Origin of the sequence: Acinetobacter sp. CIP 102529, assembly GCF_000368325.1 — a bacterium.
Lineage (GTDB): Bacteria > Pseudomonadota > Gammaproteobacteria > Pseudomonadales > Moraxellaceae > Acinetobacter > Acinetobacter parvus.
On record NZ_KB849355.1, the window covers coordinates 1,782,122 to 1,839,792 of the forward strand.

Genomic DNA, 57,671 nt, shown 5'->3' on the forward strand with positions numbered 1-57,671 from the left:
AGGCTTTAGATGCAGAAGAAAGATTGCACGTTTGCTTTAAAATGATCGCAAGCATGATGAGCGAAAAGCACTTTAAATGTGACTTGTTCCATTTTAGAGATTTGTTTAAGATAAGATATAACTCATTGAGATGTGTCATAGTATTCGTCGTTAGAAAACAATTATTGTGACATTATTTCAATGAGTTATCTATTTTTGTCGTGTACAGAGATATTTTTCAGTGTTCTTGCAATTTTGTTATAGTTGACCGACTGAGCGTTTAGACAGAGATGTCTTGCACTGTTTTGCACCATATTAACCAGAAGAACATAAAATAGAATGACTCGTGTTTTTTTAATGTTGGGGTTGGCATTTTTTCTATTGTGGTCGGGTTATCAAACCCGCCAACATCCTCAACTCAAGTTTAATTCGCTCACAGATCGTATCACCCACCCTCTTGATACACGGCTACGTTATCGTATTGCCGCAGTTGACCCACGTTTTAAACTCAGTGTTGAGCAGGTCGAGGCGATTAGCCAGCAAGCCACGCAGGTCTGGAAAGATGGCACTGGAAAGGATTATTTTGTTTATGACCCGAATGCACAGCTCGCGATTCATTTAATCTATGATGAACGGCAGTATGAAAGTGAGCAACGTCGGGAACATTTAAGCCGACTCGAAACCAATCAACAGCAATGGCTAAATAAAAAGAAGCAGCTTGACCAGATCGAACAGGAAGTCCTGCAAAATAAACAGATATTGGATCAAAAACAGCTACAACTGGACCAACAGATTCAATACTATAATCAGGAGCGACAGATTGCCCAACGTAGTCCCTCCTCTTCTGTCAATGCTGAATACTTCCAGCAACGGCAACAGCATCTACAGCAAAATGTTGAGCAACTACAGCAGGAAATTGGTCAATACAACCAAAAAATCAGTCAACTCAACCAGCAAATTGATGAACTGAATGCGCTTGACCAGCAATTAAATGCCTCTGTTAAGCAATATAAACAGCGTTTTCAGCCCCATTTATTTCATAAAGGTCTATTTAATGGCAAACAAATCCTGATCTATGAATTTGAATCGGAGGATGACCTACGCCTGACACTGGCACATGAACTGGGCCACGCGCTGGGTCTGCAACATACTGATGATCCCCATGCACTGATGCATCCAGTCATGAAAGATCAGGATATTGCCCACTTTCGTTTAACCCAAGCAGACCGCGACCTACTGCTGGCAAGATAATTACCGCATAGTCCGACTCTGTTAAAGATGGAAATTGTAATGGTCAAGTAAAATCAGACACAGGCATATTCAAAATCACTCATTTTTTGTTCAAATAAATTGGGGGACAAATAATTGAGTGTGGAATGTAATCGCACCTGATTATAAAACCTCGCAATATAGTGCGTAATGTCGTAACAAAGCCCCTTATGGCTCATACTGCACTCAATCCTATATCTATTGAGTAAATCCTGATATTGTGTCGAGCACTACTGTGAGCCTCTGTCCGTGTGCATAATCAAGCCTTTAGGCGGTTGTCGTGTCGCAATCGCATGTTGTAACGCTGCACACACCAAATCCGCAGTCATGCGATTTGACATACTGTAACCCACAATCTTGCGTGAATATAAGTCGATTACCGCTGCAAGTAAAACACACCCACGATCCAAAATCCCTCATGTATCCACGTATCAAGGATACAGGATGCCAGAGACTTTCAGTTAACCGACACCGATCTGGAATTATTGGGTTTGTTACGATAAGCATGGGTTAAACGCATCATGGATTTCCAAAATGATGTTTTTGAACAAGATAACAAGAATCGTTCGATTCTTTTGATTTATTCATGTTATTGTGTCGATAAAACATCATTTTAGTCTTAAGCGGAGATCAACATGAGTTATTATCATATCCTGATTGAGATGAACGATCACATCAGTACGATTGAGCAGACTCGTGATATTGAAATCCTGGATATTCAGGATATTAGCCCTTATCTTCACTCTATTTTAATCCCTTATTTCAATGAGCAGGAAATCGAGCTTGAGGACGAAAACGTTGCTTATGACGAAATCCTGCATCTGGAAGTGAAACAGACCCTTTTACCGATTGAACACTTGATTGAGGAAGAACAAAAACAGTTGCCAAGTGACACTGATGTGACCATCACGGCCTATGAAATTTTTAATGACCGTGATTTAAGTCAGGATGTGACCGCGGTGATTTTTGATATTCTGGAAGCGGTTAAACTGGACGATGCGCCATAAGTAAAAAAGGTCTGCATTTTGCAGACCTTTTTTGATGAACACATTATTATTGCATCATCTGCTTGGCTTGTTCCTGACGGAACGCCCGTAAAATCTGCTGCCCTGCCCGACCTGTTGGTTTTAAACCCAAACGGGTTTGTTCCTGCTGAATCGCCTGACGGCTTTTATCACCAATCAAACCATCTACGGCCCCAATGTCATAGCCCCGCTGAATCAGGAACTGCTGGATTTCACGACGTTCTGCACGTGAGGTACCAGCATCATCTGTTGGCCAGGCAGTTAAAAAAGGTGTTCCACCCCTTAAACGGTCGGATAGATGCGCAATTGCCAGTCCATAGCTTTCCGCTGCGTTATAGCTATAAATCGCATCAAAGTTTTTAAATACCAAAAATGCTGGGCCATTGGCACCTGCGGGTGTAATCAGCCCCGCTGGTGTGCTGCCTGACAAATTACCCTGAATCAATGCCGTACCATCCGTACGGGTTACGCCCTGCGCAATCCAGCTATTCAGTGACCTTTTATTACGACGGCTTTCGCCTGCAATTGACACACCTTGTGGAATTTTGACTTCAAAGCCCCATGGCATGCCAGTTTGCCACCCTGCCCGTTTTAGGAAATTGGCAGTTGAAGCGAGAGCATCTGTGGTGCTTGAAACCAAATCACGGCGGCCATCCCCATCAAAGTCCACCGCCAGACGCTCATAGGTGGATGGCATGAATTGGGTATGACCAAAAGCACCTGCCCAGGAACCATAGAGTTGATCCTGAGTTAAATCACCGCGTTGTAAAATCCGCATGGTGGCGAAGAACTCGCCACGGAAATAACTTTGGCGGCGGCCCTCACAGCTCAGTGTCCCCAAAGCCTGCAATAAAGGATATTTACCTGAAATGTCCCCGTAATTACTTTCCACACCCCACACTGCCACCACCGTTTCAGCAGGAACACCATAGGTCTGTTCCACACGGTTCAGTACCACACGATGCTGGGCCAGTTTTTGCTGCCCAGCCTGCACACGCTCGTTATCCACAAGCCCAGACAGATAATCCCAGATCGGGGTCGAAAACTCAGGCTGATAATTTAATTTATCAATGACTGAATAATCAGGGCTTAAATTTTGTGTATAGCGATCATAGGTTGAGCCAGAAACACCTGAAGCAATTGCCTGGGAGCGTAAATTTGCCAGACAGCCCTGAAAACTGGAAGTTGACATATAGCTGCCTGTTACAGGTGCCGTCGTTGTAGCGGTGTTGCTTGCCACCTTTGCACCATTAATAATGAGTTCTGCGTGTGCTTGATTAAAGAAAGCAAATAAGGCAGTGCCTATAAATAAAAAAAAATGATGTTTCATGTCTTAACCAGAGTTTTTAAATTTAAATTTCTTGTTCACCTTAACATGCAACTGCACCATGTTCCGTTTGCAATCGTAACTTTGAATTCATTTATTGTTTTTTAAATTTAAAACCTGCAATCATTTTTGAATTTAAAAATAATTCCTATATTTTGAATTCAAATTTCACCCTGTACTTTAAATTCAAAAACACAAAATAAATTTATCCACAATCCAGACTAATCATTTAACTTAAAATAAAAGCACCATCATGATTTTAAATTTAAAAACTGACACATATTTTGAATTTAAACTGCAAATGATCCATTTACGTCGTTTTAAATTCAAAATTGCAAAACCAAGTTATCCACAAGCTTAATATTTTGCATCCATTTCAGGTTTTGAATTTAAAACTTTAAATTTAAACATCAGCCAATAAAAAAGCGACCCGAAGATCGCTTTTTTATCTATTGTGGATAAGTTTAGAGGTTCATATCCGTTGTTAATGCCAATGGCACAGGTAAAATCTGAGCTAATTGGCGGCATAACACGGTCAATTCATCACTATTGTTTGGCATCAAAGTAATATGACCAAGCTTACGGCCAGCACGTTCAGACTTATTATAAAGATGTAAATGCGCGCCTTTGAGTGCTAAAACATCTTCTGATTTAGGGTGTTGACCAATGATATTGATCATCACTGTTGGACGCACAACATCGGTTGCTCCAAGCGGCAAGCCTGCTACTGCACGAATATGATTTTCAAACTGTGAGCAAATTGCGCCCTCAATCGACCAGTGACCCGAGTTATGCACACGACATGCCATTTCATTGGCATAAAGCCCTTGTTCAGTCACGAATAATTCAAGCGTCAGCACACCCACATAATTAAGATGATTCAACAACCGGGTAATATAGTCTTGTGCAACTGGTTGTAAATCTGTGCTATTTGGTGCAGGAACAATCGAGTGAGAGAGAATACCATTGTGATGATGGTTTTCGGCGAGTGCCCAAGTTTTGACATCACCATCTTGACCACGTACCGCAATAATCGACACTTCACGACTGAATTTCACAAAGCTTTCTGCAATCAAGCTTTTTGCAGGCCCTAATTCAGCCCAAGCCGTATCAATTTGATCCTCTGAACGTAATACAAACTGACCTTTACCATCGTAGCCGCCTGTTACGGTTTTTAATACGATAGGTAAGCCTAATTCCGTCACCGCTTGTTTTAAGCTGTCCAAGCTATCCACAGCACGATACGGCGCAACTGGAATACCAAGTTCGTCAAACAAACTTTTTTCTGCCAAGCGATTTTGTGCCGTCGCCAAGGCAAGGCCAGGAGGGTGCAGTGTCTTAGTTTGGGTCAAAACATCTACATCAGCAACAGGCGTATTTTCAAATTCAAGGCTGAATACATCGGCACTTGCAATAAAATCCTGCAAACCTTGTTGATCTTTACTGGAAAAAACTGGACCTAAAATTGCAGCAGGACAATCTTTTTCTGCTTCGAAAAAGCTACATTGAATATTGAGTGGTAAAGCTGCTTGCGCCATCATGCGGCCAAGCTGTCCACCACCAAAAATACCGATGGTTTTATTCATGATTGGCCCCGTTATACTTGACCAGGAATGTTATTGTTCGATACTTTTTCCGTTTGAGCTGTGCGGAAATCAGCTACATTTTTAGCAATATCTGGGCGGGTTAAACCTAGAATTTGCGCTGCAAGAATTGCCGCATTGGTTGCACCAGCCTGACCAATAGCCAAAGTACCTACCGCAATACCCGCTGGCATTTGTACAATCGAAAGCAATGAATCCACGCCATTTAAAATTGAAGATTTAACAGGCACGCCAAGCACAGGCAAATCAGTTTTAGCAGCACACATCCCAGGCAAATGTGCAGCGCCACCAGCACCCGCAATAATTACCTGAATACCACGATCGCGTGCTGTTTCAGCATATTCAAATAAACGATCTGGCGTACGGTGCGCAGAAACCACCTCAGCTTCAAAAGAAACACCCAATTGTTTGAGCATGTTAGCGGTATGTTCAAGGGTTGCCCAATCTGATTGAGAACCCATGATAATTCCGACTAAAGGTTGGCTATCTGTTGCGACCGCATTCATTGGCTTTTCCAAAACATGATAAAAATAGGAAAATGTCTCGACTCACGCCAAGCACAAAGGAATAAACTGGCAAATATTATAGCGGTTTTTTCAGGCATCCCCAAATAAAGAACATCTGGGCAGTATCCGAAAAATTAGCTTTGGTTACGAAACACAAAATAGACACAGCCCATCAAACAAAACATCGCCCAGACATAATCCAGTTTAAAAGGCTGCTTAAACAGGAAAATCATAAAGGGCACAAATACAATCAGCGTGACCACTTCCTGTGTAATTTTCATTTCCCCCAGACTCCAGCCATGCTGACTTAACAGTTTGGTTGCAGGAATCATAAAACTGTATTCCAGCAGGGCAATACACCAACTAAACAGGATCGCTTGCCAAAGCGGGGCATCGTGTAAAATTTTAAGATGCCCATACCATGCCAAAGTCATAAAACAGTTGGAAATGATCAATAGGCATAACGCCAGCAGAGGGAAGCTCAACATAATGTCCTTTGTAAAATAATATTTTAAAAATAATGGAATTTTATCATTCCTCAACGTCATTATAAGTAAAGAACAACAACGAATTTTGACTATCTTTTCCATAGCAGCCTTGCTATCTTTTGAGGCAAATTTTTAACTGCATAACACACGTTGATTGCGTGATTGGATAGAAGAGAGAAGCACGATGCATCTGCATATTTTGGGTATTTGTGGCACATTTATGGGGTCTTTAGCTCTATTGGCACGAGATTTGGGACACAAAGTCACAGGTTCAGATGCCAATGTTTATCCACCAATGTCAACTCAACTGGAAAATGCAGGCATTGAACTGATGCAGGGCTATGATCGTAGCCATTTACAACCGCATCCCGATCTTGTCATCGTCGGCAATGCCATGAAACGTGGTATTGATGCGATTGAATATATGCTAAACGAGGGTTTGCCTTATATTTCTGGTCCACAGTTTTTGGCAGATCATGTCTTGCAGGGCAAGCATGTACTCGGTGTGGCGGGGACACATGGTAAAACCACAACCACGACCATGCTGGCTTGGGTGCTGGATCAGGCAGGTTTAAATCCTGGTTTCCTGATCGGTGGCGTACCATTGGGTTTTAGCGAAAGCGCACGTTTAGGTGGTGGCAAATACTTCTGTGTTGAAGCCGATGAGTACGACTCTGCTTTCTTCGATAAGCGTTCCAAGTTTGTGCATTACCACCCTAAAACGGCGATTTTAAACAACCTTGAATTTGACCATGCCGATATTTTTGATGATCTGGCTGCCATTCAAAAACAGTTCCACCATTTAGTGCGTACCATTCCAAGTGAGGGTCGTATTATTGCCCCGATTACTGAAAGCAATATTGATGAAGTACTAGCACAGGGCTGCTGGACACCTGTCATTCGTACCAGTCTTGAAGCAAATGACCAAGCCGCTTTATCTGCTGAATTGATCAGTGCCGATGGCAGCCATTTTAACGTGCTTGAACACGGCAAAGTAATTGGCGAAGTGAAATGGAATATGACAGGACAGCATAGTGTTGCAAATGCCTTAGCCACCATTGCCGCTGCTCAGCATGTGGGTGTAACCATTGAACAGGCTTGTAAAGCCCTATCTAACTTCGGTGGAGTAAAACGCCGTATGGAGCTATTGGGAACGGTGCGTGGCATCGAAGTCTATGATGACTTTGCCCATCACCCAACGGCGATTGAAACCACACTGGACGGCGCACGTAAGCGTTTAGGCGAGCGTAAACTTTGGGCGATCATTGAGCCACGCTCCAACACCATGCGTATGGGCAGCCACAAAGATGGGTTGGCGCATTCTGCCCGTTTAGCCGATGAAGTGATCTGGTATCAACCAGAGGGCTTGGACTGGGATTTACAACCTGTGATTGCCGCATCCTCAAACAAGGCCGAAGTCAGCCGTTCTTTGGATGAGATCATTGCCCGTGTGGTGAATGAAGCAGGCGAGGGCGATGCTGTTGTGATCATGTCCAATGGTGGTTTTGGTGGTTTACACCAAAAATTGATTACGGCTTTGTCTTAGTAAATACAGGTATTGCACGGCCTCATTTATTAGGAAAAAACCTATACCTTTTGTATAGGCATATCTCACTTTTCAGGGATGAAAAGTAAGCAAAAATCCTTTGTTTAGCAGAGGGTACATCCATGTGACCCCTGCCAAACAGGCGGCATCCATGCCGCCGTCACTATAGTAAATATCAGCAAAAAATTAATTTAACCTAAGTTCGACAAAAAACATGCTACTCGGAAATGTCATCCACAATCTGCGGGGTATAAAAAAGATACCGTTTTTGCAATTAATTCATTTATTGAAAGAAGTGGTCAGGTTTTGTGGATGACAATGGTTTTGCCTACTTTTGCCGAAACAAAAGTAGGTCGAACTGAAAGTTTATCCTGAAATAAGATGAGAACTCGGCAAGACTCCACAGTAATCTTTAACTCAATTTATTCACCAGTTTTAAAGGCAAAATCTTCATGGCTATCCCCATTGGCAACCACGGCCACTGTGGTACATACGCTTTTACAGGGGCTTTCTCAATCGCTTTCACCAAAGCCTTGCAACCCGTTTTCTCATCCACCTCAAATGGTAGCTTTTTCGCACCCTCATTCATTTCCGTACGAATATAGCCTGGAAAAATCGTGGATACCTTGATTGGCGTATTCAACAGCTCCGCACGAATGCCCTCTGCCAAGTGTGCAACCGCCGCCTTACTGGCGGCATAAGTCGATAAATGCTTCGGTAAACCACGCATTGCACTCATCGAGGAAATCACCACCAAATGCCCTTTATTCTGCGCCCTAAAGATTTCAACGGCCGCCTCACACTGTGCCAAGGCAGAGATAAAATTGGTTTCCGCTGTTGCTCGGTTCACTTCAAAATTGCCCTTACCAATACGGCGGCCATCGCCCACACCCGCATTGACAATAATACGGTCAATCGTCCCAAATTCTTGCTGAAAGGCTTTAAACACCGTAAACACATCATCATAATGCGTCACATCCAGTACCTTGATGTTGACCTGAATTGCAAACTGGGTTTGCAACTGTTGTTGTAAGGATTCCAAGCGATCTAAACGGCGTGCACACAATGCCAAATTGTAGCCTTTGGCTGCAAACTCGCGCGCCATACCTGCACCCAAACCTGAACTTGCACCTGTAATTAAAATCGTCTTTGCCATGTCTGCCACCTATTGTTTTTTTAAATCCATGTTAAAAGTTCAGCATCATGTGCTTTTAAGTAGTGATGCTCATTAAAACTGAGTAACTGCAAACGCCCATCCACCCAACGCAGCGTGGTGATACTGGCATTGGTGATGGACCAGTTCAGTGCAAAAATCTGTTTGGCATGCAAACCCAAAACCTTGCCAACCGCCACAGAAATCACGCCGCCTGAACTAAATACCACGGCTTGACGCTGTTGTGTCGCATCAAGATGCTCACACAGGGTTTGCAAAGCAGTTTCTACACGCGATTGAAAGCCTAACCAAGTCTCATGATATTCATGGTCATATTGCGCTCCAATCCAGCGGTCAATCGCACCATCAAAAATTTTGCCCAGATAGGCACGAGGATTGGCAACCAGTTCAACATCCTGTTTCAGCAATTCAGGTTGATTAAACCGTGGTTCGTATTGGGAAAACACATGCTGGTGATCAAACTCATTCCATGCCGATTCGGTTTGAATCGGTGCATCATGGAAACTTTTCGACAAGGCCCACTGTGCGGTTTGTTGATGACGCTGCATTGAACCCGCAACCACCAGTGGGGGATGTTTCAGGGTTTGCTTAAAAAAATCACCCACCACCTGTGCCTGCTGTTCACCTTTGGCCGAAAGCTGGTCATAACTTGCCGCACCAAATGAGGCTTGCCCATGTCGCACCAGATAAATTGTGCTCATCGTTTTAAAATATCCTGTAATTTCGCTCCATATTCAGGAATTAACTGCTGTGCTTCAGCATTGTTTTGTGCAATTAATTTAAGTGCCCGAATATGTAAGGCATGAATCATGATCCAGAAATCCTTAAAGGCTGGATTATCGGTTTGCTGATGGTAATAACGATAATAAATCTGTTGAGCAATCACCGCCAAACGGAACAAACCAAATACTTCATAAAATGCCCAATTGGCAGGTTGCAAACCAGTTTTTTCCAAGTAGTAGTCTACCACCTGTTGACGTGTCAGCATGCCTAGTAGATTGGTCGGTTGACGACGACTAGACTTCATCAAAGCATCGTCATCTTCTTGAATCCAGTAGGCGAGAGCACTGCCTAAATCCATCAGCGGATCACCAATAGTCGCCATTTCCCAGTCCAGTACTCCGATCACTGTAGTTGGTTGTTGTGGATCTAAAATGACATTATCAAAACGCCAATCATTATGAATGACACAAGTTTTAGAATCCGCTGGAATATGTTGCTGTAGCCATTCCCGCACAAAGCTAAAATCAGGTACATTTGGCGTAAGCGCTTTACTATAACGCGCATCCCACCCCTCCACCTGACGGCGGCAGTAACCATCGCCCTTGCCCAGTTTTTCCAGCTCAGTACCCTGATACGGCACTTGATGCAACTCAATCAGCTTATCCAGCACATTCAAACACAACTGTTGAACTTGTGACTGATCCAATTGTAATTCTTTAGGTAGATTGGCACGTGGAATAATACCCTCAATCCGTTTCATCACATAGAAATCACAGCCAATTACACTATCATCCTGACACAATGCAATCATTTCAGGCAGGACAGGGTAGAACGGTGCAAGATGCTTCTGCACATTGTATTCACGCGCCATATCATGCGCTGATTTGGCTTTGGTGCCTTTCGGTGGACGGCGTAAAATTAGATCTGCATTGTCGTATTGCAAACGATAGGTCCAATTCGAAGCACCTCCTGAGTATTGAGTGACTTGTGCTTGACCTTGCAGTTGAACACCCTGATCCTTTAACCACTTTTCAACAGCGGAAATATCCAATTCTTCACCGTGACGAACCTGACCGCCGATATCAATCATTGTCATTTTTTTATCCTTATTAACGACCATAGCCACGTTTTTTCAATTCTAATTTAGCAATCATGCCTTTATGCACTTCATCAGGTCCATCAGCCAAACGTAAACTACGTGCTTGATTGAAAAATGCTGTCAGCGGAGTATCGCGTGATACACCTTCTCCGCCGTGAATCTGGATCGCCATATCAACGACGTTTTGCAATACAGTCGGTGCAACGACTTTGATTGCAGAAATTTCGGTGAGTGCTGCCATATTGCCTAAGGTATCCATCTTATAAGCGGCGTACAGGGTCAATAAGCGAGCTTGATCGATCTGCACACGGGCTTCCGCGACACGTTCTAAATTGCCGCCAAGTTTAAGAATTTCTTTACCAAATGCCTTGCGTGACATGCCACGATCAATCATGAGTTCTAACGCTTTTTCCGCTGCACCTATACAACGCATACAGTGATGAATACGACCAGGCCCTAAGCGTCCTTGAGCAATTTCGAATCCTTGACCTGCACCACCAATAAAATTGCTCACAGGTACGCGCACATTGTCAAAACTGACCTGTCCATGTCCATGCGGTGCATCGTAATCACCAAACACAGGCAACATTCGTTCAATGCTCACGCCTTGCGTGTCGATCGGTACCAATACCATTGAGTGTTGATGATGACGATCTTTGTTGGAGTCTGGCGTATAAGCCATAAAAATAATGATTTTAGCATTAGGATCACCCAAGCCAGATGACCACCATTTACGCCCATTCAGAACAATTTCATCGCCATCAACCACTGCCGTGGCCTGCATATTGGTGGCATCACTGGAAGCCACGGCGGGTTCCGTCATACAGAACACTGAACGGATTTCACCAGCAAGCAGCGGTTGTAGCCATTGTCGTTTTTGCTCATCGCTACCATAGCGCCATAACACTTCCATATTGCCACTATCAGGTGCATTACAGTTAAATACTGTCGGAGCAAGTAAACTACGTCCCGTCAATTCAGCAATATGTGCATATTCCTGTACCGATAAACCTGCACCCAGTTCAGCATCAGGCAAGAACATATTCCATAAGCCTGCTGCTTTGGCTTTGGTTTTGAGTTGTTCGAGTTGAGCTGGCCACTGCCATTTAGTCCAGTCACCATCGACATTGAGTTGATGCACTTCATCCCAAAATGCTTTTTCAATGGGTTCTATTTCTTGTTGAATAAAAGCTTGCGTTCGTGTAATAAAATCCTGCGCACGTTCAGATAATGCAAACATCATCATTTCCCTTAAAGTAAAAATTTGGCGAAGCTTGATTCGCTGCTTTACATCACCATAAGCGAAAATTTATTATGAATGAAATGATTTTATTTTATGCAAAACTATGAATCAGATTCATAATACCAACCCACTGGAAGTGGCTCACTTTCATCGTATTGATATCAATCTGTATCCTCTTTTTATTGCGATTTTTGAACAAAAAAGTATTTCTAAGGCAGCTCAACTTCTTTGTATTAGTCAATCTGCGGTCAGTCATGCTTTACAACGTTTGCGTCAGCAACTTAAAGATGAATTATTTGTGCGCAGTGGGCAAAAAATGCTTCCCACACCTTTTGCCGAACAAATTTATCAGCCGATTCAAACGGCGTTATCAACGATTCAAAATATTGCGATTCCACAACACGACTTTGATCCTGTCATGCTACAAAGCTTGAAAATCGCAATTCATGATGAAATTGAACCGATTATTTTTCCTCAACTGGTGCATCATTTCGCCCAACTCAATCTCAATATTCAGTTTTTGAGTTCCAAACTTGATCGAAAGAATATGCTGGCTGATCTTTCAGCTCAACAAATTGATTTTGTGATTGATCTGGTGCAACCGTATCAAGCCAATTTACAGTTTGAAAACTTAATTGACGATTATTTTGTGGTGTGTACACAGCAAATGCAGATGGATTTAACACACTATCTCTCCGCACCACATATCGGTGTATCATCAAGGCGCACAGGCTTATTGCTTGAAGATATTTATCTCAACCGCCAACAATTGTCCCGTCAAATTTTCCTGCGTTGCCAGCACTATGCAACCGCCTTGCAGGTACTGGCGCAATATCCAAATGCCATCCTGACCATTCCACAAAGTATCCTTAAACATCTGCATTATGCAGAAAATTTAAATATTCATCCGCTACCCATCGAATTACCTAAAATTAAGATGGGCATGTATTGGCATGACACAGTTCGGCACAATCCTCGCCATCAATTTTTACGCAACGAAATCCTAAAGATTTTTAATCACAATTTATTTGATGAAGATTTGCACATTGTTTAAAAGTGTGTAATTCTATAGCTATATTTGGATGTCATCATCCATAACAGAATTTGACAAGGGGAGTAGCCTCCTCCAAACTTAGGTAGTGTAGTTTAAATACTTAGGTGTCAGAGCTTCGTCATTACACTTTGCAAAAAGTCGGACTCTGAGCATCATCCTTTATGATGATGTAGGCAAGACCTTGATCATGTTGAAACAGATGTTTTATTTCATTCATCTGGCAACTGGTCAGGGTTTTTTTATGTCCATTTGCCAGATAAGGAGTTGTGATGGAAACTATCGGCAATCTATGGCTGTATGTGGTGTTCTTCGGCATTGTGGCGGTCATGCTACTGGTCGATTTTTTAGGCTTTAAACAAAAACAGGGTCAGGATGTTCCGATCAGGCAGGCTGCCTACTGGAGTGCGGCCTGGGTCACTGTGGCGGTGCTGTTTGGTGGAGGTTTGTGGCTCTATCTACAGCAAACAGTAGGGCTCACCCTTGCGAATCAAAAAACCATGGAATACTTCGCAGGTTATCTACTGGAAAAATCACTGGCGATTGACAACGTCTTCGTCTGGCTGATGATCTTCGCCGCATTTGCCATTCCACCTGCACTGCAACGTAAAATCTTACTCTATGGCGTATTAGGTGCAATCGTATTAAGAACCATCTTTATTTTTATCGGTGCATGGTTCGTTCAAGAGTTTTCATGGGTTCTTTACATCTTCGGTGCGTTCTTGGTCTATACAGGTTTCAAATTCCTAAAAGGACAAGACGAAGAAACCAATATCGAAGATATCAAAACTTTAAAATGGTTACGTAAACATATGCGGATTACCCCACAGCTTGAGGGTGAAAAATTCTTTGTTCGCCGTGATGGTTTGTTGTGGGCGACACCATTATTTTTAGTTCTGATTTTGGTTGAAGGTTCCGATGTGATCTTTGCAGTGGATTCCATCCCTGCAATCTTTGCCGTCACCAGTGACCCGTTCATTGTCCTGACTGCAAACCTGATGGCAATTCTAGGCCTACGTGCCATGTTCTTCCTGCTGGCTGGTGCCGCAACCAAACTGCATTACCTACCATATGGACTGGGCATCATCTTATTGTTTATTGGTACGAAAATGTTATTGCTGGATGTGTTCCACATGCCAATCTGGATTTCATTGGGCTTTATTGTGCTGGTGCTCAGTATCACCGCTTATCTATCATTACGTCATAATAAAAAGCAGTTGCAATCTTAATCATTTGAATTCAGGCATTTGATCAATTCAGGTGCCTGAATAGTTAAATCATAAAAATAGACTGTACATTAAAAAACAGATCAATATCATATGGCGGCTTAAAGCTTTTATCTTTCCTAATCAGAAACATAATACGGCAGTTTTGGTTCTGGACGTTACCTCGGCCCACAGTATTATCAGGGCAATCGGGAAATATCCTTTCGCGGCAATACCCTACGTCCGCGCAGCAACCTTAGTGTCGGGCAGCCCATGATCTCAACAACGTCAAAAAGTTACTCTGCCTCCTCACCTGTTCGTGGTGGTTTTGGCCGTGGTGGTTCTTCGTTTGGTGGCTGATCAGGAAAACTGAAATTTTGTATGAAAAGAAAAATCCTCGCACCGCGTACCGACTGGCAGCTTGAGCACCAAAAGATTGGGGCAATCTGGAATACCTGATGGATACCGCTTATCAGGCGCAACTACAGGTCTCTGAACTGTCGATGGAGAATATTGGCTGGGATGGGCAGGGTTTTGTTGACCTGAACAATCGCCCGATTCATAACCTGTTTAAGCTTTACCCGTGGGAATGGATCTGGGAAAGCCTTGGTATTCCAGTAATACATATGTATTTTTCTCAAAGGGTATAATTATTGCTGACAATTTACCCATTTCCGCCCAAAAATAAAGTGAATTGATTCAATTCATTACTCACATTTACATACGTTTTAATGGCCTAAATTAGGCGAATAATCCAGTAAGCTGAATAAAATCGGGTACAATCGACGAAAAACATTGTAGGTTGTTATGACTTTGACTACTCCCATCACGGTCGTTCGTGGTCGCTTCCTGGATATCCAAAAAACTGTTTCCCAGGCACAAGATATTATTGATCAGGTTCGTTATATCGAAGATGGTTTGCTAATCGCTGAACAAGGTCAAATTCTCTGGTTTGGCACTTGGAATGATGCCCAGCCCCATCTTCCTGCCAATGTCGAAGTTCAGCATTATCCTGAACAATTGATCATTCCAGGCATGATCGACACCCATATCCATTTCCCACAAACTGAAATGGTCGGGGCCTATGGTGAACAGCTGTTAAGCTGGCTCAACACCTACACCTTTCCCACCGAAATCCAGTTCAAGGACAAAGCCTATGCACAACAGATTGCAAAGTTCTTTGTAGAGGAACTGCTTAAAAATGGTACAACAACTGCACTGGTGTTCTGTACCGTGCATCCTGAATCGGTGGATGCCTTGTTTGAAGCCGCAGCACAGCAGCAGATGCGCTTAATTGCGGGCAAGGTGATGATGGATCGTCATGCACCAGAAGCACTGTGTGACACTGCCGAGAGTGCCTATAACGACTCCAAAGCATTGATTGAAAAATGGCATGGTCAGGGACGTGCCTTATATGCCATTACCCCACGTTTTGCACCAACCTCTACACCTGAACAACTTGAAAGAGCAAGGCAACTCAAAGCTGAATATCCTGATGTTTATGTACATACTCATCTAAGCGAAAATAAAGATGAAATTGCATGGGTTAAAGATTTATTCCCAGCACAAAAGGGTTATTTAGATGTTTATCATCATTATGGTTTAACAGGAAACCGTTCGGTGTTTGCACATTGTGTGCATCTGGAAGATCAAGAATGGCAATGTATGCATGACACCGACTCCGCCATTGCATTCTGTCCAACCTCAAACCTGTTTTTGGGCAGTGGCTTGTTTCCATTGAAAAAAACATGGCAACAGCAAGTTAAAGTCGGTCTCGGGACCGACATTGGGGCAGGGACCTCGTTTAGCTTGTTGCAGACCGTCAATGAGGCCTACAAGGTACAACAGTTGCAAGGTGACAAATTGTCCGCGTTTGAATCGCTGTACCATGCAACACTGGGCGGTGCAAAAGCCCTCGACTTGGATGACAAACTCGGTAACTTTAATGTGGGTAAGGAAGCTGATTTTGTGGTGTTAAATCTCAAGCCAACCGCATTGCAGCAACTGCGCCAGTCACGTTCAAAGTCAATCGAGGATAGCCTATTTGCCTTGTTTACCATGGGCGATGACCGAAATATTGAGGTAACCTATATCTATGGACAAAAAGCCTATAGCCAAAGCTAAAGTTTTGAATAAACGAAAAATTGGGTGGATTTTATTGGTAAGCTGCTGTGCTGCACTACTGAGACGTGACAGTCATCAGCCGAAAAAGGATACATTTTTTGCACCATCAAAAGGTGCATGAACGGTGATTTTGTTTTAAAATTCGCATATTCGCTCAAGATTTCGAGGTGTTGCAGGTCAACACCTTTTTTATTTCCCATTTTTTACGTTTTAGGAATCTGCCAATGACCATTGCAATGCGCATTATGATTTCCAGTGAAGAGATTCAAGCCAAAGTGAAACAACTCGGTGAAAAAATCAATGCACACTATGCTCAAAGTGACAAGGAACTGGTATTGATTGGTTTACTGCGTGGTTCAGTCATTTTTATGGCAGATTTGTGCCGTGCCATTGAAAAGCCGCATGAACTCGATTTTATGACCGTTTCAAGCTATGGCGGTGGCACTGTTTCAACCCGTGATGTCAAAATTCTGAAAGACTTGGATGGTGAGATTCATGGTAAAGATGTGCTGGTAGTTGAGGATATTATTGATTCGGGCAATACCTTGAGCAAAGTGGTTGAGATGCTTAAAACCCGTAATCCAAACTCAATTGAACTGTGTACGCTGGTAAGCAAGCCATCACGCCGTGAGATTGACCTGGTAGTGAAGTTTTTAGGCTTTGAGGTTGAGGACCGTTTTATTGTGGGTTATGGCCTCGACTTTGACCAGAAATACCGTCACTTGCCATTTATTGGTGAGATTGGTCTTTAAATCCATATTCCTGTGCGCGGCCAAAGGCCGTGCTCTACTCAGGGGCTGCAAAGCTCCTTTTTTTATATCGCCCCATTAATCAAACACTGCTAAAGACTGCACAAAAATACGACATAAGTGGGCAATCCACTACAGACAAAAGCTGCTCTAATCAAGCAGGATAATTATGAATACCGTTGTTAAAACAAGGAGAAAAGACAATGTGGTCTCTAATTGTGGCGATTGTAGTGGGTTTCTTTGCGGGTTTGATTGCCCGTGCGTTGCACCCTGGAGATGACAAGGCAGGCTTTATTGTAACCACCCTGCTGGGTATCGCAGGTTCGTTGCTGGCAACCTACGGTGGCCGTTTGCTGGGCCTATACGGCGAAAATTCGGCGGCAGGATTTATTGCCTCTGTGATTGGTGCAGTGATTGTTCTGTTTATTTACAATCTGGTCAGCAAAAAAGCCTAAACCGTTTGAATACTCCCAATTCATGGTGTAATGGTTTGGGAGTTGTTTATTTATAAGCCCAGTTCTTTCCAGATCAACTGAATTTCCTCGGCACTCCGTACACCCGTCATTTTAAAACCCGTCTCAAAAATCAGGGTAGGGGTGCCCTCAACGCCCAGTTTACGTCCCAGTGCCAGATTACGCTCAATCGGGTTGGCACAGGTTTTTTCTTTAGGCTGTGCATTCTTCTGCAATAAGTTTTTCCACGCGTAAGCTTGGTTAGGATCACACCAAATCGATTTTGAAACCGTAATTGATTGTGCTTTTAATGGATAGATAAACGTATAAATGGTGACATCATTGAGCTTATCCAGTTCAGCTTCTAATTTCTTACAATAGGGGCAATTCGGATCTGAAAAAATAGCGAGCTGCTGTTTGCCATTGCCCTTTACCGTTTTTATTGCATCTTTTAAAGGTAATTGTTTCCAGTCAATTGAATTTTGCTTTAGAACCAAGTCCTTGGTCAGATTCTTTTGATCTTTTAAACGAACCATCGAACCAATAAACATATGTTGGGCATTTTCATCCAAATAAATAATCTGATTATCTAAATTGGCACTGTATAGTCCTGTCATTTCTGTTGCTTGAATATTACTAACATGAATATTGGGATATTGCTGATTTAAATTATTTTTTAAGGTTTCTACATTTGCAAAAATCATCGCAGACGCACAACTCAATAATGAAAATAAAGCAATTCTTTTCAACATGTCTCATACTCAACTCAAAATTAGCGCTATTCTAATCAAGCTTATCCTCATAAATTGCACAGCTTACTCAGTCACAACCAAAATCTAACCTGTGTCAAAAAGTTCCACGTGGAACATTCATTCTAAAATCATAGATTTTCATATTCAAAGACCCAGTTGTATCTGTGTTCAACGTGAAACACTTCCGTTGATTCTCAAAGAAACTCCTTAATACACATTCCAGTTTGGTAATAAACTAACAATAAATATCACAACATGTTGACATATAAATTTGACATCCTCCCCGACCTAAAGGAGGGGGATTCCTACTGCTAGATGGCAATGTCCTGCCACGAAACAGATACTATAGTTCTCTGCTTCTTATTCCAATGTAGTCCTACCTTTCGGATTGCAAAGAGCGCACGGATTACAATGGGGAAAACTGTTTTTTTCGTGTTGTATCAGTCTGCTGACTAAAAATATACAACATAATTATCATAGCACATGGATTACTAGATCCAAATGTTTTTAGCAATCCTAGCTAATCCCCACAAGGGGGACTAGCGGATTGCAGCCTTATATCCTCGGGCTAAACCCCGAGGTTTTACGGCTATTCGGATAAAACCAGAATAAGGTAGATCATCGCATTAAATTTTGGAATAATTCCACCACAAGCGTTCATTGGGTCATATCCAGATTCACAATGATGCTTAAAATTCGTTTTGATAAAAACTATTTTCAAGGAATCTAATTAGGTAAAATTAAGGGTAATCTGCTAGTCTAGAGCCAATAAAATAGGTTCAAATTACTTTCCAATACAGAATGAACCAAAAATCTTTCCGAGTAAATCATCAGCACTGAAATCACCAGTGATTTCGCCCAACGCATTTTGAGCCAGTCGCAATGATTCTGCGACCAATTCACCTGCATTAAACACAACTAACTGCTCACGTGCTTCTGCAAGATAGCGCTGAGTACGCTTCATTGCATCTAAATGACGTGTTCGGGCGATAAAGGTGTCTTCTTCAGGCTGGAAGCCCGCATGCGCTGTAATCGCCTCTATGAGTGCCTGAACCCCCATATCTTGTTTTGCGGAGACACTGATATGACGGAAGCCTTGATAATCACGTAATGTGGCATCTTGCCCCGTTAAATCGCATTTATTGCCAATCAATAGCAAACGTTTTGGCTCAAGATGCTCTGAAAAATATTCATGCGCTAATTGCAATGGCTCATCACCTTGATTCAAGTCATACACCAACAGCAATAAATCCGCCTGTTCAATTTCCTTGATCGCACGACGAATCCCTTCCTGCTCGACAATATCGCCCGTTTCACGTAAACCAGCAGTGTCAGTTAGGGTGATCGGCAAACCATTCAAACTGATCTTTTCATGCAGCACATCTCGGGTGGTGCCTGCAATATCCGTCACAATAGCACGTTCATGGCCCGCCAGTGCGTTTAACAGGCTCGATTTACCCGCATTTGGTTTACCCGCAATTACCACCTGTAAACCTTCACGTAATAGCTGTCCTTGACGAGCAGACTGCTGTACCGCTTGAACTGAGTCCTGTACCTCATCCAACAAAGCCAAAATCTTGCCATCAGCAAGGAAATCAATTTCTTCTTCAGAGAAATCAATCGCAGCTTCAACATGCAAACGTAAGTGAATGAGTTTTTCTAAAACTGTATTAATTTTGGTTGAGAATACACCTTGCAAAGAGCGAACGGCAGAACGTGCTGCCGCCTGTGAAGTGGCATCAATCAAATCGGCAATTGCTTCTGCTTGTACTAAATCCATTTTGCCATTTTCAAAGGCACGCATAGAAAACTCACCCGCTTTTGCAGCACTCGCGCCCAGATCGAGCAAACGTGCCAGCAAAGCATTTTGGATAACAGGGCCACCATGCCCCTGTAATTCCACCACATCTTCGCCCGTAAACGAATGAGGGTTTGGAAAACACAACACAATCCCCTCATCCATCACTGAGCCATCGGCATCACAAAACTGACGGAAACCTGCCATACGTGGAGCAGGTAATTGTTTATGGGTCAACTGTTCTGCAATCGCATAAGCTTTTGGTCCAGAAAGTCGAATCACGCCCACACCACCACGACCTAATGGGGTAGCTATCGCAGCAATTGTGGTTTGATGTTGCATGTTAAATTCACCTAAAAAACACAAGGGTTATGAAACAGGAACCCTAAATACAGATAAAGAAAAATCCGCCCAAGATTACCATCTTAAGCGGATTTATTCAGTAAAAGTTCGGACTTAAGCGCTCGGCTCAACCTTGTTGAGACGGTCTTTTTCGACGCTTTTGTTAATAAACCATTGTTGCAAAATGGTAATACTATTGTTGACGATCCAGTAAAGCACTAAGCCCGCAGGGAAGAACAACATGAATACCGTAAACATGATTGGCATGATACGGAATACTTTTGCCTGCATTGGATCCGTTGGTTGTGGGTTAAGCATCTGCTGAACATACATGGTGACACCCATGATCAACGGCAAGATAAACCATGGATCCATCGCAGATAAATCTTGAATCCAACCTAACCACGGTGCATGACGCAGTTCAACCGATTCCATCAATACCCAATACAAGGCTAGGAAAATTGGCATTTGCAATAGCAATGGCAAGCAACCAGACAGAGGGTTAACCTGTTCACGCTTATAGAGCGCCATCATTTCTTGTGAGAAACGCATGCGGTCTTCACCAAATTCTTCTTTCATGCGTTGCATTTCTGGTGCAATCACACGCATTTTCGCCATCGAACGATAACTTTTTGAAGAAAGTGGCCATAAAATCAACTTCACCAAGATCGTCAATAAGATAATTGACCAGCCCCAGTTACCAATAATGTTATGGAAGAATTGCAAGCCCAAGAACAATAATTTCGCAATTGGCCATAACCAACCGTAATCAACAGTTTGGTTTAAACCAGCAGCCAAGTCTTTGAGTTCAGATTGGATTTTTGGACCTGAATACAGTTTAGCATCCACTTCCATTGAAGTACCTGCAGGTACATTGATCACTGGAGAGGTGAAGCCTATGATATTCATGCCGTCCGTAGACTGACGTGACTCTAATTTTGCATTATATGGCTGACCATCGGCCTGAGTGAGTTTTAAATTCCCAGGAATCCATGCGCTCACAAAATAATGCTGAACCATGGCAACCCAGCCGCCTTTGGCTTCAACATTTAATTTTTCGTCATTAAAATTGGCAAATTTTAACTTATTATATGGCTCTTCAGGTGTACCCCATGCTCCACCTAGATAGGTACCTAGTGTGAAAATACCTTGAGAAGACTTCCCTGGATCATCAGAATTATCACGTTTCAGCTGACCAAACATTTGACCTTGCCAGTTTTGCTGGCTACGGTTAACAACTTGATGTTTAACAGTAATTGGGTAATCACCTTGCGTGAAAGTGAACGATTTAATCACTTCCACACCTTCAGGTGTTTTAAATACCAACGGCACAGTCAATACTTGATGTGTTTTACCATCTTTCGACGCTACACTTTTCGCATCTGCCAAGGTGTATGCTGTTTTCTCAACATCATACATTGGACGACCGCCACGGCTGCTATCTGGTCCATTTAAACCAATTAACCCCGATTGAGCGACGTAGGTACGTTTCGCATCGCTTTCCAGCATGACAAACGGTTTATCGCTGTCTTTGCTTTCATCATGGCTTAACAATTCAATACGGACAATATCACCACCTTTTGGATTGATCCACAGATGATAAAGATCAGTTTGTACTGAAATCAGTTGCTGACTCACAGATGTATTATGTTCTGTGGTTTGTGATGCAGTCACATTTGCTTGTGGCAAGTCTGAAGCCGCTGTTGCATTTTGAGCGTTTGGCAAATCTGCAGATACTTCATGTGCAGTCACAGCAGCCGCTTGTTGTTGCGGTGCTGGTGCAGCATGACCATAATCTTTTTGCCAAGCCAAAATAAGCAAATATGCGGTAACAAACATGGCTCCAAGAATTGCAAATCTGGCCCATTGTTGCATATCTATAATCCCAAATGGTTAGAGAGATTTTGCTTGAATAAACGATCACGAAAGGGTACAGCAACGTGATGCATTTGAGAATCTATTTGATGAAACGAAATAAAACGAAGTGCTTTGCGTGGTACTGGATCGTAGCCTGAGCCGCCCCAAGGATGACAACGGCAAATTCGTTTAGTCGATAACCAGACACCTTTGACCGCACCGTGTGTTTGCAATGCTTCAATCGCATATTGCGAGCAGGTAGGAATATAGCGACAACGAGGACCCAATAATGGACTAATAGCAATCTGGTAACATCTTATCAACCAATGTAGTAATTGTACCATTGGAGATCTCTAATTTTGTGAAGATGTTATAACAGCTTTTGAATGCTTTTTTGCTAAGCGTTGTAATTTTTGCCAAGCAAACTCTAATTGTTGATGTAATTCTTGATTTGCGATTGCTTCTATACCAACTTTAGGCATTACCACAATATCGATATCAGCATTAAATTGCACTTTGTGTAAGCGAAAGCTCTCCCGAGCAAGACGTTTTATTCGATTTCGTTCATGAGCACGACGTACTTTCTTTTTAGCAACGACAATACCCAAACGGCTATTTGGCTGTTCGGTTAATTTTGCTAAAAAAAGGAAATGGGGCTGGTGCACTTTAAAAAGTGCACCATCAAACACACTTTTATAATCTGCAGCACAACGAATACGAGATTCAATGCCGAAACTGTAAAGTGCCATCACCCAAATCTGGTCAGCTTAACAGTATTAAACAGTTAAGCTATGACGACCTTTTGCACGACGACGAGCTAAAACTTGACGACCTGCTTTAGTAGCCATACGAGCGCGGAAACCATGAACGCGTTTACGCTTTAATTCAGATGGTTGGAAAGTACGTTTCATATCGAAACTCCCAAAATGATCTTTCTATAAAGGTCCGCGATTTTATTGTGCAATGTTTACGCTGTCAATGGAAAATCAAAAACTTTACATTTTGTTTGTTCTGTTTTGAAGCAATAAACCTGCATGCAGTTACATGCTTTTATTGAAAACAAAAAATATACACAAGCTATCTGGTTAAATTATATCAGCATTCGTTTATTTTCCCAGTTTACAAACAGGTTTATCAACAACCCGCTTTCTAATTTAAATTTAATTCTTGGATTTTGAATTTAAATTTCGATATGCTCAGTTATCCACAAAACAGGTAAACCTTATAAGTAAATTCAAATTTTAAAATTTAAATTTATTCTTATTAGTGTCGATTTATTCTGTGGAAAGTGGTGTTTTTTTTTGAATAAACATAAATTTATGCTGTGGATAAGCATGTTTTTATCAATAATATAGTTTGTGGATAACTTTGAGCTTAAAATTATCCACAGCTTGTGCAAAAAGTTATACACATGCGGTTTTGAATTTAAATTTATAAACAAATGCTGTCTTTTTCAGCGAAAGTCTCATAAATTGTCCTGACAGATGTGGATAACTTGGTTAGAATGGCGACCCCTTTGAAAGATGAGGGTAACGGTTTTTATTTTTGAATTTAAAATGGATAGATAGGGGATGCACATGCTCTGGACAGACTGCTTAACTCGCTTGCGACAAGAGCTCTCTGATAACGTCTTTGCGATGTGGATTCGTCCTTTGGTTGCCGAAGAGGTTGATGGAGTCATGCGTTTATACGCACCTAACCCTTATTGGACACGTTATATTCAAGATAATCATCTGGAACTCATTTCAATTTTGGCGGAACAGTTGTCTGAAGGGCGGATTCGTCAGGTTGAGATCCTGGTTGATTCCCGCCCTGGTACGATTTTGTCTTCCAGTGAGCAGCCAGCAACCACGACTGCCGCTTTAAATACCCAGACTACTCCAACACGTATCAAGAAAGAGCCTGATCTGGTCCAGCCAAGTCAAAACACAGCGAAATCACCAAAGAAAAGACAGCTCAACCCGCAATTCACTTTTTCACTGTTTGTGGAAGGCCGTTCCAACCAGATGGCTGCGGAAACCTGCCGCAAGGTTTTGACCCAGCTTGGTGCGTCTCAGCACAATCCTTTATTTTTATATGGTCCAACAGGTTTGGGTAAAACACACTTGATGCAAGCTGTCGGAAATGCGCTGTTACAAGCCAAGCCAAATGCGCGTGTGATGTATATGACCTCGGAAAGTTTTGTACAGGATTTTGTCAGTTCACTACAAAAAGGTAAGGTTGAAGAATTTAAGAAAAATTGTCGTTCTTTAGATTTGTTGTTGGTCGATGATATTCATTTACTCGCAGGTAAAGAGGCGAGTTTGGTCGAGTTTTTCTATACTTTTAATGCTTTACTCGATGAATCTAAACAAATTATTTTAACATCTGACCGTTATCCAAAAGAATTAACTGAGCTTGATCCGCGTTTGGTCTCTCGTTTTTCATGGGGATTGTCGGTGGGGGTTGAACCACCAGATATTGAAACCCGTATTGAAATTCTATTGAAGAAAGCTGAAAACAGTGGTGTCGATTTACCCCGCAACTGTGCCCTGTTTATTGCCCAGCAAGTGGTTGCCAATGTGCGTGAGCTTGAGGGGGCATTGAATAAGGTGGTGGCTATTTCCCGTTTCAAGGGGACAGCCATTGATCTGGATGTGGTGCGTGAGTCCTTGAAAGACGTGTTGGCAATTCGTGCCCGTACCATCAGTGTGGAAAACATTCAGCGTGTGGTCAGTGAATATTTCCGTATTCCACTCAAGGAACTGGTGGGGCCAAAACGTACTCGTATCTATGCACGCCCACGCCAGTTGGCAATGGGGTTGGCGCGTGAACTGACAGGTGACAGTTTTCCAGAGATTGGCATGGCATTTGGTGGGCGTGACCACAGTACAGTGATGCATGCCTGTGAAAAAGTGGCTAGCCTACGTGAGCAAGATCCAATTTTTAATGAAGACTATAAAAACCTGCTGCGTCTTTTACAAAGTTAATTCATTTTTCAGAGTTGCAAACTGCTTTTAAGTGCAGCATAGTACACTGCTAACATTCATATCGGCTTCTGTTGTAAGAGGAATAAATCGTGCGTTTGAAAATCGCTAAAGAAAGTTTACTCAATGTTTTATCGCATGTGGTGGGGGCGGTTGAGCGTCGTCACACCTTGAATATTCTTTCTAATGTCAAAATTCAAACCACTCAACAGGCTTTAACCATTACGGGTTCTGATTTGGAAGTTGAACTGGTGGCAAGCACCACGCTGGCTGAGGGTGCCTGTTTGCAGGCTGGCGAAACGACTGTTCCAGCACGTAAACTGGTCGAAATTTGTAAATCCCTCCCGACAGCAGCCTTGATTGACCTACAAATTACTGAAGACCAGCGTTGTATCCTGAAATCAGGCAATAGCCGCTTTGTTCTGGGTACGCTTCCTGCCGAGGATTATCCATTACTGACGACTGAAAACAGTCAGGGTACACAGGTGCAGGTCACACAGCGTGAATTAAAAAGATTGTTTGAAAAAACCTCTTTCGCCATGGCGGTTCAGGACGTTCGTTTCTATCTGACGGGTACATTGTTGGAAATTGATCAAAATCAATTGCGTACAGTCACAACAGACGGTCACCGTTTGGCATTGTGTGAAGTGTCGGCTACATCGACAGCATCTGCATCGATTCAGGCGATTGTTCCGCGTAAGGCGGTTGGTGAATTACAGCGTTTACTCAGTATTGAGGATGAGCAACTGACCTTGTTGATTGGCCGTGAACTGTTAAATATCACCATCAATACGCCAAGCCGTGATAAGGAGCAGGGTGATATCACTGTTCGTTTTACCACCAAGCTGATTGATGGCAAGTTCCCAGATTATCGCCGTGTGATTCCGCGTGGTGGTGATAAGCATGTGCTGATTGCCCATGATGTGTTTAAACAGTCACTGCAACGCGTGGCGATTCTCAGTAATGAAAAACTACGTGGGGTTTTCCTGAATTTTAGTCAGGATACATTGCAGTTGCGTGCCAACAACCCTGAGCAGGATGAGGCCAGTGAAGACTTGGTTATTCAATATCAGGATGCACCGATGGAGATGTCATTCAATGCACAATATATTCTGGATGTCCTGAGTGTGCTGGATGGTGATGATGTCAAGATGAGCATGACTGAAGCCAATCAGTCGGTGCTGGTGCAGGATCCAGCCCAGCCAGACCAAACCTATGTCGTGATGCCGATGCGGGTTTAATCACAGTTGATAGTTTGAGTTTTTAAACATGCAAATCACGCGTTTAAATATCGAACGTGTACGTAATTTAAAGGCGGTTGCACTCGGCGAGTTGCAACCGTTTAATATTTTTTACGGCGCAAATGGTTCTGGAAAAACTTCAGTTCTGGAAGCCATTCATTTATTGGCGACAGGCCGATCATTCCGTACCCATATACCAAAACATTACATTCAGTACAATGCAGACGATGCGCTTGTTTTTGCCCAATCCGCCAGTGAACGGATTGGTATGCAAAAGCTGGCTTCTGGTGAGCAGTTGATCAAGGTCAATGGTGATACCATTGCCACGCAGGGGCAGTTGGCAAAACTGCTGCCTTTGCAGCATATTGACCCACAAAGTACAGATATCATTGATCATGGAGCTAAACCAAGGCGGCAACTGCTGGACTGGTTGATGTTCCACGTGGAACCTGAGTTCTATTTTGCCTGGCAATATTATTCACGTGCATTAAAGCAGCGGAACAGTCTGCTGAAGTCACGGCGTAACTTGACCTTGGCTGATTTTGAACCCTGGAACAAGATGCTGAGTGACTATGGTGAAATTTTGAATTCACAACGGGTCAGCATTGTGGAGCAATGGAACTATTTTTTTCAGGAAGATTTAAAGCAGTTGTTGCCTGATCTGGAGATTGTGCTGGAATACAATCCAGGTTTTCATACCGAGCAGGGACTGCTACACGATCTGGTGCAGCAGCATCAAAAAGATCTGGAACGGCGCTATACTGAGTATGGTCCACACCGTGCCGACCTGCGTTTAAAAACGGGTGGCGATGCCCTGCGCAGTGATGCTGCGGATGTGTTGTCCCGTGGGCAAAAAAAGTTGTTAATCATGGCATTAAAACTGTCACAAATTGCAATGCTGCATGCGAGCAACAAGGAAACTGTGGTATTATTGGATGATCTGACAGCAGAGTTGGATGTAGCCGCACAACAGCGTTTAATTGAGCGACTGAGTCAGCTGGGAAGTCAGGTTTTTATGACCACCCTGGACCATGCGTCGGTATTAAAACACTTACATGATTTGTCGATTCCTTTTCAATTATTCCATGTTGTTCACGGTCAAGTCAGTCTTGCTGCACCATAATTTTATTTTCTCATCTTCAAATAGATCAATATTACTAGGGAGTAACCATGAGTTCAGAGTCTCAATCAGTCTCTCAAACAGAACAAACAAATGAAAAGGCTTATGATTCCTCTAGTATTAAAGTATTACGTGGATTAGACGCGGTTCGTAAACGTCCTGGGATGTATATCGGTGACACCGATGATGGTACTGGTCTGCACCATATGGTGTTTGAGGTGGTGGATAATGCCATTGATGAAGCCCTGGCGGGTCATTGTGACGAAATTCTGGTGACCATCCATGAGGATGAATCGGTCAGCGTGTCGGATAACGGACGTGGTATTCCAACCGACATACACCCTGAAGAGGGCGTGTCTGCGGCAGAAGTGATCCTGACCATCCTGCATGCGGGCGGTAAGTTCGATGACAACAGCTATAAGGTGTCGGGTGGTTTGCATGGTGTAGGAGTGTCGGTTGTCAACGCCTTGTCGAAAAAACTACAGTTGACGATTTATCGTGCGGGTCAAATTCACGAGCAAGAATATCAGCATGGTGATTCACAATATCCATTAAAGGTGGTGGGTGAAACAGAGCGTACAGGTACAGTTGTACGTTTCTGGCCAAGTGAGTTGACCTTTAGCCAGACCATTTTCAATGTTGATATTCTGGCACGCCGTTTAAGGGAGCTTTCATTCCTCAATGCAGGTGTACGGATTGTATTGCGTGATGAACGGATCAACCTTGAACACGTCTACGATTATGAGGGTGGCCTGTCTGAATTCGTTAAATACATTAACGAAGGCAAGACCCATCTGAATGATATTTTTCATTTCACGGCTGATGCTGAAAACGGGATTACCGTCGAAGTTGCCTTGCAGTGGAATGACAGCTATCAGGAAAATGTACGCTGCTTTACCAACAACATTCCACAAAAAGATGGTGGTACACACCTTGCAGGTTTTCGTGCGGCGTTAACCCGTGGTTTGAACCAGTATCTTGAAAGTGAAAATATTTTAAAGAAAGAAAAAGTTGCTGTTACAGGGGATGATGCTCGTGAAGGCTTGACCGCGATTGTTTCAGTGAAAGTGCCAGATCCAAAATTCTCATCGCAAACCAAAGAAAAATTGGTTTCGAGTGAAGTAAAACCTGCGGTAGAGCAGGCCATGAACAAAGAGTTTTCTGCTTATTTACTGGAAAATCCACAAGCAGCGAAATCGATTGCAGGTAAGATCATTGATGCAGCGCGTGCCCGTGATGCGGCGCGTAAGGCCCGTGAAATGACCCGCCGTAAGAGTGCGCTGGATATTGCGGGTTTGCCAGGAAAATTGGCGGACTGTCAGGAAAAAGATCCAGCCTTGTCTGAACTGTATCTGGTCGAGGGTGACTCTGCGGGTGGTAGTGCCAAGCAGGGCCGTAACCGTAAGATGCAGGCGATTTTGCCGTTGAAAGGTAAAATCCTCAACGTTGAGCGTGCCCGCTTTGACAAGATGATTTCCAGTCAGGAAGTCGGGACGCTAATTACGGCTTTAGGCTGTGGCATCGGGCGTGAAGAATATAATCCAGATAAGTTACGTTATCATAAAATCATCATCATGACTGACGCGGACGTGGATGGTTCACACATCCGTACCTTGTTGTTGACGTTCTTTTTCCGTCAAATGCCAGAGCTGGTTGAGCGTGGTTATATCTATATTGCCCAGCCACCACTGTACAAATTGAAGAAAGGCAAGCACGAACAATACATCAAGGACAATGATGCACTGGAAGAGTTTTTGATCTCCAATGCAATTGATGAGCTTGCCTTGCATATCAGTGCGGAAGCACCTGCAATTACTGGTGCGGCATTGGCGAGTGTGATTGCGGATTATCAGGTGTCACAGAAGAGCTTGCAGCGCCTCACTCAGCGTTATCCTGCGAGCCTGCTGGATGGCCTGCTTGAGCTAGAGGCATTTAAGGCTGACCACAACCATGAGCGTGACTATGTGGAATCATGGGCTGAGCAATTGCGTGTGGCAATTGAAAAATTACAGCCAAGTTTGCGCCCTGAAATTACCTTGGAATCATTTGAACGTGAAAACTCCCTGGGTGAAAAATCGGCACACTACTGGCCGCGTGTCACGGTATATGTACATAACTTGCCACATGCCTATTTGCTGGATGCAGGTCTGCTCAATTCTGCTGAATATGCACGTTTGCTGAAAAATGCCAAGAGCTGGTTCAAGCTGCTTGAAGAGGGGGCTTATCTGCAAAAAGGTGAGCGCCGTATTCAGGTCAACAGTTTCCATCAGGTATGGCAGCATATTTTGCAGGACTCACGCCGTGGCATGATGATCCAGCGTTATAAAGGTCTGGGTGAGATGAATGCCGAGCAGCTTTGGGAAACCACGATGGATCCTGAAAATCGCAATATGTTGCAAGTGACCATTGATGATGCGATTGAGGCGGATCGTATGTTCTCATGTCTCATGGGTGATGATGTTGAACCTCGTCGTGCCTTCATTGAAGAAAACGCACTCAATGCAGATATTGACGCTTAAATTCTGAATGTAAAAAAAGACGATGCCTTGGAGCATCGTCTTTTTTTTGAAAACTAGCAGGGAAGGTTTCACGTGGAACACTAAAGGATTAACTATCTACCAAATCACTCACTTGAATAATCGCGTGACCAAATAAATAACCTGCAGTAACTAGAACACTGATCCACAGCAACGCACCTAGGATATTGTAAACTACAAAGTGCGTATAATTCATATTGCTTGAACCTGCTGCTAGCGGTGCAAATGAGCGTGCAAAAGGAATGAAGCGGGCAAGAAGGATAGTTTTCCCACCATGCTTTAAGAAAAACACATTGGTTTTTTGTAGGTATTCTTGTTTGATGAAGCGAGATTCCATATTAAAGATACGGTCACCAAAATGACGGCCAATATGATAATTGACCATATAACCCAGGGTTGCGGCAACAAAAAGCAAGCTGATCATATAACCAAGATGCATGATCTCGATCATGGAGCACAAGGCACCTACGGTCAGCAACAGGCTGTCGCCTGGCAAAAAGAACATAAACACAAAAGCTGTTTCTAAAAAAATAATCAGGAACAGGATGGCATAAATCCATAAACCATATTCCTGAACTAGGATTGGCAGGAAGTGTTCGAAATTAAAAAGAAAGTCTAAAGAGTTCATTCAGTTTGTAGTGTCCCAAATAACGTACTCAGCAAATTGCAGTACAAAAAATATTAAACGAATCTAACCCTCAAGATTCATTCGTAGGTGATAACATTACAATAATGGGGCTTGAGTATATCTAGCCTGAAGCCAAAGCTCAATTTTTTGAGAAAATTCAAATTTTAATCGAGATTAAAAAGTGAGATAAAAGAATAACATTATTCAATACAGATTTATGTTACGGGGATGTTGATTTGAGCTTGGGAACAGGCTTAAAGGTTTTTAAATATCTACATGAATCTAAGATCCATATATTTCTATGCAGTAAATATATGGATCTATATTTTTAAATTAATGCGTAAATGACGCTTCTAATTCTTCTAACTCCATCATGAAGGTGAGCAATTGTTCTTCGAATTGTTCTAGTTTTGCCTTTAAATCATTTTGCTCATTCATGAGTTTGATCAAGTCATCTTTTCGATTCGCTTCATACAGGGCACTATCCGCCAAAGCCTGTTCAATCTCTGCTAAACGCGGTTGAACCTTGTCAATCTGTGCCTCAACCCTTTCGATGTTCTTGCGAATCGGGCGGGTCAGTTCACGGCGACGGGCAGCCTCTTTTCGCTGGGCTTCCTTATCCACTTTTGCAGTTGAGGCGGGTGCATTGCTGCTTTGTTGCTGTAGGGCATTTTGAGCGTTGATCTGCTGTTGGCGCGCTTCACGCAACCATTTCGCATAATCCTGTAAATCGCCCTCAAACTCTGTGCATTTGCCTGCATGAACCAACAGTAAATCATCGCAGACGCTGGCAATCAGTTGGCGTTCGTGCGAGACCAACACCACAGCACCCTCAAAGTCCTGCAATGCCATACTCAGGGCATGACGCATATCCAGGTCCAGATGGTTGGTGGGTTCGTCCAGAATCAATACATTTGGGCGTTGCCATACGATTAGGGCCAATGCCAGACGTGCGCGCTCACCACCTGAAAAGCTCTCGCATGGGGTGTCCATACGTTCACCACTAAAACCAAACCCACCCAGAAAGGCGCGCAAGGAAGCTTCACTGATTTGTTTATCTGCAATGCGGGCCAGTTGCAGCATTGGACTGGCATTGGCATCCAGTGCATCCATTTGATGCTGGGCAAAATAACCGATGTTCAAGAGTTCAGAGGCTTTGCGCTCGCCTGCCAAGAGCGGTAAATCACCCACCAATGTTTTGATCAGGGTTGATTTACCTGCACCATTCATCCCCAACAAGCCAATGCGTGAACTTGGCGTGATTTGCAGGCGGATTTTTTCAGCAATGATTTTATCGCCATAGCCAATTGTCGCCATATCCAGACTTAACAGCGGTGAACTCATTTTGCTGGGTTCACGGAAGCTAAAGGTAAATGGCGTGTCCACATGCGCAGGCGCAAGCTGTTGCATGCGCTCTAGCTGTTTAATACGACTTTGTGCCTGACGGGCTTTGGTGGCTTTGGCCTTAAAGCGGTCAATAAATTTTTGTAGATGTGCACGGGTTTCCTGTTGTTTCTCAAACGCCTGTTGCTGTTGTGCCAAGCGTTCGCTACGGGTGGTTTCAAAGGTGGAGTAGTTGCCTGTATAGAGCATGAGTTCCTGATTTTCGATGTGCAGGATATGGTCGGTAATGGCATCAAGGAAGTCACGGTCATGTGAAATCAACACCAGCGTGCCCTCATAGGCTTTAAGCCAGTCTTCCAGCCACAGAATTGCGTCCAGATCCAAATGGTTGGTGGGTTCATCCAGCAACAGTAGGTCTGAGCGGCTCATTAAGGTACGGGCGAGGTTTAAACGCATCCGCCAACCACCCGAGAAGCTTGCCACATTTAAACGGATTTGATGATCAAGAAATCCTAAACCTGCCATCAATTGGGCTGCTTTCGCAGGTGCTGCATAGCCATGAATTTCATCAAAACGACCATGTAATTTGGCTAAATCATCATTACTCAGATGATCTGGATGCGCTAATTTTTCTTGAATGTCCCAATATTCTTCGTCACCAGACAAAACAAAATCAATTGCTGGCATTTCTAAGGCTTTAATTTCCTGAGCCATGTGTGCCACAGTCCAAACTGCTGGACGAGTTAGATTTCCCTCATCTGCAACCAAGCCACCCAGAAATGCGGCAAACAAAGTCGATTTACCCGCACCATTCACGCCTGTAAGGCCAATTTTCCAGCCAGGATGGAGCTGCATTGATGCTTTCTGAAAGAGGACTCGCCCACCACGGCGCAATGAAACTTGGTCAAACTGGATCATGAGCATGCAAAATTACAAAGAGTTGGCTGCATTTTAAGGTGAACGTGCATGAAAGCAAATTTTTATCTGGTAGCCATTCAATATTCATTCATAAATTATATTCTGGCTTCAAACCTTGTCGAGTGTGTTATGAAATCTAAATACCGTAATCCATCTGCCCTAAAGATCAATTCGATTGAATCCAGCAATTCAATCATTAAAAATAGAGTTTTTACTCTATTTTTGTGATGCAAATCAGATTATTATTTGGTTTTAATGAAAAAATAAGCAACAAGATTAGAAGTATAGTGACAGGATTAGGGATGAGGAAAGGGATTCTTGCCGTGGGGGCAATGCTGATGTTGGGGGCAAGTATGCAGGTTAATACAGATACTAAAATTTGTGTTTTTGACTTGTTGGGAAAATCTGGCGAGGCCTATAAAGCTCTGGAGATTGAGAAAGGACTGCGAACAACAGGGCAATGTTTGACAACGTTCCTGTTGTGAATATTACGATTGAGTTGATTATTCGCCCAAACTCTTTTCCCGCAGGTTTCTCTCTGAATTCACGGGAATGGCTTATACAACAAATTTCAACAAGTTTTGCCATGATTAAACGGCTTGAGGATGCCATTCCAACAAAATATAAATATTCGATTTCTAAGGAAGAGGTTTAGAATTATGAAAAACTTTTTAGGGAGCAACGAATCCGTTTTACCAAAGATGGTATTTATGACCCAGTGATGATGGGTGTTTTGAAACGGGCACGTTGTTCAGTGGAAAGAACCCGTTTTGAATGTTCATTGGGAGGTGAATAAAAATCTGAATCCAGATTGAATTGTGTGGTGATTTGAACAAATCATTTGATAGGGAAAATAGATATTTTATCAATGAGTAAAATATGATGAGTGCTATTAAAAATCAGTAAAACCCGATGTATGTAAATAAAAGGACTAGGCTTTTAGTCAAGATCTGACTATATTCGTCTCTCGCTAGTGGAAAAATATGCAAAAACAGCAAATAAGGGAAAACAAAATGAAAAAAGGACTTTTGGCATTGAGTGCTGCGACTCTATTTGTCATGACTACTCCTGTACAGGCAAAACAAGAAATTTGCGTATTCGATTTGTTGGGTAGGGCTGGAGAGTCTTACAAACTGATCGAGGAATGGAAGCTGGCCGCCAAAAACTGGCAGGGTGATATAGAGCTGATTCCTTATCAGGATGAGAAAAAAGCAGAACAGGATTTCGATGCAGGGAAGTGTGACGGTGTCTATATGACCTCCATGCGTGCCCGTAAATACAACAAGTTTGCGGGTTCAATTGATGCTGTGGGCGCGGTTACCAGTAATGCCATTGCCCAAAAAGCCATTAGCTTTGTGTTGGATAATCGCAACAAGCACCGTCTAACCGCGTCAGTTGGGGGTGAGAAACATGAGGTTGCAGGGATTATTCAAGTCGGACTGGCCTATATCTTTGTTCGGGACAAAAATATTGACACCATTGAAAAGGCCAAAGGCAAAAAATTCGCCTACCTCCACTATGACCAGGCACAAAAGACGATTGTTGAAAGCATTGATCTGATTGCCGTGCCATCCGACATTTCAGACTTTGTGAAGAAGTTTAACAGTGGTCAGGTCGATGTGATTGCCGCACCTGCCTATGCATATAAACCTCTGGAAATTAGCAAGGGTATGGCAAATGGGGCATTATTCAATTTTCCAGCGGTTAACATTACGGGCGACTTAATTATCAAGCCTGGAAAATTCCCTGCAAATTTTGGTACACAGTCACGTCAGTGGTTCATCAACAAATTACCAGGCAACTTCGCAACAGTACATCGTCTAGAGGCTGGCATGGATGCCAGAAGAATCACCCTGTCCAATGAAGACAAGATCCGCTATCAGAAACTACTGCGTGATGGACGCATGAATTTGACCAGACAGGGAGTGTACGATGCCAGCATGATGAGCGTGCTGAAGCGTGCACGCTGTACGGTGGAGCGGACCAATTTTGAGTGTTCACTCAGTGGTGAATAAGACCTGTAAAAATTATCAATTTACAAAAAAATTGTGCGGCTTATAACAAATTTACCCATGAAAATGAGTGAATAAGATCAAGCAGGACAAAAAATAAACAATATTGATATAAAAATAGAGTACGAGCTTTATTCTTTTTCAAGAAACATGATTAATATTTGCTTCCAACAAGGAGACAAACATAAAGTTTGTGAAAGGATGAAAAATATGAAAAAAATTGCATTAGCTATTGCAACAACTTCAATCTTAGGTGTATCTGCCTCAACTCAGGCGGCAGTTAATGTGTGTGTATTCGACTTATTAGGAAAGTCAGGTGAATCATACAAAATGATGCAGGACTGGGCACTGGCTGCAAAAAGCTGGGGTGCTGACGTTAACCTTCAGGCAATTACTGATGAGCAGGTGGCGGACAACAACTTTAAGGCGGGTAAATGTGATGCTGTGGCAATGACAGCAATGCGTGCACGTCCGTACAACAAGTTTGCGGGTTCTATTGACTCTTTAGGCGGTGCGCCAAGTAATGAGATTGCTCAACGTGCGATTACCTATGTACTGGATGCACGTAATGCAGCAAAAATGACCACCAATCTTGGTGGTAATAAATACGAAATTGGTGGTATTGCTCCATTAGGTGCGGCTTATATTTTCGTGCGTGATAAGAGCATTAGCTCAATCGAAAAAGCAGCGGGTAAAAAATTCGCGGTATTGGGTCATGACGACGCGCAAAAAATTATGGTACAACGCGTAGGTGCACAAGCTGTACTTTCTGATATTTCTAACTTTGCTGCTAAATTTAACAACGGACAAGTAGATATGGTAGGCGCTCCTGCTTATGCATATAAGCCATTAGAGTTGAGCAAAGGTTTAGGTGCTAACGGTGCGATGTTCAACTTCCCAGTATTACAAGTAACTGCGGATCTTGTGTTACGCCCAGAAAAATTCCCAGCTGGTTTTGGTCAAAAATCGCGTGATTATTTTGTGAAGCAACTTCCAAAATCTTTCGCAATGATCAAACGTTATGAAGCTGAAATCCCAGCAAAATACAAAATGAACTTAACTGCTGAAGACAAATTAAAATATCAAAAATTAATGCGTGATGGTCGTATGGACTTAACTAAACGTGGTATCTACGATGCTAGTATGATGTCTGTATTGAAGAAAGCACGTTGTTCAGTAGACAAGTCGAACTTTGAATGTGCTTTACCAGGTGAATAAACACCAATTGCGAAAGCCAATACTTAAAGCCTAGATAAATCTAGGCTTTTTGTTTCTTTAGTATTGTCATTTAAGTCATTGTCTTTAGTTGCTAACATCATGATTATACAGAGACATAAGAAATCAAATGGAATAGAGAAGATTTAAGAATATATTAAAGCCATCAAAAGCAATGATGGCTATTTTCAAATCTATTGTTCATTTGAAGATATTGGAAAGATATAACGCACTTTTTAGTGTTGAATGTTATGTAACAACAATCACCATGGATGCAAAGGAAAAAATAAGATGCAATGGTTTAAAACACTCCTACTGGCGACAGGTATTGCTGCGGTATCTGCGGGCGCTCAGGCAAAACAGACCATTTGTGTATTTGACATTGTCGGTAAAAGTGGCGATGTCTATGCACTGATGAAAGACTATCAGCTTGCCGCAAAAACATGGGGTGCGGACATTGAGTTGAAAGTGGGCACCAATGAAGCAGTGATAGCGGAAGATTTCAAGGCAGGTAAATGTGATGGGGTTAGTATCACAGGCATGCGTGGTCGCCAGTTTAACCAGTTTACAGGCTCATTGGATGCGATTGGTGCGATCACAGACCTAAAACTTGCGGTAAAAGTGATGCAGGGATTGGCAAGCCCAGCATTTGCTAAGGCCATGGTGAATGGCAAATATGAGGTTGTGGGCGTGATTCCGATTGGGGATGCCTATCTGCTGGTTAATGACCGCAATATCAACACTGTTGCCAAAGCGGCAGGCAAGAAAATTGCGGTACTGGACTATGATGAAGCGCAAAAAATTATGGCTTCTCAGGTGGGTGCTCAGGCGGTTAGTTCTGACATCACCAACTTTGGTGCGAAATTCAACAATGGTCAGGTTGATATCATTGGTGCGCCAGCAGCAGCATTTAAGCCTTTAGAACTTCACAAAGGTCTGGGTACTAAGGGTGCAATTGTCAATTACCCAATCTTGCAGGTGACAGGCAACCTGATTATCCATCCTGATAAATTCCCTGCTGGTTTTGGTCAAAAATCAAGGGAATGGGTGAAGGCACAGTTACCACGTGCTTTTGGCATACTTGGCAAGATGAAAGCGGATATTCCACAAAAATACTGGATGGAAGTTCCTGCGGCTGACAAGCCTGGCTACCAAAAGCTGATGCGTGAAGCGCGTATCAACCTGACTGCAAAGGGCATTTATGACAAGCGTATGATGAAATTGCTATGGCAATTCCGTTGTCGTGAAGATGCCAAGAATTTTGAGTGTGCGCTACAGGATGAAAACTATAAATAATCCTGTATAAAGTCTTTAAACACACTTTAAACTTCAAATACAGACCCGATATTGAGTATGTTATACTGAATATCAGGTCTTTTATTTTTTTAAAGACATATTGAAGTCTGAGGAACATCATCATGAACGCCCAAGCTCTTGAATTGTCAGATAATGCTGCCAAAAAAGTTCGCCAGTTACGCGAAAGTGAAGGGAATAACGATCTCATGTTACGCGTTTATGTCACGGGTGGAGGGTGTTCTGGATTCTCTTATGGCTTTAATTTTGCTGAAAGTGTCAATGAAGATGATGCTGAATTCAGCAATGGCGACGTTAAAATGTTAGTTGATTCACTTAGCTATCAATACTTAGTTGGTTCAGTGGTTGATTATCTTGAAGGACTGGAAGGTTCTCGTTTTGTGGTCCAAAACCCGAATGCCACCACGACCTGTGGCTGTGGTTCATCTTTCTCGATTTAATAGAATATAAATATAAAAAGGCTTCTCAATTCGATAAGCCTTTTTTATTGCTTTAGCCTTAAACAGCAGTGATGGTTCCCAGGATACGATCACCTGACGCGCCTGTCACAGCGGGTAAATTACCAGTGAGTTGCTGAACAAAACGCATGGCCAACCATGCAAAAGCAGTTGCCTCCACCCAGGTTGGTGCCAGCCCTAAAGCATCAGTGGTTTGTACAGACCAATTATGCTTGCGTAAACGCCAGCGTAGCTGTTCCAGTAAATGTGAGTTGTAGGCTCCGCCACCGCAGACATAGATTTCACCTGTAGGCATCAGCTCCTTGCTGCGGTAAATCGCTTTCTTAATGGCCCGTGTTGTCAGTTTCATCAGTGTGGCCTGCACATTCTCAGGTGTATCTTCCAGTTCGTCATATTCCAGATCATTGCGCCAATCGCTGAGCTGCTCATCCAGCCATTCGAGGTTAAAATCTTCACGACCTGTGCTTTTCGGTGGCTCTTTGGCAAAAAATTCATGATTCTGTAAACGATCCAATAAAGAACGAATGGGATTGCCATAGGCCGCCCAGTCACCATTTTCATCGTATGGATGCCCCGTATGACGATGACACCATGCATCCATCAAGATATTGGCTGGACCTGTATCAAAACCATAGACGCCGTTTAGGTTATTGGCAGGCAACATACTGACATTGGCAATGCCACCCAGATTCAAAATCACCCGATGGATACTGTTATGCTGAAACAGTGCCTGATGAAATGCGGGAACCAAAGGCGCACCCTGTCCACCAGCCGCCATATCACGACGACGAAAATCAGAAACCACAGGGAGTTGCGTGATCTCAGTGATGATGTTGGGATCACCAATTTGCAGGGTAAAACCATGTTCAGGGCGGTGGCGAATGGTTTGCCCATGTGAACCGATGGCCTTAATTTGAGTGCGGTCTAAATTGTTCTTTTCAATCAGTTCATTGATACCCTGACCAATCATTTGCGCCAGCGCCACATCCGCCTTGCCCATGCGGTCAATTTCATTGTCATCAGGCAAGGTCAGTGCCATCAGCTCATCACGTAGCTCAGGTTCAAAAGGCACAGTCAGCGTGGCGTGTAGCGTGAGCGGCCCAAATGAAGCTGCGATAATATCCACACCATCCATGCTTGTGCCTGTCATTACACCAATATAGATTGCGTTCACCGCAACTTCTCCCTGCAACACGCTGAAAAAATGTTAGTATATCGCACAAATTGAATAACTGATGTGTTTAGGTTTTGTGATGTCAAATTTCTTGCCCGCCGAAGAACAGCTTGCTCTCATTCAACGAGGCACGCACGAAATTATTTCTGAAGAAGATTTACTGAAAAAACTCAAGGAAAATCGCCCCCTCCGTGTGAAAGCAGGTTTTGACCCAACGGCTCCTGACCTACATTTGGGACATACGGTCCTGATTAATAAACTCAAAACATTCCAGGATCTGGGACATGAGGTTTATTTCCTGATTGGTGACTACACCGCAATGATCGGCGACCCAACAGGTAAGAGTGCAACGCGCCCGCCGTTGTCCCGCGAACAGGTTGAAGCCAATGCCAAAACCTATCAGGAACAGGTATTTAAAATTCTTGATCCAAATAAAACCAAGGTTGTCTTTAACTCAGAATGGTTCAACCAGAAGTCAGCTGCGGACCTGATTCAATTGGCAAGCCAGCAAACTGTTTCACGTATGATGGAGCGTGATGACTTTACCAAGCGCTATAGCAACCACCAACCGATTGCGATCCATGAGTTCCTTTATCCATTGGTTCAGGGTTATGACTCGATTGCGCTTGAAGCAGATGTTGAGTTAGGTGGAACAGACCAAACCTTTAACCTGCTGATGGGACGTACTTTACAGGGCCGCTACGGTCAGGAATCACAGGTGTGCATTACCGTACCGATTCTTGAAGGTTTGGATGGTGTCAATAAAATGTCTAAGTCTTTAGGCAACTATATTGGTGTGTTTGATACCCCAGGCGCGATGTACCAAAAAATCCTGTCTATGCCAGATAGCCTGATTGAACGTTACTTTGATCTACTGAGCTTTAAGTCACTTGATGAAATCAAAGTCTTGCTAGATGAAATGGCGGCAGGACGTAATCCACAGGAGATTAAGCGTATTTTGGCACTTGAGCTAGTGGAGCGTTTCCATGATGCAGAAGCCGCAGAAAATGCACATAAGAGCGCGGGTAACCGTGTCACAGAAGGCGAAGTACCTGAAGATACACCAGAAGTGACCATTTCCCGTGCTGAGTTTGGTGGTGAGTTATTTATTGCAACCATTCTTCGCGTCGCAGGCTTAAATCCGAATGCAGCTGCTGCAAAAGATGCCGTGGGTCGTGGTGCGGTTAAAGTTGACTGGAATGTGGTTGATATGAGCTTCTCTGTAAAAGAGAATGTCACTTTAATCATTCAATCGGGTAAAAAAGCCATTGCACGAGTGACTTTCATTGACTAAATCCAAATAAAAATAATAAAAAGCAGGCCATGAGCCTGCTTTTTATACATAAATAGATGATAAAAACGCCGAAAACATCAGTTTTGTAGAAAAAAGAAACATGCAAAAGAAAATAATAAAAAACAGGGTTGCATCGTATCTGAAATGCTGTAGAATGCCCACTCATCGGCGGTGATGCAGATAAAAACTTTTTGAGAAACAAGAATTTGGCTAATGTGGTTAGATTCTTGGGTTGATTGATGAGTTTTAAAAATATCGAAATTGCCTGTTGACTTTAATTTAGATTAGAGTAACATAGCCGACCTAGCTTGATGATGACGAATCATTGAGAAGATCATTAAGAGAATAGAAGAACAACTTGTGTGGATTTTTACTGATTGATTAATCGATATATTATCATTGATTGAATGGTAGAAATTACTCGAAGTTTATTTGAGCGAATTTTTAGTCAGAAAATTGATGAGCCAGATTTAGTACTTTTAGTAAAGTACAAATGATTTTAAACTGAAGAGTTTGATCATGGCTCAGATTGAACGCTGGCGGCAGGCTTAACACATGCAAGTCGAGCGGGGTGAAGTGCTTCGGTACTGATCCTAGCGGCGGACGGGTGAGTAATGCTTAGGAATCTGCCATTTAGTGGGGGACAACATTCCGAAAGGGATGCTAATACCGCATACGCCCTACGGGGGAAAGCAGGGGATCTTCGGACCTTGCGCTAAATGATGAGCCTAAGTCGGATTAGCTAGTTGGTGGGGTAAAGGCCTACCAAGGCGACGATCTGTAGCGGGTCTGAGAGGATGATCCGCCACACTGGGACTGAGACACGGCCCAGACTCCTACGGGAGGCAGCAGTGGGGAATATTGGACAATGGGCGGAAGCCTGATCCAGCCATGCCGCGTGTGTGAAGAAGGCCTTTTGGTTGTAAAGCACTTTAAGCGAGGAGGAGGCTACCTGGATTAATACTCTAGGATAGTGGACGTTACTCGCAGAATAAGCACCGGCTAACTCTGTGCCAGCAGCCGCGGTAATACAGAGGGTGCGAGCGTTAATCGGATTTACTGGGCGTAAAGCGTGCGTAGGCGGCTGATTAAGTCGGATGTGAAATCCCTGAGCTTAACTTAGGAATTGCATTCGATACTGGTCAGCTAGAGTATGGGAGAGGATGGTAGAATTCCAGGTGTAGCGGTGAAATGCGTAGAGATCTGGAGGAATACCGATGGCGAAGGCAGCCATCTGGCCTAATACTGACGCTGAGGTACGAAAGCATGGGGAGCAAACAGGATTAGATACCCTGGTAGTCCATGCCGTAAACGATGTCTACTAGCCGTTGGGGCCTTTGAGGCTTTAGTGGCGCAGCTAACGCGATAAGTAGACCGCCTGGGGAGTACGGTCGCAAGACTAAAACTCAAATGAATTGACGGGGGCCCGCACAAGCGGTGGAGCATGTGGTTTAATTCGATGCAACGCGAAGAACCTTACCTGGCCTTGACATAGTAGAAACTTTCCAGAGATGGATTGGTGCCTTCGGGAATCTACATACAGGTGCTGCATGGCTGTCGTCAGCTCGTGTCGTGAGATGTTGGGTTAAGTCCCGCAACGAGCGCAACCCTTTTCCTTACTTGCCAGCATTTCGGATGGGAACTTTAAGGATACTGCCAGTGACAAACTGGAGGAAGGCGGGGACGACGTCAAGTCATCATGGCCCTTACGGCCAGGGCTACACACGTGCTACAATGGTCGGTACAAAGGGTTGCTACCTAGCGATAGGATGCTAATCTCAAAAAGCCGATCGTAGTCCGGATTGGAGTCTGCAACTCGACTCCATGAAGTCGGAATCGCTAGTAATCGCGGATCAGAATGCCGCGGTGAATACGTTCCCGGGCCTTGTACACACCGCCCGTCACACCATGGGAGTTTGTTGCACCAGAAGTAGGTAGTCTAACCTTAGGGGGGACGCTTACCACGGTGTGGCCGATGACTGGGGTGAAGTCGTAACAAGGTAGCCGTAGGGGAACCTGCGGCTGGATCACCTCCTTAACGAAAGATTGACGATCGGTAAGAATCCACAACAAGTTGTTCTTCGAGATATATCGAATGAAAGATAGAAAAAGTATTGTTTCTCTTTTTTAATTTTAGAGATAAGTCGTGCACTACGCGCTGCGCTTGTCTTGCGAAATAAAAGAAGAGATCAACGATCTCTTCTTTTATTTCTCAGGGTCTGTAGCTCAGTTGGTTAGAGCACACGCTTGATAAGCGTGGGGTCACAAGTTCAAGTCTTGTCAGACCCACCACTACTGACGAAGTGATGAATAATCACAAGCTGCTAGATAAAAAGATATGTCGTTCATTATGATTGTAAGCTGGGGACTTAGCTTAGTTGGTAGAGCGCCTGCTTTGCACGCAGGAGGTCAGGAGTTCGACTCTCCTAGTCTCCACCAGAGCTTCGATCAGCAAAGCAACGCTTTGCCGAAGCGCAAGACAAGCAGCTATGCTGCGCGTAGTATCTGATCTAATATGGTAGTGAAAGATATTTTTAAATTATAGAACTTAATAAATAAGGTGAATCAAGAGATTGATTTAGATTTATTAACTTCTGTGATTTATCACAGTTTACTGCAAGCTGACGAGGCTGTAGTTAATCATTAACAGATTAGAATTTGAGTCTGAAATAAATTGTTCACTCATTCAATAACAAAGCAAGAAGAATTAATTCTTTAAGCTGAGTTGTTAGAAATGAGAACTAGCAAAAACACTGAATCAAGCGTTTTGGTATATGAATTTAGATTGAAGCTGTACGGTGATTAAATTCACGAAGCAACAAACTGGATGAGAGCGATGTAAGTTGAAAAACGAGCATAGCAATCTGTCCTAACCTTACTTGTAAGGGTTAGCGACTGTTTGGGGTTGTATAGTCAAGTAATTAAGTGCATGTGGTGGATGCCTTGGCAGTCAGAGGCGAAGAAAGACGTGATAGCCTGCGAAAAGCTCCGGGGAGGCGGCAAATATCCTGTGATCCGGAGATATCTGAATGGGGGAACCCACTTACCATAAGGTAGGTATTGCAACATGAATACATAGTGTTGCAAGGCGAACGAGGGGAAGTGAAACATCTCAGTACCCTTAGGAAAAGAAATCAATTGAGATTCCCTTAGTAGCGGCGAGCGAACGGGGAGTAGCCCATTAAGTTATGTGTGTTTTAGTGGAACGCTCTGGGAAGTGCGAACGTAGAGGGTGATATTCCCGTACACGAAAGGGCACACATAATGATGACGAGTAGGGCGAGGCACGTGAAACCTTGTCTGAATATGGGGGGACCATCCTCCAAGGCTAAATACTCCTGACTGACCGATAGTGAACCAGTACCGTGAGGGAAAGGCGAAAAGAACCCCTGTGAGGGGAGTGAAATAGATCCTGAAACCGCATGCATACAAGCAGTGGGAGCCGACATGTTCGGTGACTGCGTACCTTTTGTATAATGGGTCAGCGACTTATATTCAGTAGCGAGGTTAACCGAATAGGGGAGCCGTAGAGAAATCGAGTCTTAATAGGGCGTTTAGTTGCTGGGTATAGACCCGAAACCAGGCGATCTATCCATGAGCAGGTTGAAGGTTGGGTAACACTAACTGGAGGACCGAACCCACTGTCGTTGAAAAGCCAGGGGATGACTTGTGGATAGGGGTGAAAGGCTAATCAAGCCTGGTGATAGCTGGTTCTCCCCGAAAGCTATTTAGGTAGCGCCTCGGACGAATACCATTGGGGGTAGAGCACTGTTTCGGCTAGGGGGTCATCCCGACTTACCAAACCGATGCAAACTCCGAATACCAATGAGTACTATCCGGGAGACAGACTGCGGGTGCTAACGTCCGTAGTCAAGAGGAAAACAATCCAGACCGCCAGCTAAGGCCCCAAAATCATAGTTAAGTGGGAAACGATGTGGGAAGGCATAGACAGCTAGGAGGTTGGCTTAGAAGCAGCCACCCTTTAAAGAAAGCGTAATAGCTCACTAGTCGAGTCGGCCTGCGCGGAAGATGTAACGGGGCTAAAACTATGTGCCGAAGCTGCGGATGTAACTTTTAAGTTACGTGGTAGGGGAGCGTTCTGTAAGCCGAAGAAGGTGTATTGAGAAGTATGCTGGAGGTATCAGAAGTGCGAATGCTGACGTGAGTAACGACAAAACGGGTGAAAAACCCGTTCGCTGAAAGACCAAGGGTTCCAGTCCAACGTTAATCGGGGCTGGGTGAGTCGACCCCTAAGGCGAGGCCGAGAGGCGTAGTCGATGGGAAATTGGTTAATATTCCAATACTTCTGTGTAATGCGATGAGAGGACGGAGAAGGTTAAGTCAGCCTGGCGTTGGTTGTCCAGGTGGAAGACAGTAGGCATGCATCTTAGGCAAATCCGGGGTACTCTATGCTGAGAGTCGATAGCAAGCTGTACTTGTACAGTGAAGTGGCTGATACCATGCTTCCAGGAAAAGTCTCTAAGCTTCAGTTACACAGGAATCGTACCCGAAACCGACACAGGTGGTCAGGTCGAGTAGACCAAAGCGCTTGAGAGAACTCTGCTGAAGGAACTAGGCAAAATGGTACCGTAACTTCGGGAGAAGGTACGCTGCTGACGGTGATGGGACTTGCTCCCTGAGCGGTTGGCAGCCGCAGAAACCAGGCCGCTGCAACTGTTTATTAAAAACATAGCACTCTGCAAACACGAAAGTGGACGTATAGGGTGTGATGCCTGCCCGGTGCTGGAAGGTTAATTGATGGGGTTAGCGTAAGCGAAGCTCTTGATCGAAGCCCCAGTAAACGGCGGCCGTAACTATAACGGTCCTAAGGTAGCGAAATTCCTTGTCGGGTAAGTTCCGACCTGCACGAATGGCATAATGATGGCGGCGCTGTCTCCAGCAGAGGCTCAGTGAAATCGAAATCGCTGTGAAGATGCAGTGTACCCGCGGCTAGACGGAAAGACCCCGTGAACCTTTACTGCAGCTTGACATTGAACTTTGACCTTACTTGTGTAGGATAGGTGGGAGGCTTTGAAGTTGGAACGCTAGTTCCAATGGAGCCGTCCTTGAAATACCACCCTGGTAATGTTGAGGTTCTAACTCTGCCCCGTAATCCGGGGCGAGGACCATGTCTGGTGGGTAGTTTGACTGGGGCGGTCTCCTCCTAAAGAGTAACGGAGGAGTACGAAGGTGCGCTCAGCGTGGTCGGAAATCACGCGTAGAGTATAAAGGCAAAAGCGCGCTTAACTGCGAGACCCACAAGTCGAGCAGGTACGAAAGTAGGTCTTAGTGATCCGGTGGTTCTGTATGGAAGGGCCATCGCTCAACGGATAAAAGGTACTCTGGGGATAACAGGCTGATACCGCCCAAGAGTTCATATCGACGGCGGTGTTTGGCACCTCGATGTCGGCTCATCTCATCCTGGGGCTGAAGCAGGTCCCAAGGGTATGGCTGTTCGCCATTTAAAGAGGTACGCGAGCTGGGTTTAGAACGTCGTGAGACAGTTCGGTCCCTATCTACCGTGGGCGCTGGAAATTTGAGAGGATCTGCTCCTAGTACGAGAGGACCAGAGTGGACGAACCTCTGGTGTACCGGTTGTGACGCCAGTCGCATCGCCGGGTAGCTATGTTCGGAAGGGATAACCGCTGAAAGCATCTAAGCGGGAAGCCTACCTCAAGATAAGATTTCCCTAGGAATTTATTCCTCTAAAGAGCCGTTCGAGACCAGGACGTTGATAGGTTGGGTGTGGAAGCACGGTGACGTGTGAAGCTGACCAATACTAATTGCTCGTGAGGCTTGACTATACAACACCCAAACAGTTGTTGTATTCAAGATAAGTTCAATACATAACTTGATTTAGTGTAAAAACTAGTTAAAATGCTGAACACAAAGTTAGACTCAATATCTAATCCGTTAATAACTCTTTGGTTCGTAAGTAAGGCAGACATGAAGTGAAAACACAACATGATCAATAAGACCCCAAAACACCACAACAGTTTGCTGGCGACAATAGCAAGAGTGAACCACCTGATCCCTTCCCGAACTCAGAAGTGAAACCTCTTCGCGCTGATGGTAGTGTGGCACTTGCCATGTGAGAGTAAGTCATCGCCAGCTTTTAAATTCAAACACCCCTAACCTGACGGTTAGGGGTGTTTTTTATTGCAACGAGAAAAATAAATTGGGGAAAATTACGGTATAACTATTGGGGAAAAGATAAAGCGTGATGTGAATATGCAAAATAATAATCTTGGTTCTTGGCAATCTAGCCTACAGACATTGGTTTATATTTTATTGTTTTTAATTCTCTTTGGATGGTTGTTGAAAATTGGGCAAGGCTTTTTATTGCCAATCCTTGTTGCGACGATAGCGATGTATATCCTTATCACATTAAGTCATTGGCTAGTAAAGTTTCCTGTTTTGAAATCTACGCCAGAATGGTTTAGAAGAATATTGGTATTAATCAGTTTTATTGTGGTGATGGTTCAGCTTATTAGTTTAGTGATTACAACTGGACAGAAAATTTTGGCTAAGATGCCAATCTATGAAGCGAATATTGAACAGGTTTTTTTGTATGTAAACGCGTATTTAGGGTGGAGTGATAGTCCGGACTGGCAAATCTTTAGAGAAATGCTGATGAGCCAGATTAATCTTCAAAGTCTCATTACTTCGACACTTACTTCATTTAGTGCGCTGACAGGCATGTTTGTTGTCATTATTGTATATGCCTTATTTTTATTGAATGAGCGAGATCAGTTCGTTAAAAAATTAATGATTGCATTTCCAGATGGTAAAACTGAACAAACGCGGTTATTGATCGCGGATATTAATAAAAAGATTAGTGAATATCTTGTCGTTAAGACACTTATTAATTTGATTTTAGCAACGATTTGTTTTGTTATTCTTTGGGCGTGTGGTGTGGAGTATGCATTATTTTGGGCTTTAATTATTGGTTTGTTTAACTATATTCCATACGTTGGTTCTTTATTCGGTGTGATTTTCCCTGTTCTAATGACATTGGCTCAAACTGGTTCGCTGAAATTAACTATTCTGGTTGCAATTCTATTGACGGTTGCACAAATGTTTGTAGGAAATTTTCTAGAGCCACGTATGATTGGTAAACAAATCAATTTATCTCCGTTTGTTGTTTTGCTTTCCTTGTCTTTGTGGTCTTCATTGTGGGGAATCGCAGGAGCGATTTTAGCAATTCCTCTTACTTCAATTTTTGTAATTGTTTTGGAAGCATTTCGATCTACTCGCCCATTTGCTATTTTACTCATGCAGAATCCGAAAAATTACGATCAATCATAACCGTGATAATAGGGCTTAAATACTTACTAATAGGATTTGGGCTCTTATTTCGGATAAATATCTCAACGTTTTTGATAAATGATTATGGATAAAATTGATGTGTATTTTGCCAAGCGCTTGCTTGGTTTTTTCTTTTTTGATAAGGTAAAGCGCTTATAAATACTCTAATCGACTCAGAATTATTCAAGCTAGGAAGCAGAAAATGCAACTTAATCCGATCTACTATAATGAACAACACCAAGCTTTTGCAGACAATGTACGTCGATTCGTGCAAAAAGAAATGGCTCCATTTGTTAATGAATGGGATGAGGCTGAAACGTTTCCTCGAGAGCTTTATAAGAAAGCTGCTGAGATTGGATTATTGGGCTTAGGCTTTGGTGAAGAATATGGGGGTATTCCGGATGCTGATCCTTTTTATTCGTTACTCGCTGGTGTGGAAATGGCGAAAGCGGGTTCAGGTGGTGTGCATATTTCGTTGATGGTACATACCATCGGTGCTCCACCAATTCAGCATTTTGGAAGTGAAGAACTAAAAGCGAAAGTATTGCCAGATATTATTTCCGGCGAAAAGATTTCGGCTTTGGCAATTACTGAGCCTGGTGGTGGATCTGATGTTGCCGCTTTGCAGACCGTTTCCACTTAAAACCTGTGATTATTGGCATGTTTTTATTGGGGGCATTCTCTCTAGTGGGTCTAGGCTTCAATTCACCACAGCCTGTAATTTATTTATTGGTCGGCTTAGCGGGTGCTTCTGCCATTGGCAGCAGTATTTTACTGTATAGCTTTGTTGCACAGTATTATCCACTCACGATTCGTTCGACAGGTATCGGTTGTGCTTCTGCAGTGGGGCGTGTAGGTGCGATTGTAGGCCCTATTATCATTGGCGTACTTTTGGGTATGAATTTACCGCATAAAATGAACTTTTTGGCGGTGGCGATTCCTGCGGTGATTGGTGCAATTGCAGTGGCAATGATTCGTTTACAAAGTACATCAAAGGTGGTGAGTGAGCCAAGTGTGGTCAAAAAAGCCAGTCGATCTTATAGTTAATTGATCGTTAATATTGTGGGACTTTGAAATTAAGGAGCATCGCTCCTTAATTTTTTGCCTATTTACTTTGTAGAAGATTCAAGTAAGAAAGTGTATAGCGATACATTTCTATTATGCTCAGGGTGAGTTTCATTGGTTATGATGTCTTGATTAGCTCAAGCTAAGATTGAATAAATAGAGGAGCAATTAGGATGCTTAAGATGAATCGGCAACACTATGGATTTATAGGTCTAGTTACATTGGGTTTAATCACAGGGTGTAATGCACAAGTTCAGCCGAAACAGAACTCGGCTACTTTAGAGTCAAAATCAACTTCTGCACAAAACTTACAACGCTATCAAGTACAGCCAATTGCAGATTTTAATGAGCCGTGGGCATTGACAGAGTTACCAGATGGACGTCTATTAATTACAGAAAAAGCGGGGAAATTAAAACTTTTTAATCCAAAAACAGTTCAAAGCTTAGATGTTCAAGCTATCCCTGAAGTGGCTTATGGCGGACAAGGTGGTTTGGGTGATGTCATTTTAGATCCTGAATTTAAACAGAATCAGCAGATTTATTTAAGTTATGCAGAAGCGGGTACGGGTGGTTACGGTGCAGTCGTGATTCGGGGCAAGCTCTTATTGGATGCTAAACCCACGCCAAAACTTGCCCAAATTCAAAGAATCTGGCAGCAAGTGCCGAAAGTTTCAGGACAGGGACATTATGCACATCGTATAAAGTTTGGTGCAGATGGCAAATTATGGATAAGTTCTGGTGAACGACAAAAGTTTGAACCTGCTCAGGATTTAAAATCTAATTTAGGCAAAATTTTGCGTTTAAATGCAGATGGCACAACCCCTTTAGACAATCCATTTCAAACACATGGCGAGATTGCCAAACAAGTCTGGAGTTTGGGGCATCGAAACCCTTTGGGCATGGCATTTGATTCCGCAGGGCAGCTTTGGGTTGCAGAAATGGGACCTAAAGGTGGCGATGAGTTGAATCTGATTGCCAAGGGCGAAAACTATGGCTATCCGCTGGTGTCGAATGGTGATCACTATAATGGTTTGCCAATTCCAGACCATGCGACTCGTCCTGAATTTACAGCCCCAGTTCTGGATTGGACGCCTGTCATCTCTCCTTCAAGTTTGATGTTTTATACGGGAGATGTATTTCCACACTGGAAGCATAAAGCCATTCTTGGTGGTTTATCTTCAAAAGCAATTATTGTAGTGGATACACAAGCACAGCCTGTTCGGGAGCTACAGCGAATCGCGATGGGGCAGCGGATTCGTGGCGTACTCCAAGCGCAGGATGGCAATATTTGGGTGATTGAAGATGGTCAATCTGCCAGATTGCTTAAATTGGTGGCTCCATAAAATGCCTTTCTTCAGGTCTAAACATATTTTAGGGTGGGACAAAAAACAGATAGAAAAAAGCCCCAACATCATGTCGGGGCTTTTTCAGATTTATGTTTAGGTATTAGTGCTGTTATACCTTTCAGCGTCCTGCCGTTATATTCTTTATTATAGTTATTCTTGCTTTTTGAAACATCCTGTTTCTGTATGCCTTAAATATAAAATGAAAGGTGATTTTTGCCTAGCATCAATTTTCTGCAATGCATGTAAGCTAAAACGTACAACGAGATATTGGTGAAACGAATATCAATAAACTGGATTTATTGAGTTTTAAATGATTGATTATATTTAATAATTGTCTTATTCAATAAAAAATCCCCCAAGTCCATATTCTTGTACTTGGGGGGGTTGAACAGCAGAAAGATGCAGCAAGTATGCAAATTGATTACATCAATTTAATACCTTGTTGTCCAGCAGGGGTGACTCTAAAGATTTCAACTTCAAAGGTAATATTTTTACCCGCTAAAGGGTGGTTAAAGTCTACTTCGGTCACATCATCATTTACAGATTTCACCACGCCATAGAGGCTTTGTTTGGCTTTATCTTCAAACTCAATCATGTGTCCTTCAACTGGACGTTGCTCAAATTTAACCGTATCAAAAGTTTGTACGTTTTCAGGATTCCATGGACCAAATGCTTCTTCAGGTGGAAGACTCACGGTACGACGGTCACCTGCACGTAAACCAAATAATGCCTTTTCAAAGCCAGGTAATAAGTTACCATCGCCAATCACGAGGCTTACGGGTTCTTCACGATTACGTGTATTGTCAATCTCAACACCATTTTCGATTGAAACAGAAAAATGCAAGTCGACTTTTGAGCCATCTTGAATACGAATTTCTTCGTTTGGTTGGATAATTTCAGTCATCTTATGCATCCGCATTTTGGATACGTTTCTTTTCAAGGAAGAAAGTATCAATAAGTAGCAGGATTGTTCCTAAGGTAATCGCACTATCGGCAAGGTTGAATGCTGGGAAATGGCTGTTTTGGTAGTAAACGTGGATAAAATCGACCACATAACCTAAGCTAACACGGTCAATTAAATTGCCAATTGCACCACCAAGAATTAACGCAATCGCCATTGGTAATACAATTATTTTCTTTGGCATACGCATCAACCAAAAAATAAAAATAACCGAGACTACGCCTGCTAAAGAGGTGAACAGGTAACGTTGCCAACCACCCGCATCAGATAAAAAGCTGAATGCTGCACCATGGTTATGGAGTAAAGTCCAATTCAAAAAAGGTAGCACTGGAACGGGATCAGCATAATTTAAATGCGAGCTGGCAATCCATTTAGTCCATTGATCCAACACAATGGCAAGGACCGATAGCCCGAGCCAAAGTAAATTGTGCGGATAAAATTGAAACAAGCCTGTTTTTGCTTGTGTATTAGGCATACTTTCTCACTTCGCCACTGCCTGTGACGTTGACGATACAACGGGCGCATAATCCAGTATGACCAACGTGCGTATTGACATCTGGCAATACATGCCAGCAACGTACACATTTTTCACCATCTGCTGCGGAGACTTCGACACGTAATCCTGTTAAGTCAGTGCTTTCACCTTGTTCAGCATAAGGGTAAACGATGACTTGAGAGGTGATCAAGACAAAACGTAATTCATCAGCCAATTGGTTTAACAATTTCTGTAATGCTTCATCTGCCCAAAGTTCAACTTTTGCAGATAAGTTACTACCGACAAGTTTAGCGTTACGCGCTGCTTCAATCTGTTTGTTTACTGCTGATTTTACGCTAATCAATGTTTGCCAATCTGCTTCTGACAGTAAGTTTGCTGTTGATGCAGTTGGAATGTCATACCATTCAGCAGTAAACACATATTTACCTGTCTGTTCAGGAATCAATGGCCAAGCTTCTTGTGCGGTAAAGCTCAAAATTGGCGACATCCAACGAACAAAGGCTTGCACGATATGATATAGCGCTGTTTGAGCAGAACGACGTGCTTGTGAATCTGCTTTGGTGGTGTACTGACGATCTTTGATGATGTCGAGATAGAAGCCACCCAAGTCATTGATACAGAAGTTGGTCAATGCGTTGGTCACAATATGGAAATTCATCTCTTCATAGGCTTGCTGGATGGTTTTTTGAACCTCAGCAGCGCGTTGCAAGATGTACTGGTCCAATGCAATCAATTCATCTACAGGTAGAGCATCAGTTGATGGTTTGAAGCCATTCAGGTTTGCCAACAAGAAACGTAAGGTATTACGAATACGACGATAACCATCTGATGCGCGGCTAAAGATTTCTTTACCAGCCGTCATTTCATAGCGATAGTCAGCAGATGCAATCCAGAAACGTAAACCATCAGCACCCATATCTTTAATAATGTCTTGTGGGGTGATGATGTTGCCTAATGATTTAGACATCTTACGACCTTTCTCATCGACCACGAAACCGTGAGTGAGTAGACCTTTATACGGTGCACGTTCATTAATCGCAATTGAAGTTAACAATGACGATTGGAACCAGCCACGATGTTGGTCTGAACCTTCAAGATACAAATCTGCAGGGTCTTGTAACTCTTCACGTTCACGCAATACTGCGTAGTGTGTGGTTCCTGAGTCGAACCAAACGTCTAAGGTATCGCGAACAGCATTGTAATGTTCGGCATCAGTACCAATGAAGTCGCTGGCATCACGGTTATACCAAGCATCAATCCCTTCTTGCTCAATCAGTTGGGCAACTTCTTCGATGAGTTCAGGTGTACGTGGGTGTAACGCATTGGTATCTTTGTGTACAAAGAACGGAATTGGCACGCCCCAAGTACGTTGACGAGAAATACACCAATCTGGACGACCTTCAATCATCGATTGGATACGGTTTTTACCCCAATCTGGAACAAATTCGATGTCATTTTCAATCGCATTTAATGCAGTTTGACGCAAGCCTTTGGCATCCATGCTGATAAACCATTGCGGTGTCGCACGGAAGATGATTGGCGTTTTATGACGCCAGCAATGTGGGTAGCTGTGTTTGATCGGTTGATGCGCCCACAAACGACCTGTTGCTCCCAATGCTTCGATAATTTTTGGGTTGGCTTTATAGATGTGCTCACCAGCAAAAATCGGTGCTGTTGGTAAATATACACCATTGCCACCAACTGGATTATCCACTTTTAGGTTGTACTGTAGGCCAACCTTATAGTCGTCCACACCATGGCCCGGTGCGGTATGTACGGCACCTGTACCACTGCTTGCGATGACGTGTTCACCGACGATCACAGGGACTTGGCGATCTGTAATCAACGGATGTTGTAATAATAGGTTTTCGATGACAGCGCCTTTAAAATCAGCCAGTACGACTGGATTTTCGAGCTTGTAACGCTCGATCGCAGATTCCACTAGATCTTTAGCAAGAATGAAGTTTTGCGCACCACGATCGTTCTGAATTTGAACAAGTTGGTAGTCAATGTCGGCATGTACCGCAACTGCTTGGTTGGCAGGTAGTGTCCATGGCGTGGTCGTCCAGATCACGATATCCGTTACATCTTGCACATCAACACTTAGGCGTGCGCTTAAATCTTTCAGATCTACAACGGTGAAGCCAACGTCAATTGCATCTGATTTTTTATCTTCGTATTCAACTTCGGCTTCAGCCAGTGCAGAACCACAGTCCAAACACCAGTTCACAGGTTTTAAGCCCGGTTCAATATGACCAGCTTTAGCAATCGCACCAAGCGAGCGAACGATGTCCGCTTCTTGTTTAAAGTTCATGGTCAGATAAGGATTGTCCCAGTCACCAAACACACCCATACGCACGAAGTCTTTCTTTTGTAATTCAACTTGTGTGTAAGCGTATTCACGGCAGGCTTTACGGAACGTTGATGCGTCTACTTTCACGCCAACTTTACCGACTTTTTCTTCCACCTTAAGTTCGATTGGCAGACCATGACAGTCCCAACCTGGTACATAAGGCGCATCGAAGCCATCCAATACACGGCTTTTAATAATAATGTCCTTGAGGACTTTATTAACCGCATGACCTAAATGGATTTGACCATTGGCATATGGAGGACCATCATGTAGCACGTATTTCTTCTTGCCAATACGCGATGCGCGAATCTGCTGATAAATGTTGTCGGCATACCACTCTTCTAACCATTTGGCTTCACGCACAGCCAAATTTGCTTTCATCGCAAATTCAGTATGAGGTAAATTGAGTGTGGCTTTATAATCCACTGCATTTTCAGGAGTTTGCTTATCGCTCATGCAAGTTTTCTTCCAGTTTGATCAGTGTATAAACTGACATGTATTACAAATGAAAATTAAATTTAAAAAGGAAATTCTGAAGTACGATTACGATAGTCTCGTAATTTTTGCACATCATCATCTATTCCAGCTTTGAGTGCTTCAAGCGAAGGGTAATTCAGTTCACCATGTAAATAGTGAAGAAAGGTTACCCGCATTAATAAGCTATACAGATTAGCAGAAACATCAGGGAAATGTACTTCTAATCGCCACTCAGGCTGAACTTGTTCGATCGCAGGACGAGTCCCCACATGGCCAGCACCGAATAAGCTATCACTTTGATACCCTGCAATGCCGTTCAGGGCAGGGTTTGTATGTTTTACTTTTGCTGTCAGTGAGGCATTTTCACACACCACATCGACTGCATAGATGCCACTTAGACAAGGCTTATGACGATTTAAACGAACATTAATTGTTGGAAAATCCAGTGTACGTCCGATTTGATCACCATATTGCACACGACCCGTGATGCTGTAAGGACGACCCAGCAGTTTAGCTGCTAATGCCAGATCACCTTCTTGTAGAACCTGACGAATACGGGTTGAACTGACACGTTCATCATTCAGTGCAATCGTATCTAAATTGGTGACATTAAAACCATAATCTCTTAAGAATTCACTGTTTCCTTGGCGATCTTTGCCAAAATGAAAGTCATCTCCCAAAACGAGGGTTTGGGCATTGAGCTTAAATTTGAGTAAATCCGCAAATTCAGTCGCATTCAGGCTTCTAAAGTATTGATCAAACTTTGCTACCGCAATGTAATCCACACCCAGTTCAGTTAAATATTCTACTTTTTCTCGTAAGGAGCTAATGCGGGGTGGGGCATCATAACCTTTAAAAAATTCAAGCGGTTGTGGCTCAAAAATCATCACTAAAGTTTTTAAGCCTTGAGCAGATGCTAACGATTTAAGCTGGGCAATCATCGCTTGATGACCAAGATGGACACCATCAAAATTGCCAATCGTTACCGCAGTCGGAGGTAACTGAAAATTTGGCGATAATGCGTTGAGACGAAGCAACTTCATGGGCGTTAAATACAGTGATTTTTACAAAGGCTATATATTGCCATATTCTCAGCGTTTCGTCTTGTTGTTGTGTTTTTACACAGAGAAATTTCAATATTTAAGCATTTTTATATAAATAAATCTGATTGATTAAATAAAAATAAATCAATTTTTCTTATTTTAAAGCTGAACTAAAATCAATCCATGTTGCTGAATATTGAGATAGAGATGAAAAAGCCATTTTATCAGCTAGAACAAAGTCGAGATGTCATTCGCCATTTTACCCCAAACTGGTTTACAGCCACTATGGGAACTGGTGTTGTGGCAATGATTTTAGCACAGTTACCTTTTGCTTCCGCTCTATTATTCAAGTTAGCGACACAATTATGGCAATTGAATATTTTGCTCTTCATAAGTTTTAGTGTGCTTTATATGTTGCGATGGATTTTATTTCCAACGGAAGCAAAACAGATTTTTAGTCATCCAAATATGAGTCTGTTTTTAGGGGCTATTCCGATGGGGCTGGCGACGATCATCAATGGTTTTCTCAGCTTCGGAACGCATTTATATGGTGATATTGCGGTGCAAATTGCGGAGTATCTTTGGTATTTCGATGTATTTCTCGCTGTGATGATCGCATGGATCGTGCCATTTTGTATGTTTAGCTGCCAAGATCATTTATTACAACGGATGACCGCAGTATGGTTATTACCGATAGTGGCTTGTGAGGTGGCTGCGAGTTCAGCGGGAGTATTACTACAACATTTAACAGCCGATCAGCACGCATTCAATATTTTAGTCACAGGCTATGTACTATGGGGCATTTCTGTATTGCCGGCTTTTGCAATTCTGACCATCTTAATGCTACGTTTGGCTTTACATCAACTGCCTGAGAAAGAGGTGGCAATTTCTAGCTGGCTTTGTTTAGGACCAATTGGCACAGGGGCTTTGGCGTTATTATTATTGGGGGAACAAGCACCACGTATCATGCAGGCGATAGGTTTCGAAGGTTTAGCGACATTACTGCCAGCCTTGGGTATTGTGGCAAGTTTAGTGTTATTAGGTTTTGGCTTATGGTGGTTTGGGATTGCGATTTTGACCACACTGCGTCATATGCGTACAGGCATTCCATTTAACTTGGGTTGGTGGGGACTGACTTTCCCATTCGGTGTGTTTATTTTGGCGATCTTTAACTTGGCGCATCAGTTACATATCGACTTCTTACAGTATGCGGCTGTGGTTTTAAGTCTGTTGTTGGTGGGTTTGTGGGCATTGGTGATGAAGAAAACGCTGGCAGGAGCGTACAGCGGTCAATTATTTTTCTCCCCATGTTTGGTCGCCTTACAGCAGAAGATGCAATAATATCAAGGTGTGCTTTAGCACACCTTTTTTGTGTCTCTATTTTGATTTGAACGAGTCTTTTTTATGAATGCTGATATTGCTCTGATTATGGCCTTACCGAATGAATCTAAAGGTTTGTTTGAACAAGTAGGTATTGACGTTCATTACAGTGGAATCGGCAAAATTAATGCAGCATTCAAGGCATTTGAGGTGATTCAAAAGACGGGATGCAAAACGCTGATCAATTTAGGCAGTGCAGGCAGTTCGCACTTCGATGCACATAGTCTGGTTGAGGTGATTACTTTTGTACAACGGGACATGGATGTGTCACCACTGGGTTTTGCCGTGGGCGTGACCCCAATGGATGAGGACATTCCTGCCGAAATCCATGTTCAGCCGCATTTTGAACATTTACCTAAAGGGATCTGTGGTACAGGTGACTCCTTTGAAACAGGACAGCCAAAAGTATCCTGTAATCTGGTGGACATGGAAGCCTATGCCCTCGCCAAAGTGTGCCAGAAGCTTGGGGTGCGTTTGATTTCAGTCAAATATATTACAGATGGTGCCAATGATACGGCTCATTTAGATTGGGAAGAGAATCTGCTGCTTGGCGCACAAAAATTATTGGCGTTGTATCAGGCGCATTTTTAAATAAAAAAGCCTATCTGCTGAGATAGGCCTGATCAATGCTTTCTGGTTTTAACGTGGCAATACACCATATAGCATCAAGTGTACCGTATGCTCAATGGTGCGTTGATACATACTGCG

General features: G+C 43.1%; 46 protein-coding genes, 2 tRNA genes, 3 rRNA genes and 6 pseudogenes (1 of these 57 cut by a window edge). 33 read left to right on the forward strand and 24 right to left on the reverse strand.

Features of this window, described 5'->3' with window-relative positions; genetic code table 11:
• Nucleotides 1-139: pseudogene (locus F972_RS15960) on the reverse strand (IS4 family transposase); the annotation flags it as partial.
• A 179-nt stretch (nt 140-318) separates the two neighbouring features.
• On the opposite strand from F972_RS15960, the gene F972_RS13925 reads away from it, so the two are divergent.
• Nucleotides 319-1,230, forward strand: a complete 912-nt coding sequence (locus F972_RS13925) for a matrixin family metalloprotease (protein WP_004683861.1) — start codon at nt 319-321, stop codon at nt 1,228-1,230.
• 53 nt (nt 1,231-1,283) lie between these two features.
• On the opposite strand, the pseudogene F972_RS16360 reads toward F972_RS13925, so the two are convergent.
• Nucleotides 1,284-1,649, reverse strand: a pseudogene (locus tag F972_RS16360) (DDE-type integrase/transposase/recombinase); the annotation flags it as partial.
• Nucleotides 1,650-1,883: 234 nt separating this feature from the next.
• On the opposite strand from F972_RS16360, the gene F972_RS13935 reads away from it, so the two are divergent.
• Nucleotides 1,884-2,255 carry a hypothetical protein gene (locus tag F972_RS13935; RefSeq protein WP_004683862.1) on the forward strand — a complete coding sequence of 124 codons (372 nt, stop codon included), beginning with the start codon at nt 1,884-1,886 and terminating at the stop codon, nt 2,253-2,255.
• Nucleotides 2,256-2,301: 46 nt separating this feature from the next.
• On the opposite strand, the gene F972_RS13940 is transcribed toward F972_RS13935, so the two are convergent.
• From F972_RS13940 to F972_RS13955, 4 genes are all read right to left on the reverse strand, one after another.
• Nucleotides 2,302-3,603, reverse strand: a complete 1,302-nt coding sequence (locus F972_RS13940; protein ID WP_004683863.1) for a lytic murein transglycosylase — start codon at nt 3,601-3,603, stop codon at nt 2,302-2,304.
• A gap of 461 nt (nt 3,604-4,064) precedes the next feature.
• Nucleotides 4,065-5,186 carry a 5-(carboxyamino)imidazole ribonucleotide synthase gene (locus F972_RS13945; protein WP_004683865.1) on the reverse strand — a complete coding sequence of 374 codons (1,122 nt, stop codon included), beginning with the start codon at nt 5,184-5,186 and terminating at the stop codon, nt 4,065-4,067.
• Nucleotides 5,187-5,197: 11 nt separating this feature from the next.
• The gene (gene purE, locus F972_RS13950) at nt 5,198-5,710 is read right to left on the reverse strand and encodes a 5-(carboxyamino)imidazole ribonucleotide mutase (RefSeq protein ID WP_004675406.1); all 513 of its coding nucleotides are present in this window, start codon (nt 5,708-5,710) and stop codon (nt 5,198-5,200) included.
• Between the two features lie 134 nt (nt 5,711-5,844).
• Entirely contained in the window at nt 5,845-6,198 is a 354-nt protein-coding gene (locus F972_RS13955; RefSeq protein ID WP_004760281.1) for a DMT family protein, read from the reverse strand.
• Nucleotides 6,199-6,382: 184 nt separating this feature from the next.
• On the opposite strand from F972_RS13955, the gene mpl reads away from it, so the two are divergent.
• Nucleotides 6,383-7,744, forward strand: a complete 1,362-nt coding sequence (gene mpl, locus F972_RS13960; protein WP_004683869.1) for a UDP-N-acetylmuramate:L-alanyl-gamma-D-glutamyl-meso-diaminopimelate ligase — start codon at nt 6,383-6,385, stop codon at nt 7,742-7,744.
• Nucleotides 7,745-8,156: 412 nt separating this feature from the next.
• Here the strand turns inward: mpl and F972_RS13965 are convergent, their stop codons facing one another.
• Genes F972_RS13965 through F972_RS13980 form a run of 4 tightly spaced genes read right to left on the reverse strand, consistent with a single transcriptional unit; the run spans nt 8,157 to nt 11,980 of the window.
• Nucleotides 8,157-8,900 (reverse strand): SDR family oxidoreductase, encoded by a 744-nt coding sequence (locus F972_RS13965; protein ID WP_004770009.1) that lies wholly within the window; start codon nt 8,898-8,900, stop codon nt 8,157-8,159.
• Nucleotides 8,901-8,920: 20 nt separating this feature from the next.
• Nucleotides 8,921-9,619: a histidine phosphatase family protein gene (locus F972_RS13970; RefSeq protein WP_004770010.1), complete on the reverse strand. Its 699-nt coding sequence runs from the start codon at nt 9,617-9,619 to the stop codon at nt 8,921-8,923.
• Nucleotides 9,616-10,737, reverse strand: a complete 1,122-nt coding sequence (locus tag F972_RS13975) for a phosphotransferase family protein (RefSeq protein WP_004770011.1) — start codon at nt 10,735-10,737, stop codon at nt 9,616-9,618. The genes F972_RS13970 and F972_RS13975 overlap by 4 nt, the downstream gene beginning before the upstream one ends.
• A 13-nt stretch (nt 10,738-10,750) precedes the next feature.
• Nucleotides 10,751-11,980: an acyl-CoA dehydrogenase family protein gene (locus tag F972_RS13980; RefSeq protein ID WP_004770013.1), complete on the reverse strand. Its 1,230-nt coding sequence runs from the start codon at nt 11,978-11,980 to the stop codon at nt 10,751-10,753.
• A 106-nt stretch (nt 11,981-12,086) separates the two neighbouring features.
• Between F972_RS13980 and F972_RS13985 the strand changes: the two genes are divergently transcribed.
• From F972_RS13985 to F972_RS14015, 7 genes and pseudogenes are all read left to right on the forward strand, one after another.
• Nucleotides 12,087-13,037, forward strand: coding sequence for a LysR family transcriptional regulator (locus F972_RS13985; protein ID WP_004683877.1), 951 nt, complete (start codon nt 12,087-12,089; stop codon nt 13,035-13,037).
• Between the two features lie 269 nt (nt 13,038-13,306).
• Nucleotides 13,307-14,263 (forward strand): TerC family protein, encoded by a 957-nt coding sequence (locus F972_RS13990; RefSeq protein ID WP_004683878.1) that lies wholly within the window; start codon nt 13,307-13,309, stop codon nt 14,261-14,263.
• 138 nt (nt 14,264-14,401) lie between these two features.
• Nucleotides 14,402-14,599 (forward strand): annotated as a pseudogene (locus tag F972_RS15600) (hypothetical protein); the annotation flags it as partial.
• Between the two features lie 71 nt (nt 14,600-14,670).
• Nucleotides 14,671-14,865, forward strand: a pseudogene (locus tag F972_RS13995) (glutathionylspermidine synthase family protein); the annotation flags it as partial.
• Between the two features lie 181 nt (nt 14,866-15,046).
• On the forward strand, nt 15,047-16,363 hold the full coding sequence (gene guaD / locus F972_RS14000) for a guanine deaminase (protein WP_004683880.1): 1,317 nt from the start codon (nt 15,047-15,049) through the stop codon (nt 16,361-16,363).
• Nucleotides 16,364-16,587: 224 nt separating this feature from the next.
• Nucleotides 16,588-17,115 carry a hypoxanthine phosphoribosyltransferase gene (gene hpt, locus F972_RS14010; protein ID WP_004683883.1) on the forward strand — a complete coding sequence of 176 codons (528 nt, stop codon included), beginning with the start codon at nt 16,588-16,590 and terminating at the stop codon, nt 17,113-17,115.
• Between the two features lie 200 nt (nt 17,116-17,315).
• Nucleotides 17,316-17,567 (forward strand): GlsB/YeaQ/YmgE family stress response membrane protein, encoded by a 252-nt coding sequence (locus F972_RS14015; protein ID WP_004683884.1) that lies wholly within the window; start codon nt 17,316-17,318, stop codon nt 17,565-17,567.
• 50 nt (nt 17,568-17,617) lie between these two features.
• Here the strand turns inward: F972_RS14015 and F972_RS14020 are convergent, their stop codons facing one another.
• The 6 genes from F972_RS14020 to rpmH form a co-directional block, all read right to left on the reverse strand.
• On the reverse strand, nt 17,618-18,316 hold the full coding sequence (locus tag F972_RS14020; RefSeq protein ID WP_004683885.1) for a DsbC family protein: 699 nt from the start codon (nt 18,314-18,316) through the stop codon (nt 17,618-17,620).
• A 784-nt stretch (nt 18,317-19,100) separates the two neighbouring features.
• Nucleotides 19,101-20,456 carry a tRNA uridine-5-carboxymethylaminomethyl(34) synthesis GTPase MnmE gene (mnmE, locus tag F972_RS14025; RefSeq protein ID WP_004770016.1) on the reverse strand — a complete coding sequence of 452 codons (1,356 nt, stop codon included), beginning with the start codon at nt 20,454-20,456 and terminating at the stop codon, nt 19,101-19,103.
• 114 nt (nt 20,457-20,570) lie between these two features.
• Nucleotides 20,571-22,331, reverse strand: a complete 1,761-nt coding sequence (gene yidC / locus F972_RS14030) for a membrane protein insertase YidC (RefSeq protein WP_004683887.1) — start codon at nt 22,329-22,331, stop codon at nt 20,571-20,573.
• A 2-nt stretch (nt 22,332-22,333) separates the two neighbouring features.
• Nucleotides 22,334-22,657 carry a membrane protein insertion efficiency factor YidD gene (gene yidD, locus F972_RS14035; RefSeq protein ID WP_004675433.1) on the reverse strand — a complete coding sequence of 108 codons (324 nt, stop codon included), beginning with the start codon at nt 22,655-22,657 and terminating at the stop codon, nt 22,334-22,336.
• A gap of 9 nt (nt 22,658-22,666) precedes the next feature.
• Nucleotides 22,667-23,062 (reverse strand): ribonuclease P protein component, encoded by a 396-nt coding sequence (gene rnpA / locus F972_RS14040; protein ID WP_004675434.1) that lies wholly within the window; start codon nt 23,060-23,062, stop codon nt 22,667-22,669.
• Between the two features lie 27 nt (nt 23,063-23,089).
• Nucleotides 23,090-23,224, reverse strand: coding sequence for a 50S ribosomal protein L34 (gene rpmH, locus F972_RS14045; protein WP_000831329.1), 135 nt, complete (start codon nt 23,222-23,224; stop codon nt 23,090-23,092).
• Nucleotides 23,225-23,890: 666 nt separating this feature from the next.
• Here rpmH and dnaA point away from each other — a divergent pair.
• From dnaA to gyrB, 4 genes are all read left to right on the forward strand, one after another.
• Nucleotides 23,891-25,282 carry a chromosomal replication initiator protein DnaA gene (dnaA, locus tag F972_RS14050; protein WP_004756820.1) on the forward strand — a complete coding sequence of 464 codons (1,392 nt, stop codon included), beginning with the start codon at nt 23,891-23,893 and terminating at the stop codon, nt 25,280-25,282.
• A gap of 89 nt (nt 25,283-25,371) precedes the next feature.
• Entirely contained in the window at nt 25,372-26,520 is a 1,149-nt protein-coding gene (gene dnaN, locus F972_RS14055) for a DNA polymerase III subunit beta (RefSeq protein ID WP_004770019.1), read from the forward strand.
• Nucleotides 26,521-26,548: 28 nt separating this feature from the next.
• Nucleotides 26,549-27,643, forward strand: a complete 1,095-nt coding sequence (gene recF, locus F972_RS14060; RefSeq protein WP_004770020.1) for a DNA replication/repair protein RecF — start codon at nt 26,549-26,551, stop codon at nt 27,641-27,643.
• 47 nt (nt 27,644-27,690) lie between these two features.
• Nucleotides 27,691-30,159 carry a DNA topoisomerase (ATP-hydrolyzing) subunit B gene (gene gyrB, locus F972_RS14065; RefSeq protein WP_004683893.1) on the forward strand — a complete coding sequence of 823 codons (2,469 nt, stop codon included), beginning with the start codon at nt 27,691-27,693 and terminating at the stop codon, nt 30,157-30,159.
• 88 nt (nt 30,160-30,247) lie between these two features.
• Here gyrB and F972_RS14070 read toward each other — a convergent pair whose 3' ends face one another.
• Together F972_RS14070 and F972_RS14075 are read right to left on the reverse strand one after the other, a co-directional pair.
• Entirely contained in the window at nt 30,248-30,805 is a 558-nt protein-coding gene (locus F972_RS14070; protein WP_004683895.1) for a VTT domain-containing protein, read from the reverse strand.
• Nucleotides 30,806-31,138: 333 nt separating this feature from the next.
• Nucleotides 31,139-33,067 carry an ATP-binding cassette domain-containing protein gene (locus F972_RS14075; RefSeq protein ID WP_004683897.1) on the reverse strand — a complete coding sequence of 643 codons (1,929 nt, stop codon included), beginning with the start codon at nt 33,065-33,067 and terminating at the stop codon, nt 31,139-31,141.
• 302 nt (nt 33,068-33,369) lie between these two features.
• Here F972_RS14075 and F972_RS16610 point away from each other — a divergent pair, with 302 nt between their 5' ends.
• The 7 genes from F972_RS16610 (at nt 33,370) to erpA (ending at nt 38,048) form a co-directional block, all read left to right on the forward strand.
• Nucleotides 33,370-33,552, forward strand: coding sequence for a hypothetical protein (locus F972_RS16610; RefSeq protein ID WP_004683898.1), 183 nt, complete (start codon nt 33,370-33,372; stop codon nt 33,550-33,552).
• Nucleotides 33,528-33,722 (forward strand): putative solute-binding protein, encoded by a 195-nt coding sequence (locus F972_RS16615; protein ID WP_004770021.1) that lies wholly within the window; start codon nt 33,528-33,530, stop codon nt 33,720-33,722. Before F972_RS16610 ends, F972_RS16615 begins: the two co-directional genes overlap by 25 nt.
• Before the next feature lie 63 nt (nt 33,723-33,785).
• Entirely contained in the window at nt 33,786-33,863 is a 78-nt protein-coding gene (locus F972_RS16620; RefSeq protein WP_416201953.1) for a hypothetical protein, read from the forward strand.
• 217 nt (nt 33,864-34,080) lie between these two features.
• A complete protein-coding gene (locus tag F972_RS14090; RefSeq protein WP_010589445.1) occupies nt 34,081-35,082 on the forward strand; it encodes a putative solute-binding protein in 1,002 nt (333 codons plus the stop codon).
• A 207-nt stretch (nt 35,083-35,289) separates the two neighbouring features.
• Entirely contained in the window at nt 35,290-36,297 is a 1,008-nt protein-coding gene (locus F972_RS14095) for a putative solute-binding protein (protein WP_004770023.1), read from the forward strand.
• A gap of 288 nt (nt 36,298-36,585) precedes the next feature.
• Nucleotides 36,586-37,590 carry a putative solute-binding protein gene (locus tag F972_RS14100; RefSeq protein WP_004770024.1) on the forward strand — a complete coding sequence of 335 codons (1,005 nt, stop codon included), beginning with the start codon at nt 36,586-36,588 and terminating at the stop codon, nt 37,588-37,590.
• Nucleotides 37,591-37,712: 122 nt separating this feature from the next.
• Nucleotides 37,713-38,048 (forward strand): iron-sulfur cluster insertion protein ErpA, encoded by a 336-nt coding sequence (gene erpA, locus F972_RS14105; RefSeq protein WP_004675453.1) that lies wholly within the window; start codon nt 37,713-37,715, stop codon nt 38,046-38,048.
• Between the two features lie 58 nt (nt 38,049-38,106).
• On the opposite strand, the gene F972_RS14110 is transcribed toward erpA, so the two are convergent.
• On the reverse strand, nt 38,107-39,240 hold the full coding sequence (locus F972_RS14110; protein WP_004770025.1) for an anhydro-N-acetylmuramic acid kinase: 1,134 nt from the start codon (nt 39,238-39,240) through the stop codon (nt 38,107-38,109).
• Nucleotides 39,241-39,301: 61 nt separating this feature from the next.
• On the opposite strand from F972_RS14110, the gene tyrS reads away from it, so the two are divergent.
• The 10 genes and pseudogenes from tyrS (at nt 39,302) to F972_RS14160 (ending at nt 50,250) form a co-directional block, all read left to right on the forward strand.
• Nucleotides 39,302-40,534, forward strand: a complete 1,233-nt coding sequence (gene tyrS / locus F972_RS14115) for a tyrosine--tRNA ligase (RefSeq protein WP_010589559.1) — start codon at nt 39,302-39,304, stop codon at nt 40,532-40,534.
• A 501-nt stretch (nt 40,535-41,035) separates the two neighbouring features.
• Nucleotides 41,036-42,572, forward strand: a 16S ribosomal RNA gene (locus F972_RS14120).
• A gap of 177 nt (nt 42,573-42,749) precedes the next feature.
• Nucleotides 42,750-42,826, forward strand: a tRNA-Ile gene (locus F972_RS14125).
• Nucleotides 42,827-42,897: 71 nt separating this feature from the next.
• Nucleotides 42,898-42,973, forward strand: a tRNA-Ala gene (locus F972_RS14130).
• A gap of 472 nt (nt 42,974-43,445) precedes the next feature.
• Nucleotides 43,446-46,338, forward strand: a 23S ribosomal RNA gene (locus F972_RS14135).
• Between the two features lie 195 nt (nt 46,339-46,533).
• Nucleotides 46,534-46,648, forward strand: a 5S ribosomal RNA gene (rrf, locus tag F972_RS14140).
• Together the 16S, 23S and 5S rRNA genes with 2 tRNA genes alongside form the textbook arrangement of a ribosomal RNA operon.
• A gap of 117 nt (nt 46,649-46,765) precedes the next feature.
• Nucleotides 46,766-47,842, forward strand: coding sequence for an AI-2E family transporter (locus F972_RS14145; protein WP_004680197.1), 1,077 nt, complete (start codon nt 46,766-46,768; stop codon nt 47,840-47,842).
• A 202-nt stretch (nt 47,843-48,044) separates the two neighbouring features.
• Nucleotides 48,045-48,473: pseudogene (locus F972_RS14150) on the forward strand (acyl-CoA dehydrogenase family protein); the annotation flags it as partial.
• Nucleotides 48,467-48,889 (forward strand): annotated as a pseudogene (locus F972_RS14155) (MFS transporter); the annotation flags it as partial. The pseudogenes F972_RS14150 and F972_RS14155, both read left to right, overlap by 7 nt.
• Nucleotides 48,890-49,080: 191 nt before the next feature.
• Complete coding sequence (locus tag F972_RS14160; RefSeq protein ID WP_004680194.1) at nt 49,081-50,250, forward strand: PQQ-dependent sugar dehydrogenase; 1,170 nt, start codon at nt 49,081-49,083, stop codon at nt 50,248-50,250.
• Between the two features lie 424 nt (nt 50,251-50,674).
• On the opposite strand, the gene F972_RS14165 is transcribed toward F972_RS14160, so the two are convergent.
• From F972_RS14165 to ribF, 4 genes are all read right to left on the reverse strand, one after another.
• Complete coding sequence (locus F972_RS14165) at nt 50,675-51,157, reverse strand: FKBP-type peptidyl-prolyl cis-trans isomerase (RefSeq protein ID WP_004756808.1); 483 nt, start codon at nt 51,155-51,157, stop codon at nt 50,675-50,677.
• 1 nt (nt 51,158) lies between these two features.
• Entirely contained in the window at nt 51,159-51,689 is a 531-nt protein-coding gene (gene lspA / locus F972_RS14170) for a signal peptidase II (RefSeq protein ID WP_004770026.1), read from the reverse strand.
• Nucleotides 51,682-54,519: an isoleucine--tRNA ligase gene (ileS, locus tag F972_RS14175; protein ID WP_004770027.1), complete on the reverse strand. Its 2,838-nt coding sequence runs from the start codon at nt 54,517-54,519 to the stop codon at nt 51,682-51,684. Before ileS ends, lspA begins: the two co-directional genes overlap by 8 nt.
• Before the next feature lie 62 nt (nt 54,520-54,581).
• Entirely contained in the window at nt 54,582-55,583 is a 1,002-nt protein-coding gene (gene ribF / locus F972_RS14180) for a riboflavin biosynthesis protein RibF (protein WP_004770028.1), read from the reverse strand.
• Between the two features lie 207 nt (nt 55,584-55,790).
• Between ribF and F972_RS14185 the strand changes: the two genes are divergently transcribed.
• Together F972_RS14185 and F972_RS14190 are read left to right on the forward strand one after the other, a co-directional pair.
• The gene (locus tag F972_RS14185) at nt 55,791-56,924 is read left to right on the forward strand and encodes a TDT family transporter (protein ID WP_034428205.1); all 1,134 of its coding nucleotides are present in this window, start codon (nt 55,791-55,793) and stop codon (nt 56,922-56,924) included.
• A 63-nt stretch (nt 56,925-56,987) separates the two neighbouring features.
• Nucleotides 56,988-57,554, forward strand: a complete 567-nt coding sequence (locus F972_RS14190) for a phosphorylase family protein (protein ID WP_004680187.1) — start codon at nt 56,988-56,990, stop codon at nt 57,552-57,554.
• Between the two features lie 48 nt (nt 57,555-57,602).
• Here F972_RS14190 and F972_RS14195 read toward each other — a convergent pair whose 3' ends face one another.
• Nucleotides 57,603-57,671, reverse strand: the 3' end of a protein-coding gene (locus tag F972_RS14195) for a TetR/AcrR family transcriptional regulator (protein WP_026040037.1). 543 nt of this gene lie beyond the right edge of the window; 69 of the gene's 612 nt are visible here — the last part of the coding sequence; its start codon lies beyond the right edge, outside the window; its stop codon occupies nt 57,603-57,605.

Coding starts and splice junctions, on each gene's coding strand:
- F972_RS13925 (WP_004683861.1), top strand. CDS start 319: ATGACTCGTGTTTTTTTAATGTTGGGGTTGGCATTTTTTCTATTGTGG.
- F972_RS13935 (WP_004683862.1), top strand. CDS start 1,884: ATGAGTTATTATCATATCCTGATTGAGATGAACGATCACATCAGTACG.
- F972_RS13940 (WP_004683863.1), bottom strand. CDS start 3,603: ATGAAACATCATTTTTTTTTATTTATAGGCACTGCCTTATTTGCTTTC.
- F972_RS13945 (WP_004683865.1), bottom strand. CDS start 5,186: ATGAATAAAACCATCGGTATTTTTGGTGGTGGACAGCTTGGCCGCATG.
- purE (WP_004675406.1), bottom strand. CDS start 5,710: ATGAATGCGGTCGCAACAGATAGCCAACCTTTAGTCGGAATTATCATG.
- F972_RS13955 (WP_004760281.1), bottom strand. CDS start 6,198: ATGTTGAGCTTCCCTCTGCTGGCGTTATGCCTATTGATCATTTCCAAC.
- mpl (WP_004683869.1), top strand. CDS start 6,383: ATGCATCTGCATATTTTGGGTATTTGTGGCACATTTATGGGGTCTTTA.
- F972_RS13965 (WP_004770009.1), bottom strand. CDS start 8,900: ATGGCAAAGACGATTTTAATTACAGGTGCAAGTTCAGGTTTGGGTGCA.
- F972_RS13970 (WP_004770010.1), bottom strand. CDS start 9,619: ATGAGCACAATTTATCTGGTGCGACATGGGCAAGCCTCATTTGGTGCG.
- F972_RS13975 (WP_004770011.1), bottom strand. CDS start 10,737: ATGACAATGATTGATATCGGCGGTCAGGTTCGTCACGGTGAAGAATTG.
- F972_RS13980 (WP_004770013.1), bottom strand. CDS start 11,980: ATGTTTGCATTATCTGAACGTGCGCAGGATTTTATTACACGAACGCAA.
- F972_RS13985 (WP_004683877.1), top strand. CDS start 12,087: ATGAATCAGATTCATAATACCAACCCACTGGAAGTGGCTCACTTTCAT.
- F972_RS13990 (WP_004683878.1), top strand. CDS start 13,307: ATGGAAACTATCGGCAATCTATGGCTGTATGTGGTGTTCTTCGGCATT.
- guaD (WP_004683880.1), top strand. CDS start 15,047: ATGACTTTGACTACTCCCATCACGGTCGTTCGTGGTCGCTTCCTGGAT.
- hpt (WP_004683883.1), top strand. CDS start 16,588: ATGACCATTGCAATGCGCATTATGATTTCCAGTGAAGAGATTCAAGCC.
- F972_RS14015 (WP_004683884.1), top strand. CDS start 17,316: ATGTGGTCTCTAATTGTGGCGATTGTAGTGGGTTTCTTTGCGGGTTTG.
- F972_RS14020 (WP_004683885.1), bottom strand. CDS start 18,316: ATGTTGAAAAGAATTGCTTTATTTTCATTATTGAGTTGTGCGTCTGCG.
- mnmE (WP_004770016.1), bottom strand. CDS start 20,456: ATGCAACATCAAACCACAATTGCTGCGATAGCTACCCCATTAGGTCGT.
- yidC (WP_004683887.1), bottom strand. CDS start 22,331: ATGCAACAATGGGCCAGATTTGCAATTCTTGGAGCCATGTTTGTTACC.
- yidD (WP_004675433.1), bottom strand. CDS start 22,657: ATGGTACAATTACTACATTGGTTGATAAGATGTTACCAGATTGCTATT.
- rnpA (WP_004675434.1), bottom strand. CDS start 23,062: ATGGCACTTTACAGTTTCGGCATTGAATCTCGTATTCGTTGTGCTGCA.
- rpmH (WP_000831329.1), bottom strand. CDS start 23,224: ATGAAACGTACTTTCCAACCATCTGAATTAAAGCGTAAACGCGTTCAT.
- dnaA (WP_004756820.1), top strand. CDS start 23,891: ATGCTCTGGACAGACTGCTTAACTCGCTTGCGACAAGAGCTCTCTGAT.
- recF (WP_004770020.1), top strand. CDS start 26,549: ATGCAAATCACGCGTTTAAATATCGAACGTGTACGTAATTTAAAGGCG.
- gyrB (WP_004683893.1), top strand. CDS start 27,691: ATGAGTTCAGAGTCTCAATCAGTCTCTCAAACAGAACAAACAAATGAA.
- F972_RS14070 (WP_004683895.1), bottom strand. CDS start 30,805: ATGAACTCTTTAGACTTTCTTTTTAATTTCGAACACTTCCTGCCAATC.
- F972_RS14075 (WP_004683897.1), bottom strand. CDS start 33,067: ATGATCCAGTTTGACCAAGTTTCATTGCGCCGTGGTGGGCGAGTCCTC.
- F972_RS16610 (WP_004683898.1), top strand. CDS start 33,370: ATGAGGAAAGGGATTCTTGCCGTGGGGGCAATGCTGATGTTGGGGGCA.
- F972_RS16615 (WP_004770021.1), top strand. CDS start 33,528: ATGTTTGACAACGTTCCTGTTGTGAATATTACGATTGAGTTGATTATT.
- F972_RS14090 (WP_010589445.1), top strand. CDS start 34,081: ATGAAAAAAGGACTTTTGGCATTGAGTGCTGCGACTCTATTTGTCATG.
- F972_RS14095 (WP_004770023.1), top strand. CDS start 35,290: ATGAAAAAAATTGCATTAGCTATTGCAACAACTTCAATCTTAGGTGTA.
- F972_RS14100 (WP_004770024.1), top strand. CDS start 36,586: ATGCAATGGTTTAAAACACTCCTACTGGCGACAGGTATTGCTGCGGTA.
- erpA (WP_004675453.1), top strand. CDS start 37,713: ATGAACGCCCAAGCTCTTGAATTGTCAGATAATGCTGCCAAAAAAGTT.
- tyrS (WP_010589559.1), top strand. CDS start 39,302: ATGTGTTTAGGTTTTGTGATGTCAAATTTCTTGCCCGCCGAAGAACAG.
- F972_RS14145 (WP_004680197.1), top strand. CDS start 46,766: ATGCAAAATAATAATCTTGGTTCTTGGCAATCTAGCCTACAGACATTG.
- F972_RS14160 (WP_004680194.1), top strand. CDS start 49,081: ATGCTTAAGATGAATCGGCAACACTATGGATTTATAGGTCTAGTTACA.
- F972_RS14165 (WP_004756808.1), bottom strand. CDS start 51,157: ATGACTGAAATTATCCAACCAAACGAAGAAATTCGTATTCAAGATGGC.
- lspA (WP_004770026.1), bottom strand. CDS start 51,689: ATGCCTAATACACAAGCAAAAACAGGCTTGTTTCAATTTTATCCGCAC.
- ileS (WP_004770027.1), bottom strand. CDS start 54,519: ATGAGCGATAAGCAAACTCCTGAAAATGCAGTGGATTATAAAGCCACA.
- ribF (WP_004770028.1), bottom strand. CDS start 55,583: ATGAAGTTGCTTCGTCTCAACGCATTATCGCCAAATTTTCAGTTACCT.
- F972_RS14185 (WP_034428205.1), top strand. CDS start 55,791: ATGAAAAAGCCATTTTATCAGCTAGAACAAAGTCGAGATGTCATTCGC.
- F972_RS14190 (WP_004680187.1), top strand. CDS start 56,988: ATGAATGCTGATATTGCTCTGATTATGGCCTTACCGAATGAATCTAAA.